The following is a 55403-nucleotide window of genomic DNA, read 5'->3' on the forward strand; positions in this document are numbered from 1 at the left end:
CAACCTGTTCATCGGCAACATCATGCTGCTGACCACCGGCGACGCAATCAAGGCGCAGGCCACCGGAAACGACGACCCCGCCACCGCGCAGGCCATTGCAGAGCAGATTGAGGCGCTGCAGAACATCGGCATGGGAATGATCGCCGCGAGCTGGTACGAGCGCGCGCTCGCGATCGCCGCACACGTGGTGTTCACCCTGATCGTGCTGCGCGCGGTGCGCGAGCGCCGCTGGCAGCTCTGGGCGCTGGCGGTAGTGTGCCACATCGGGTTCAACGCCGTTGCCGTGCTCATCGCGCCCCACAGCGCGCCGGTGATGTACGTGTTGCTCACCGCACTCACAGCCGCGGGGCTTTGGGCGACTATCGACGGCCCGCTGTCGCGCAAGACCTTCGCCCGCACCAACCCCACGACCCCTCTCGAGAACGAAACGCCCGCCAAGTGACCCACCTGCTGGAACTTCTCCCCGTCGACCCCGCCAACCCGCTGGCCATCATCCCCGCGCTGGAAGAGGCGCTGACCGGCCAGCGCACGCTCCTGCCGGTGCCCGCGAACGACCCGGCGCGCACGAACCTGCTGCGCAACACGCTGAAGCCCGGCGCGCCCATCGACGAAGACATCGCCCTGGTCGTGTCCACCTCCGGCTCCACGGGCAAGCCGAAGGGCGCGATGCTCACCCCGGCGAACCTGATCTCGAGTGCGGACGCGACCCACCAGGCGCTCGGCGGTGAGGGCCAGTGGCTGCTAGCCATGCCCGCCGCATACATCGCCGGCCTGCAAGTCCTCATCCGCAGCATGGTCGCCGGTGTGGAGCCCGCGTTCATTGACCTGACCCGCGGCTTCAACGTCGCGGAGTTTGCCGCCCGCGCCCACGAGCTCGCCCAAACCGGCGAGCGCACCTACACTGCCCTGACCCCGATGCAGCTGGCCAAGGCCACCTCCACGCTCAAGGGCATCGACGCGCTGCGAACCTTCAGCGCGGTCCTCGTCGGCGGCGCAGCCACCAACCCGCGCCTGCTCGACTCCGCTAAGAAGCTGCGCATCAACGTGGTCACCACCTACGGCTCCAGCGAAACCTCCGGCGGCTGCGTCTACGACGGCCGCCCCATCGCCGGAGCCCGCGTGAAAATCCAGGACGGGCGCATCCACCTCGGCGGTCCCATGGTCGCCCGCGGCTACCACAACTTCGACTCCCCCGATCTCGCCGGCGGCTGGTTCCGCACCTCCGACGCCGGCGAGCTCAACAGCGGCGTGCTCACCGTCCTCGGCCGCACGGACAACGTCATCTCCTCGGGCGGCCTCAAGCTTCACCCCGAAGTGTTGGAAGAGGAGCTCTTGCGTATCGACGGCGTGACCGCCGCTTGCGTCGTCGGCAAGCAAGATGCCCGCTTTGGCCAGCGCATCTGCGCCGCCTACACCGGCTCCGCGGCAGTGCCGGACATCCTGGACGCGCTGGCTGATGCGGAAGATGCCGGCCGCATCGCGCACTGGCAGATCCCGAAGGAGCTCAAGTCGGTGGCGGCGCTGCCGCAGCTCGGGCCGGGCAAAGTGAACCGCACGGCCGTGCTGGAGTTATTCGACTAATTTAGCCGCCCCTCGACGTATGAGATGCGGTCACCGCCGACTTACCGGTTGGAATGGAGGGACGGTTTTTCGGGGGCCTGCATGTAAGCGGCAACACCCCAAACAGCAACACAGAAAAGAATCACCAGCACAGTGCCTGACCACTCGATGAGTGCCATACCGAATATCGCAAGCGCCGCTATCGAGTCTCGAATAAGAAGTGATTGAGCTGATTGCTGGGTCCCGTCCGCTTTCAACGCGGCCACAGCAACGAAGCACAGTGCCGCAGCGGCCGTGACGGCGAAGAACACACCGGTAACCACAGGTGCATCTGCATAGGTGCCGTCATCGAGGTTGTGGCGTAGCGCAAGAGCAACGCCACCTACTAGCAGCGGACTCCAAAACCGCAGTCCCAGTTTCTTTTGCATAGCGCACGCCCTTCTCATTCAATCTTTGGCTTAACTGGCGGGAACCCCCAGCTAACGTACAATGCAACGCCTTTACCTTGGACCATCGCGCCCGTAATCTTGGCAGCAAAATCAATGAAGAAGCCGATTCCAAGGAGCGCTACTCCACCCGACAGCGCTGTTCCAATGGGCCCTCCCATCATTGATGAAACGGCTACAGTCGCAGCTGCCAGAGCTTCTGGACTTGTCTCTGCAGCTGTAACGAGCGCCGCGAAGGCTCCAGTCTTGAGAGCTTCGTGAGAGATGTAGAAGCGCTTGCCCTCCTCTTCCGCATAGAAGCTAATTTGTGGGGTAGAAGGCTCGTAGTCCCCTGCAAGAATTGCCCGAAAACCATCCACTTGCTTGGCGGAGAAATTGAAGTCGTTTTGAAGCTGCTCGTCCTCCTTTTCCTTACCCCGCCGCCAACTCCGACGCCCGCTGGTACGACACCCCGAGTACCTGACCCATCTCGCGGAGCGTGAACCCCTCGTCCTTCAACTTGCGCGCCAGCGCCGACCTCGCCGCCGCAGCCTCATCCGATGCGGCTTTCGCCTTCACACCGAGGTCGTCGGCACGCTTACGCAACGACTCAACCTCAGCAGGCAGGATAGGCACGACCTCGATCTCAAACTCGCCCGGCTGCATCCCAGACTGAAACGCGATCGCCTCCGCGACCTCGCCCTCCGCACGGTCGAGCCTCCGGGTCTGCGAAACCACCCCCAGTTCGTCGCATTCCAGCACCCAAGCGCCGCTCGGCCCACGCTCTGCAGTCACCGTGAACGCCTTCATCGCCACCACCCTTTTCCTAACTCGTTCTTAAATTGGTCAAAGAACTTCCGCGCCGCAAGATCATCAATCTCGTTATGTCTGCCCAGCGTCCGAGTCGTGTCTCCAACCCGGCATGCGTCATGGCGAGTTAGGCATATCTCCTCAAATTCGAGTCCGCGTCTGCGCGCTTCAGCTCGCAACTTCCTAATTACTGCATAACGCTTCATAGTTCAACCTCCCCCATCGCATATCTGTCAACCGTAGATTGACACTCCGACATTCGCCCTTCACTTCTTTAGACGAAATGAACCCGCCGCCGGTTCCATGGATCTTTTGCCTATCGACGCCCTCCGGCCTTCTCCCCCGCCGCCAACTCCGTCGCCCGCCGGTACGACACCCCGAGCGCCTTCCCCATCTCGCGGAGCGTGGAACCTCCGTCCTTCATTTTGCGAGCCAGCGCAGTAGGCCGCTTACTGCTCTAGTCTCGGGGAAGAAGATAAACCGCCGGATGGAGAAGCAATGGACCAGGAGACAACCCGCACGGGACAGCCAGGCGATCCGCAGAGCAACATATTCAGCCGTATTCCGGAACCGCTACCTCCCCACGGTGCTCAGCTGGACTTGACCACACGACCTCTCCAGCCCGCTGAGGCAACGCCCGTCGCCGAACCGCAAGCACCCTCGCCTTCCGGCCCGACCCCCGAAGAGCTCCTCACCGCCGCGCAAACTCCGCAGCACACCCCTGCGCCGGTGCCCTCATCCTGGAGCACCCCAGCTTCGACGGAACCCGCACCCCCGCCGGTCAAGCGCCCGAAGGCCGCCAAGGTGTTCAAGTGGTCCGCGGGCCTCGGTGTGCTGTGCTTCTTCCTGTTCGGTTTGTGCATCGAGACCTTCGACCCGGACGCCGAGTCCTTCATCGCGGGAGTATTCGCATTCGGCTTCTTCTTCGGAGGCCTCACCGCTGCGATTTCGGGAGTAATGGCGCTGTTTAACTTGTTCCGGAAGTGACGGAATGTCCACAAATCAACCAGACCCTTGTACATGTCGGATATGTAGTTACACTGGGACACGACATGACTGGTGATCATGTCGGCCAAACGGCTAGGCCCCCGCGCCGCTTTAATCGTCAGCGCGAGGGTTTGGCGAGACTAGCTATCTGGCCAATTGAACAGCTCGTGGACCATGTCCTCGAGCAGCCTGGCCAGTAGCCCGCCTAAGGCTCGGACCGCGATCTCGACCATCGCGTTCCGAGCCTTGCGCTTTTCCGGTTGGTTACCGGACTCGTGCGTAGGCATCCATCTCACCCCCTTCCCACGGTCGGAGTGAACCCTTCTCAAAGAGCGCACTCGTCCCGCCTAGTGACGGAGACGAACGCGCCACTAGGAAGGGGTGCCCATTTCGGACACATTTGCGAATATAACAACCATCCCCGACATGCCGGCCGGGCCGTCGACTAGCTTGGATTACTGAAAGGCGATCTTCGAACCGACCACGATGATTGCCCCTGGTACAAACCGCCTACGCAGGAAGTTGAGCCACCGATGAAGGGCACCACCAATCCAATTTTGAATGCGTTCGATGGCAACCATAAGACGCTTTTCATCCCTGTTTACCAGCGCAATTACGACTGGCAGATTAAACAGTGCGAGCGCTTGTTTCAGGATCTCGAAGACATCATCATCGAGAAGCGCCCAAAACATTTCTTCGGCGCGGTAGTGGGCAAGCCCGAATCGTGGCAGTGGGTTGTCATTGATGGGCAGCAGCGTCTCACAACGGTGAGCCTGCTTATGCTCGCACTGGCGAAGTCGCTTGATGAGGGCACCATCTCCTCAGAAGACGATGAGCTAGCCCGGAAAATCGAATACGACTACCTCCGCATCGGCGCTTACAAAGAAGAAACGAAGTTCAAACTGAAGCCGGTCAAGGACGACGACAAGGCGTATCGACGCCTTTTCGGACCGGAAAAGAACTTCATTCCCGGTTCCAACATCACGGCGAACTACAAATATTTCCGAGAGCGCCTCGCCAACACTCCATTCACTGCGGACCAAATGTGGGAAGCTATCCGCAGCCTCGAGGTCATGCACCTCGACCTCGAAGATTTCGACGACGCTCAACGAATCTTCGAGTCGTTGAACTCAACAGGACTCGAGCTCAAAGAGTCAGACAAGATCCGAAATTTCGTGCTCATGGGGCAGGACTCGGCTACCCAGACCCGCTTGTACGAAAACCGTTGGAACCCCATCGAAGAGAACAGCGGATTCGGCACGGACGCTTTCATCCGCTGGTATTTGACAACTAAGACTTCCTCTACTCCGAGGGAGCAGGACGTTTACGATGCTTTCAAAACCTACGTCTCCAAGAAAAACTTGGAGACAAGTGAGGTGCTCGACGATCTTTACGAGTACTCGACGTACTACCGCAAGCTGAAGAACGCGCAAACCGGAAACGACAAGGTCGACCGATTGCTTCAGCGCATGAATCCGATTCGTGGTGCTGTCACGTTCCCGTTCCTGCTTCCACTCCTTCGGGAAGTGGAAAATGGAGCCACGACGTACGATGACTTCTACAGCGTGCTCAAGATTATCGAGTCGTTTGTCACGCGCCGCTTTGTCGCTGGCATTGCCACTAACTCCCTGAACAAGATTTTCGCGACCGCATTCTCCGAAATTTCGAAACTGCGGACCGACAATCAGCCTTATTCCGAGATTTTTGCTTATACGCTTCTTCGGCGCTCCGGTTCCGGTCGATTCCCCAGCGACACTGAATTCAAGGAAGCGTTCGCGACCAAAAACATGTACTCGCTCCGAGCATCTTGGCGCGACTACATCTTCGATGTGCTGGAGAACGGGGAATCCAAGGACGTCCGAGACATTTCCCGCGCACTGCAGGACGGAGACATCTCCATCGAGCACATCATGCCGCAAACGCTGACTCCTGCCTGGAAGGAAGCGTTGGGTCCGGATGCGGAAGAAATCCACGAGACCTGGCTGAACCGCATTGGAAACCTCACCGTGACCGGGTACAACTCGTCCTATTCCAATGCTTCTTTCGAACGGAAGAAGTCAATGGAAGATGGCTTCGATGCCACGCCGTACCGTCTGAACGACATGGTGAAGTCGACTGAGACATGGGGCGTCGAGCAAATGCGGGACCGAACGGAGGCGTTCACAGACGCGGCTCTCCAGTACTGGAAATCCCCCACGACTGACTTCGAGCCTCCAGCCGCAGTGCTGCCAACAGAGCCCATGGGCGATGAAGCAAGCTTCACCAACCGCGATATCGCCTCGTTCCAAATCGGAGACTTCCATCAGACCGTGGAAAGCTGGGCTCACATGGTGCAGGTGCTGCTCACTCACCTCGTGCGTGAGCACAGGACTAGCATTCAAGATTTCGCAGAGGCGAACGGCCAGATCAAGGTGATCAACCCGACGGATGACACTCCTTCGGAATGGCGCCGGTTCGATGACAGCTTGATCGTGTTCACCGCCACGAGCACAAACGCGAAGATGACTCTCCTTCGTGCGCTCTTCGAGCACATTGGACTCGATTCCAACGAGCTTGTGTTTACTCTTCGCCCAACCAAGAACGGCAAAGCGGGCAACAGCCAGGCAGAAACCACTCCCGCGCCGACCCCTGAAAACAAGTTTTCACCGATGACGAAATACCTCGACGAATTCGCAGAGGCTGAGTCTCTAAGGAGTGATGCGGATTCGACAGCAGAACTCCGGGATCAGTTTGCTGCCGATTTCGAACCATTCAAGCATCCCGACGCAGCGACGGTTCTGAAGAATGCTCCCCTCCCCGAATATCTCGCTACTCACAAGCCGGAAGACGCTTCAAGCGAAGAGGTGCTTGCGGTGATAACGCAGATTCTCACCGTCTCTACCTTGATGGGGCACGACTTTCTTCACGGCCTCATCGTCGACGGAACTCTCGGACGGTGGGTGCTGCAGCTGGAGAACGCCGAGAGCTAACTGTCACCGAACCCCCGCAACAACACCGCATACTAGACACTCTGTTCGATTCTGAGATTTGCATATCGGGACGCTAAGTAACGTCTCAGCATGTACGTATTCGATACCGCCGGAAGACGGCAGAGAGGACCGCGAAATGATTGAGCGTGAGTATGTAGAAAAGGTCATGCGTACCTGGAATCCCCACATCCCGGACCACGACATTGATTCGACCTACAGGTACATGCAGTCGGACTTTCAGCGGCGCGTCGAGGGGTCGCTGAAATCCAAGATGGAAGAGTACGAGGCCGCGGGGATCCCTCCCGGACCTCTGGTTGAACAGCTCGAGGGCGCATTCATTGAGAAGGCAGTGCTCGACGAGGTCATCCAGTACCACCTCGGCGAGTACCTAGAGGAGATCGAGAAGCGCCGCCGGGGTCTGGACCGGGACTACTACGCACACCTCTGGACTATCCAGGATCCGGATGGGTGGAAGAAGACGCCGTGGGAAATCGACATCAATCCGGAGCTTTTCGCCGCCGTGCGGCAGACGTTCCCTGAGGAAGAATCCCCATTCCACGTCTTCACAGCGGCCCGCATCGAGCGAGAGATGTACGCGAGTGAAGACATGCCAGAGGTCGACGTTGCGTTCCTCAAGGAGATCCACCAAGCTGTCGCGGACTGGGAGGCAGCGGGATCGCCATTGGAGAAACTCTCGTTTTCCCATCTGACGGTGGATCCACCGAAGGCCCGTCGATAGGCAAAGGCCCCTAAGGCTTCGTCGCGGTGATAGCGAATTGGAGCGGCAGGCGCTCGGGGTTGTCGCGGAGGATGAATCCGCGGGAGTCTTCCACCATGAGCTCGGGCCAGGGGCACCACGCGGAGTAGGGGGTTTCTTCGAGGGCGGAGATGGTCAGGCCGGCGTCGATGAGCGCGGTGACAATCTCGCCGAGTGAGTGGTTCCACTGGTGGTTGCGCGGGCTAGACAGCTTCGGCGCGCCCGGGGTGGTGACGTAGCTGTCCTCGTCCTCCCAGGTCAGCGGGTCGGGCATTTCGAAATACGGCTGCTCGATGCGCAGGCCCTGAGAGACGTCCTCGCCGATGGTCATGAACATGGGGTGGTCGTCGCGGATGAAAAAGGTGCCGCCTGGGGCAAGTAGCTTTGCGACGACTTCCGCCCATCCCCGCACCTGCGGCAGCCAGCACAGCACGCCGGCGGAGGTGTAGACGAGGTCGAATTCGCCGTCGACAGCTTCGCGGGCGTCGTAGACGTTGCTCTGGATGAACTCGACATCCGCGTCGGCCTGGGCAGCGAAGCCGCGGGCGTAGTTGAGGGACTCGGCGGACAGATCCACGCCGACAACTCGGGACGCCCCGCGGCGGGCAAACCCGATGGTGTCGGTGCCCACGTGGCACTGCAGGTGGCACACGGACTTCCCAGTGAGGTCGCCGAAGCGGTCAATATCCACCGCGAGGACGCTGCTGATGGCAGTTTTGTCCGCGATCAGCTCGTCTTTGCCGCCGTAGTTGCCGAACATGTGGGCGTGGGCACGGGAATCCCAGTTAGCTTGTGTTGCGTGGTCGCATCTAGTAACACCGTGGTGAGTATCGAGTAACGCGATGGTGAGCATCCAGTAACAGTCCGGAACAGGGTACTGGTGACGCGCCCCGTCAGTGCGCCGACGTTGTCAGAGGCACTGCAACGTGCAAAATGCCCGTGAACTCTCGCAGCACAAAACATCACCCTCTGCGCATAGGGTCGTGGTGTGGTTGTTCACATGAGCCCAGCTGGGCGCGGTCAATACTCAGCCGCTACCAGGCCCCTCCTTTTGGCCCGGGCCGGCGGTTCCGCTGTACGTGCTGCTTCGCTAGCTCGTAGCTCAACACGTCGAATCGGCTGAGCGGACAGCTAGGAGAACCCATGGCATACGTTCAAGGCGCACTGGCCCGGCTGTTACTCGATACCCACCCGAGCGTTACCCGAAACCCACCACACCGTTACTAAATACGTGGTCTAAACAAGCTTGGTTGTCATCGAACCAGGACGCGGTCTCGCGCTGCGGTGCGTTGGTCTGCTCATCGCTCATGTTGGCCGAGTTTAAGTGTCACGGGCTTCGGTTTTCGGACCGGCAGGCCGCGGTTTGCAGAAGTTGACGGTCCTCGGAATTTTCGGCTCTAAAACCCCAGGTCAGATTTGGCTCGTTAACTTTTACGAACCGGTGCCGGTTTGCGGCGGGAACCGAAGGTCCGTCGACAAGCAAAAGGCCCGGTGGCAGGCGCCCGAGGTTAGGCGCCGCGGGCTTCGTCAATGAGGCGAAGGAGCTTGCTCACTGGAATTGAGGCTTCGGCCCCAGCCCGATCATCCACTCCGGCTTCGATGAACCGCCGGAGCACATCGTTGGTAGAAACTCCCTCGGCTGCGGCCATTCCCCGCGCGGTGCGGAGAACCCGATTAGGCATGGTGACAGTAAACGCAACGCTAGCTTCGGGGTCTGCGACATTGCCCAGGTCTCCTGGTTGAGCATCTTCCATGAGATCGGAGGTGTCGGTGTTGTCGTAATAGGAACGTAGTTTTTCCGACTGCTGCTCGTTCATCGTTGCTCCTTCCTCCGGAATTGCCTGATTTCTTGGACCGCGGACACTTAGTCGGCATTTTTATCACCCGCTGGCGAGACTAGCTTGCGCGAGAGTAGAAACCTACCCATTTAGCTGTCTAAAATGCGTAATTATCTTCCCCATCCTAAAAACTAAGAACGGAGGTGCCATGAGAAAGTCTCTGACCCCAGTTCGGAGAACTGTGGAGGAATTGGATGAAGAACTCGCCAGTTTGAAAGCCCAAATGGCACCTCTCACCGTCGAGCACCTTCGTCGCTTACGGGATGCTGGTGCGATTGAGTATGCGGAAGAGCGACTCTTAGAGCGGTACGAGGCCTGTATGTGGCTCCGATACGGAGTGGCGTGACTTCGGGCGGTCACCATTCTGGAAGAAAGCGGGTACAGGGTCGAAGGACCAGAATAAGGACTGCTACCGAACGTCCCCCGGATAGCCAACCGCTCGCAAAGCACAATCGTGTAATTCGTGCCACAATGCGGTGGTGTGAGGCACGAGAAGCTACGCTCCCGCAAACCGTCCACGAATCCGAAGTACGCAACCTCCCCCTCCACCACCCACTACCGCGACACCTCGCCGGCGCGCATGCAGGCGTCCAGGTTCCGCAACAAGCAGCGCATCCCAGTGACCCCCGCCTGGTAGTTACTGCTCCAACATCTCGGCGATAAGCGCCTGCACGCGCTGGTCAATGTCGTCGCGCACTAGGCGCATCCGCTCCATGCCCTCGATGCCGCGGGTCGATGGCTCATCGGTGAGCCAGCGCTCAAACGTGCGGCCCTCCGGCATGTCTAGCTGCGCGTCCGCACCCAGCACCACCACGCGGTCCGCAAGGAGCATCTGCCTATCGACGCCCTTCGGCACCCCACCCGACATATCCGCACCCACCTCAGCGATCGCCGCAACTGACTCCTGGTTCAGTGTCGTGCCGGGGTTGGTGCCGGCGGAGCGGATGTCCAACCTGTCGCCGGCGTGCTTCTCGGCGAGTGCCGCGGCCATCTGGGACTTGCCGCCGTTGCCGACGCAGATGAACACAACGCTGGGTTTCATGTCAGGCTCCTTGAGTGAGGAAGGGTGGAATCTCCCGGGAACAGTTTCGGTCCGATGGCGCGCATGAAGTACACCAGGCCGACGAGCACCGGGATCTCAATGAGCGGGCCAATCGTACCCGCCAACGCCTGCGCCGAGGTGGCGCCGAACGTGCCGATCGCCACCGCAATAGCCAGCTCGAAATTGTTGCCCGCGGCGGTAAACGCCACCGTGGCGGACTGGGCGTAGTCCATCCCCGACAGCTTGGCGGTAGCAAGCGCAATGGCGAACATGCCTACGAAGTAGCACAGCAACGGCAGCGCCACCGTGGCCACGGTCCAAGGCTGCGAGGTGATCTGCTCGCCCTGCAGCGAAAACAGCAGCACAATCGTGTACAAAAGGCCCACCAGCGCCAGCGGGGAAATCTTGGGCAGGAAGGTGTTCTCGTACCAGTCGCGGCCCTTGGTGCGCTCGCCAATGATGCGTGAGAGCAACCCGGCAAGCAGCGGGATGCCCAAAAACACCAGCACGGAGGACACGATTGCCCAGAAGGAGAACTCGACTGAGGTGGTCTCCAGGCCCAGCCAGGACGGAAGGATCTGCAGGTAGAACCACCCCAGCACGCCGAACATGAGCACCTGGAACACGGAGTTGATGGCCACCAGCACGGCGGTGGCCTCTCTGTCCGCGCACGCCAGGTCCGACCACACCAGCACCATGGCGATGCAGCGCGCCAACCCGACGATGATCAAACCGGTGCGCAGCTCCGGCTCGTTTGGTAAGAAGATCCAGGCCAGGGCGAACATGAACGCGGGCCCGACAACCCAGTTGAGCACGATGGACACGACCATCAAGCGCTTGTCGGTGGCGATCTCGCGTGTCTTGTCATAGCGCACCTTCGCCAGCGGCGGGTACATCATCACCAGCAGGCCCAACGCGATGGGCAGCGAGATCCCGCCGACCTCCATGCGCTCCAGGGCGCCCGATAGCCCCGGCACCGCTCGCCCCAGGAAAAGGCCCGTCGCCATGGCGAGCATGATCCACACCGGCAGGAACCGGTCCAAAAATGATAGGCGCTCTACTGGCTGAGAGGTTGGGTCATGCATCTGAAATCCTTACCTATTGACGACAATCAATACGAACACTAAGTGGTGTATTTATCACTGTCAATATGAGAAGGTAGGGGGCATGAAAGATTACGTTGCCACGGCAGCACACACCGGCCCCGAATGCTGCTCGCTGGGCTCCGGCTTGCTTTCCGCAAACGACGCAGCGCGTTACGCGGCCCTGTTCAAAGTGTTAGCCGACCCCGGCCGGCTGCAACTCCTCTCCAGGCTCGCCGAAGAAGGCTGCGAGCCGATGAGCGTGAGCGAGCTCACGCAACGCTCTGGGCTAAGCCAACCGACAGTCTCCCATCACCTCAAAAAGCTGACCGAGGCTGGTCTCTTAGAAAAGAGCCGCCAGGGCAGGTCGGTTATACACCGGCTGCGCCCGGAGCTATTCGCGGAGCTTCGCGCCGTGCTGCAGATGGACTGAGACTAACCAGCTGAGACAGAACTACTCCCAGCCGAACCGATCCATAACCTGCCGAACTCGCCTACTGCTGGGACAAACGCTCCAAGTCGTCCGGCGCGCCCGCCATCACAATCAAGTCCGACGGAGAAAACTCCTGGCCCGGCACAAACGGCTGCCACTCGCCGTTGCCGTTGCGCACGGAGACCACCTGCACGCGGTACTTCTCCCACAGCGGGGCGGCGTTGCACGGCCCGCTGAGCAGGACACGCGGCGGGACCGTCTTGATCACGCCGTAGTTTTCCGCCAGCTCCGCAAAGTCCTGGAAGCGCCCACCTAAAAGGTGCGCGACGCGGCGGCCGGTGTCGAACTCGGGGCGCACCACGTGGTGCACGCCGAGGCGCTGCAGGATGCGGGCGTGGGACTCGGAATCGGCCTTCGCCCAAATGTCGGGCACGCCGAGATCCACCAGGTTCGAGGCGGTCAAAATGGACGCCTCCAGCGCGGAGCCGATACCGATCACGGCGCGGCGGACGTCTTCTAGCCCGAGCTGCCGTAGTGCCTCGAGGTCGGTGGTGTCGGCGACGATGGCGTCTGTAAGCATCGGCGCATGCTCGCGCACTGACCGCTCGTCCGAGTCGATGCCCAGCACCTCCACGCCGTAGCGAGTCAGCTCGTGCGCCATGGCGCCGCCGAAACGGCCCAGGCCGATGACTATGACCGGAGGGATGTTGATGCGCTGCCGTGTGTGCGCACGGGCAGAAGGGAACTTAGCCAATGAAGGGCCTTTCTGTGGGGTAGTCGAACCTGCGGGAGACGTTGCGCAGCGCAAGCGCCGCCACGAGGGTGAACGGGCCGATGCGGCCGAGGTACATCAGCAGGCACAGCGCCAGCTGGGAGGGGGTGGACAAATCCGCGGTGATGCCGGTGGAAAGCCCGGTGGTGGCAAACGCGGAGATGACCTCAAAGTTGACCTGGTCGGCGGTGAACTGGGGGTCGCAGATGCGCAAGACGGCCACGCCCAAGGTCACCGCCCCGAGGCCGGCCGCAGCCACCGTCATAGCCTGGCGCACCACACCCTTGGGCAGGCTGCGGTGGCCGACAGTGGTGGAGGCGCGGCCGCGGAACTCTGCCGTCATCGCCGCCAGCAGCACCGTCGCGGTGGTGAGCTTGATGCCGCCGGCGGTGCCTGCGGAACCGCCGCCGATGAACATGTAGATGTCCGTGACCATCAGCGTGATCGGATGCGCATTGGCGTAATCGATGGAGTTGAACCCGGCCGTGCGCGGAGTCACCCCGGAAAAGAACGCGTTGAGCCACTTCACGCCCAGCGGCATCCCGGACAAAAAGCCGCGCCACTCCAGCATCGCCACCAGCAACGTGGCACTGACCACCAAAAACGCGGTGCCTTTCAGCGTCATGCGGGTGGTGATGGAAAGGCGCCGGGAGCTCACCGGAGTGCCCTTCAACCGCCCGCGCACCCGCTCGCGGCCGCGGCGCACCAGCTCTGCAAGCACCGGGTATCCCAACCCGCCGATCATCAACGCGCCCGCCAGCGGGATGAGGATCCAGCCGTCGTGGTTGTAGGAGATCAGGCTGTCGGGGCGCAGGCCGAAGCCGGCGTTGTTGAACCCGGAGATGGCGTGGAACACGCCCTCGTACGCGGCGCGGCCCAGCGGCATGTCGTAGGTGGTGGCAAAACGCACGCACAGGATCACTGCCACGAGCGCCTCAAAGAAGAAGGTCAGCAGCAGCGTGGCCAGAAGCGTGCGCTTTACCCCGCCCTCCAGCATGGGCCGGCCTTCCGCGGCCGTGGAGTTCCGAGCCCGCAACTTCACGCGCCCAGTGAGCAACATGCCGGTCAAGGAGGTGATGCTCATGATGCCCAGGCCGCCCATCTGGATCAACGCCAGCACGACCAGCTGCCCGAAGATGCTCCAGTGGCTGCCGGGGTCCTCTGTGACCAGGCCGGTCAGCGTGGTTGCGGAGGTCGCGGTGAACAGCGCGCTCATCGGCGCGGTTGAGGTGCCGTCAGCAGAGGCCACCGGCAGGGTCAACAGCGCCGTGCCGCTTAAAATCAGCGCCAAAAAGCCCAGCGCAGTCAGCTGCGCGGGCCCGAACCACCTCGGAGAGGTCGTGTTACTCACTGACCAAACGCTACTCCGCAGCGCGCAGCTTGGCTACGTCTTCTTCCGTATACGTCGCCGCAATCTGCGCGTCGTTGCCACCGGAAAGGTTCACGCGCGACAGGCGCACGCGCTGCGAGCCCGGCACCAGCGGAAAGTTCGCGGAGCGCTCCGCCACCAGCTGCACCGGAAACCCGGCGCGCAGGGCGCAGTGATTCAGCCACACATCGTCGGCGCGCGGGGCGAGATCCAAAAACTCCGTGCCGCGCTGCGCCACAAACTGCACCATCTCCCGCGGGTAGCGCACCCCGTCGACCCCGGTGGCAAAGTTCAGCACCGACGGCCCGGGCGTTTTGACCGGCTTCCACCGCCTGTAGGGCGCAATACCTTCCTCGTCCAAGACCACGCGGTGGGCGCGGTAGGCGGTGATGGTGGTATCCGAAGGAGCGTGGATAAGCTTCTGCGCAAACGTACGCGGGTACAGCACATCGTCGTCCACCGTGATCACGTTGCGGTCCGGGTAGCGCTGGAACGTGCCGTAATACTTCGTGTGCGGGCCTAAACCGCCGGAAGACTCGTGCACCTGCAGGCCGCGGTCCGCCAGCCCCTGCAACGCCTCCGGCCAGCGGGCGTGGAAATCCACCGGATCCAGCCACAGATGCACCGGCAAGCGCACGTTGCCCACAAGCAGCGACGCAATCGCGGCCGCCGCGGACTTCAAACGGGTGCCGTGGGTGGTCAAAGATATGACGGTGTCGCCGTCCTGCGGAAACGACGCATCCGAGTGGGACGCGGCGTTGAGCAGCAGCGGCAGACGCACAAATGCGCCGGTCGCCACAAACCCCTGGCGCACGGCGTAGTCAATCCACATGGCGCATTACCCTAGCCCACCGCGGGGCAAGGGTGCATGATGGAGACCATGAACTCTTCCGCCACCATCCGCGACTGGTGGGAGGCCGCGCGCCCCCACACTTGGCCCAACGCAATCGCCCCCGTCATCGCCGGCACCGGCTGCGCCGCACTGTACCTCCAAGCCCACCCGGGCCGCGCCGTCCTCGCCCTCTTGGTGGCGCTGGCGCTAATCGTCGGCGTGAACTACGCCAACGACTACTCCGACGGCGTGCGCGGGACCGACGACGACCGCACCGGACCGACCCGCCTGACCGGCTCCGGCCTCGCCACCCCAGAACAGGTGAAGATGGCGGCGTTCATCGCGTTCGGCGTAGCCGCCGTGTTCGGCGTGGTGCTCTCCGCCATGGCGGGTGCGCTGTGGCTCGTGCTCGTGGGCGCGCTGTGCATCGCGGCGGCGTGGTTCTACACCGGCGGCGACAGCCCCTACGGCTACTCCGGCTTCGGCGAGCTTTCCGTATTCATCTTCTTCGGCCTGGTGGCGGTGATGGGCACGGAATACACCCAGTCCGGGATAGTCACCTGGGAGGGCTTCCTGTGCGCGTTGGCCATCGGCGCGATCTCCGCGTCGGTGAACCTGGCCAACAACATCCGCGACATCCCCACCGACGCCGCGGCCGGCAAGCGGACGCTCGCGGTACGGCTTGGCAGCGAACGATCCCGCACCCTCTTTACCGTTCTCACCATCTTCCCGTTCTTCATCTCAGTGGTGCTGGCCATGACCACGGTGGCTTCCCTGGCCGCACTGGTGGCCCTGCCGCTGGCGGTGGCGTCCGTGATGAAGGTGCGCGGCGGCGCCTCCGGCACAGACCTCATCCCGGTGCTGGGCATGAACGGCAAGACAATGCTCGCATGGTCGATTGTGACCGCGGTGGCGTTTGCATGGTTCGGCTGGGACTTCTGGGTCGGCAGTGCGACCGGGGCTGTGCCCTACACCAACTAGACCAAACGGTCGTGCCCTAGGGGACCAGCACGTGCATAGAGGCCACCGCCTAGACTCCTGACTTATGCTCGACGTCCTCACCGGTTTTGCCATCATCTTCACCGTCATCGCGGCGGGGTGGTGGCTGGCCCACAAGGGCGTCATCGGGCCGGGCGAGCAGCGCCTGCAGCTCAACCGCATCGCGTTTCACGTCGCCACCCCGTCGCTGATCTTCTCCTCGGTGGCGGTGTCCGACACCGACGCCTTCTTCTCCCCCGTCATCCTCGTCATCGCCATCGCCACGGTGGCGACAATGTTGATCTACTGGGCCATAAGCGCCACCTCTTTCCGCCAAGACGCCGCGGAGACCATGGCGGGGGCGGCGTCTGCCAGCTACTACAACTCCGTCAACATCGGCCTGCCCATCGCCACCTACGTGCTTGGCGACCCGACCTATGTCGTGCCCGCCCTCGTGCTGCAGATGGCGGTGCTGTCCCCCATCGTCATCGCCGGGTTGGACCGCGGGGCCAAGGGCGTGGGCAAATCCGTCGTCGCGGGCCTGACCGCGCCGGTGGTCGTGGCGGCGTTCGCCGGCTTCGGTGTGTCCGCCGCCTCGTGGACGGTGCCGGAGCCGGTGCTCGCGCCGCTGAAAATCCTCGGCGGCGCGTCCATCCCGCTGATCCTGATGAGCTTCGGCGCGTCCCTGACCGGCGAAAAGGTGCTGCGCAGCCACCGCGCGCCCACGCTGACCGCCACGGCGCTGAAGCTGGTGGGGATGCCGGCCGTGGCGTGGGTCGTCGCAAAGCTTCTGCACTTGAGTGCGGAAGAGATGTACGCCGCGCTGATTCTGTGCGCGCTGCCCACCGCCCAGAACGTGTACAACTACGCCGCCACGTACCGCTCCGGCGAAGTGATCTGCCGCGACACCGTGTTCCTGACCACCTTCCTGGCCCTGCCGGCCATGCTGCTGATCGCCGGTGTCTTCTAACTGTACTGACCTCAAACGTTGGTCAATCGTGAAAACCCAGTGCAACCAGCCGTCGAGCTCGCCACGGTAGCAAAGCGGTGGAGAGGCGTGAGGATGATGTTGGCGTGTCTTAGGTCTCTCATGCTTCGGCCAGCGTCTTCTGTGGCATCTTGAGTTGACCCAGGGCTAGGAGCAGTGCTGCCGTGGCCAGTGGCACCAGGCCGGCGGTGATGAACAGAGTTCTGGAGTCGATGAAGCGGCTGAAGAGTCCGGTGAGGGCGATGGACAGAGGCATGAAGGCGATGGAAATGAAGAAGTCGAGGCTGGCGACCCTGCCGAGCATCTCCAAGGGGACGTGCTCTTGGAGCACTGTTCCCCAGATGACCATCCCGATCCCGATCAGCGCCCCGTAGAACGCGAGTCCTGCACCGATGGCCCACGGATTGCTGGTGAGCGCCGGGATGGACAAGGGCAGACATCCGAGCGCCCAGACGCCGACCATTGCGGGCAGGAAGCGTTCCGGTGTGCGCCACGACCCCGCCAGCAGGGAGCCCACCAACCCGCCCGCGCCGAGGGCAGCCAGGACGGCCCCGTAGAGGGCCGGTCCATTGTCATGCGAGGAGCGCATAAGAGCGGGTAGGAGGACTTCGAGTGGTCCGGTCACGACCAGTCCCATGACGGCCGCGAACAGGACACTGGAGCGGACCCAGCGTGTGCGGGAAACGTAGCGGAAGCCATCGAGCAGGTCGGTGATTGGTGAGTCGGCCGCAGCGTCGGCATCGGCCTCCGTTTCGGCGCGGGTGGGGGTGGGAAGCCGCAGGGCTGCGAGCAGACCAAGTCCGCTTGCTGCTGCGATGAGGTACCCGCCAGCGGCGGGCATGCTTGCGCCGATGACCGCTCCGACGACGGCGGGCGCAAGTGCCTGTCCGACCAAGGGACGGGTGGCGCCTTCGAGGCCGTTGACGGCCATGAGGTCGTCGCTATCCACCAGGACTGGCACCAGTGCCGTGTAGGCGGGGAAGAAGAAAGCGGTTGAAGCGCCATTGATGAACGCGGAGACCGCGAGCATCCAGAAGGTGACAAAGTCGAGGATTGCTGCTGTGGACGTCGCGGTCGCGATGGCGAGGTTCAGGGCGAGCACACCCACGATGACGGACTTGTTGGGGATCCGGTCGGCAATTACGCCAGCTGGGAGGGATCCCGCAAGCAGGCCGATGCCGCTCCAGGCCACGACACCCGACAGGGTGGCGGGCGTGGCGCCCAGGTCGAGGGTCTGCATGGTCAGGTAGAGGGCCCAGACGCCCTGGGCGAAGATGGTCAGCACCATCGCTGCGAACAACTGGCGGTACGTGGGGATGGTCAAGGGGTGAAGCGGGTTCATGGCATGTCCTTCAAGTCAAGGTTCAGGTGGGGCCAGTCGGTAAAGTCGTGGAGCATCTGCCGGTCATGGGTGGCGACGATCACCGCGCAGGAGGCCTGTTGGAGCTCGGTGGTGATGTCGTCGACGAGGCTCGATGACAGATGATTGGTGGGTTCGTCCAGGAGCAGCAGGTCTGGGTCCTGTGCCAGACATATGGCCAGGTGGAGTCGGCGTTGCTGTCCTTGCGACAGGCGCCCCACGGGCGTGTTGGTTGCAGAGGCCTCGAGCAGCCCGAGCGAGCCGAGAGTAGGCGCCTGAGATCGGCGGCCCAGCTTTGTTAGGTACGCCTCGTAGACCTCGTGTGCGGAGCTGGAGTGATCCCAGTCGGAGACCTCTTGAGACAGCAGAGCGATGCGCGCTGTAGGGTTCACTCGCACATGTCCCGTGGTGGGGGCCAGACGCTGTGCAAGAACTGCCAACAAGGTGGACTTTCCCGCGCCGTTTGGTCCGGTGACCACCAACCGGTCACCGCCGTTCACGTCAACCGACACCGGAGTGTCCAACCGGTCCTTCACAGCAACTTCGGTGGCGTTCACGATGCTCTGTCCGGCACGAGTTGTCAAGGCGGGCCACGCTAGACGCAGTGGCGGTGCCGGCACGTCGATCTCATGACGTTCCAGGTCTTCTATACGTCGGTTGAAGGCTTGAACCACTCCAGCAGCGCGTGTGGCGCGTTGGTGCTTGCCTGTGCCCTTGTCAGGTCTCCATCCCCCCTGAGACAGGCGGGAGCGTGCCTCGGCTGCAGCGCGTGTCAGTTCCTTGTGCCGGGCGACCTGGGCGGCGTGGTCCTGTTCCCACACGAGGCGTTCTCGTCGGCGACCTTCAATCCAGCCTTGGTAGCCACCCGAGTAGGTTCGCGGCACGGCATCTCGGGTCGGGTCGAGATCCAGGAAGGTGGTCGCCACATCACGCAGCAGGGCGCGGTCGTGACTGACCAGAGCCAGACCACCGGGGTGATCACGCAGTCGTTCGGTTAGGAAGGACAGTCCTGCAGCGTCGAGGTGGTTCGTGGGCTCGTCCAGCAGGAGCAGGTCAGGGGTCGATCCAAGTGCGACGGCAAGCCGGACCCGGTACCGTTGCCCGACCGACAAGGTCGACAGTTTGCGGGCGCGGTCGCTGCAAGCGTCAAGGCCTGCAAGTGCGATGTCCACGCGCCTTTCTGCATCCCAGGCATCCAATAGCGTGGCGGTCTCGAGCGCTGCGGAATAGGCATCGGCCGCGTCGTTTCCTGCGGCGAGTGCTGCGCTCGCCACGTCGAGTGCCTCAAGTGCAGCCCTGGAGGGAGCTGTCGCTTCGGCGATGAGATCGCCGACGGTGCGGTTGCCCTCAGTGGGCATGTCCTGCTTGACCAGGACGAGGGAACCCATCTGGGTCACTACTCCCAAGTCAGGGGTCAGGAGCCCCGCCAAGATATGGAGCAAGGTGGTCTTACCACGGCCGTTGTCGCCGACGATCGCCAGGCGTGAGCCGGCGGAGACGGTGACATCCAGCCCGTTCAGGAGGTGCCTGTCTCCCAAGGTGATGTGGATTGATTCGGCACGGATGTGTGCGACTGGCCCGCGGGGCGTTCCATTCCACACACATGACCGCAAGGTTGGTGTGATTGGCATTTCGTACTCTCAGCTCGTCATGGAGCCGGGCAGCACTAAATGACCGCCCGGCAGATGGCCAGGACGGCAGACGAGAGATCAGAAGGGGTCCCGCCGCCGTCAGCGGGCGGAACGCAGCTTCATGGAAGCGATGCCTGAGTACATGAGGCAGAGTTTACCCAGCGTGGCGGATCTCGGCCAATTAACGTCTCAGGTCAATACGTCTAGCCCGCTTGACGCACCGAATGCGGTGGTTCACACTTTGGCAATGAAGAAGGCACGGAAAACAGTGGCAGCCGCGCTACTGACGGTGGCGGCGGTGTTGGGCGGATGCTCGTCGACAGGCGGCGCCCCCCGCAACGAAAACGGCAGCGGCACGGCGGGCGGCGTGGACACCCCGCGGTACGTGGTGGCGATGGTCACCCACGGCGCGCCCGGCGACACCTACTGGGACCTCGTGCGCAAGGGCGCCGAGGACGCCGCGAAGAAAGACAACATCGAGCTGCGCTACTCCTCCGACCCGCAGGCGCCCAACCAGGCGAACCTCGTGCGCTCCGCGGTGGACGCGGGCGTGGACGGCATCGCTGTGACCATGCCGAATGCGGAGGCGATCGGCCCAGCGGCGCGCGACGCCGTGGACCACGGCATCCCCGTGGTCGGCCTGAACGCCGGCATGACCGCGTACCAGGACTACGGGTTGACCGGCTTCTTCGGCCAGGACGAGACCGTGGCCGGCCGCGCCGCCGGCGAGCGCCTCAAGGAGGAAGGCAAGAAGAAGGTGCTGTGCGTGATCCACGAGCAGGGCAACTCCTCGCAGGAGGCGCGCTGCGACGGTGTGCGCGACGGCCTCGGCGGCGACTCAAACGCGGTGGAGCTGCTGTACGTCAACGGCCAGGACCTCACCGCCGTGCAGTCCACCATCACCTCGAAGCTTTCCCAGGACCGCTCCTTCGACACCGTGTTCGCGCTGCAGGCGCCGGTGGCAATGCGCGCCGTGGAATCCGTGAACCAGTCGGGCGCGCAGGCGCAGGTGTCCACCTTCGACACCAACGCGGAGCTCGTTGGCGCCATCGCGGACGGGCGCGTGGCGTGGGCCGTGGACCAGCAGCCGTACCTGCAGGGCTACCTGGCGGTGGACTCGCTATGGATTGCAAAACGCAACGGCGGCACCCTCGGCGGCGGGCGCCCCGTCTACACGGGCCCGAGCTTCGTGGACGCTACCAACGTGGACAAGGTCGAAGAGGCCGCGAAAGCGGGCATGCGATGAGGGACGACCGTCTGAAAACCCGCACCGGGTTCGCGCGCCTGATCCGCCGCCCGGAGTTTGCCAGCCTCCTCGGCTTCATCGCCATCTTCGTCTTCTTCCTCTCCGTGGCGCCGGCGTTCCGCTCGTTTGAGGCGCTGGCCACCACGCTCTACGCCAGCTCCACCCTGGGCATTGTGGCGCTGGCGGTGGGCATGCTCATGATCGGCGGGGAGTTCGACCTCTCCTCAGGCGTGGCCGTGACCACAGCCGCGCTCGCCGCGACGATGCTCAACTACAACCTGCACCTAAACTCCTGGGTGGGCGCGTTCCTCGCGCTGGGGATCTCGCTGGCCATCGGCGCGCTCAACGGCTTTTTGGTCACGCGCACCGGCATCGACTCCTTCCTGATCACCCTGGCGGCCTTCCTCATGCTCCAGGGCCTGAACTTGGCGGTGACGAAGCTGGTCACCGGCCAGGTGGCCACCCCGACCATCGCAGACATGGAGGGCTTCCCGTCCGCCCACGCCGTGTTCGCCGGCAACTTCCACATCGGCAACGTGCGCGTCTCGGTCACCGTGCTGTGGTGGATCTTCTTCGTGGCCGTGGCGTCGTTCGTGTTGTTCCGCACCAAGCTCGGCGGCTGGATCACCGCGGTCGGCGGCAACGCCGAGGCCGCCCGCGCCGTGGGTGTGCCGGTGCGCCGCGTGAAGATTCTGCTGTTCATGGGCATCGGCTTCGCCGCGTGGTTTGTGGGCATGCACACCCTGTTCGCCTTCGACTCCATCCAGGCCGGCCAGGGCGTGGGCAACGAGTTCCTCTACATCATCGCCGCGGTCATCGGCGGCTGCGCCATGACGGGCGGGCGCGGCACCGCCGTGGGCACCGCCATCGGCGCGCTGATTTTCGGCATGACCAACCAGGGCATCGTCTACGCCGGTTGGAACCCGGACTGGTTCAAGTTCTTCCTCGGCGCGACACTGCTGGTGGCGGTGCTCGCGAACACCTCCTTCGCCAAATACACCAAGGGGCGCTAAGTGGCTGTCATCGAACTGGAAAACATCACCAAGTCCTACGGCAGCTTCGAGGCGCTTCGCGGCGTCAACCTCGCCGTGCGCGAGGGCGAAGTCACCTGCGTGCTCGGCGACAACGGCGCCGGCAAATCCACCCTGATCAAAATTCTGTCGGGCCTGCATCAACCCACTTCGGGCACCATGCTTATCGACGGCTCCGCCACCACCCTCACCTCCCCCCGCGACGCCATCAGCGCCGGCATCGCCACCGTCCACCAGACGCTGGCGATCGTCGACGAGCTCAGCGTATGGCGCAACTTCTTCCTCGGCCAGGAACTCACGGGCGCTTTCGGTGTGCTGCGCCAGGCGGAGATGAAACGGATCTGCTCCGAGCAGCTTCTAGAGATGGGCATCGACATCCCCGACGTGGACGTCGAAGCCGGCAACCTCTCCGGCGGCCAACGCCAGGTCATCGCCATCGCGCGTGCCGTCTACTTCGGCGCCCGCGTGCTCATCCTCGACGAGCCCACCGCGGCACTCGGCGTGAAACAGTCCGGGGCGGTGCTGCGCATGGTCGCCGCCGCCCGCGAGCGCGGCATCGCCGTCGTGCTAGTCACCCACAACCCCCACCACGCCTTCTTGGTCGGCGACCACTTCACCATTCTGAAGCTCGGCCACCAGGAGCTCGACGCGCCACGCTCCGAAGTCACCCTCGAAGAGCTGACCCACCAGATGGCCGGCGGGGGCGAGCTCGAGGCGCTGAGCCATGAGCTGCGGCGGGACTGACCTTTGGTGCGTCGATAAGCAAGCTAGCGATCGGCGAGCTCAGACTGGATCCAGTCCTTGCGCGCCCGGCGCTGGCGCTTCAGCTCCGCGACCGCCTCATTCGCCTCAATGCGGTGGCGCTTAAACAGCAGCATCGACAGCGGGAACGCCACAATCAGCGCCAACAGCGCCGACATGATCACCGGCACCGGCGCGCCGATGAGCACCGCGGCGAGCTGGATCACCACCGTCAGCGCGATGAACAAAAGCAGGCGGTCCAAGCCGTAGATGGCCACGGCCTTGTTCGCCCGGGACTTCGCCTCGGGGTCCACCTGCGGAGAACGTTGATCAGTCACGGTTGTTCACCCTATCCGGTGGCCAAGTATGTTTAAAACCATGGGAAGGTTGCTACTCCTCGCATTGGTTGTCTTGGCCGCCGTGCTGCTCTGGCGCGCGTTCGGCCCCGGCTCCGCCGAGCGCTACGGGTCGCTGCGCGGCGGTTCGCAGCCGCAGGTGGAGCAGAAACCCGTGATCAAGGGGCCTGACGACGACGAAGAGTTCCTCTGGAACATCGAAAAGAACCGGTTCAAGGAGCGCCGCGCGCGTGAAGAGGCGGAGCGCAAGCGCCGGGAGGAAGAAGAACGCCGCCAGCGCCGCGACGACAGCTAGATATTTGGGGCTAGGCGGACCCTATCCAGATTTGTTCACTAGCCCAGTGAACAAATTCGGGTTTCGGGCCCATTTCTCGGGGCGGCGGGCCACATTTCCCCAGGTCGCGACCCGGTCGCCCGAAATTTATTCACTCGCGACGAGCCTGAGAGTGAACAAATTTCGAAAAGGCGCCAGATTCCTGACAGATCACGGCAGCCGTTTGCGCCGACCTGGGGAAATAGGGCCTGCCTGACAGATTCCGCCGCGGAGTGTCAGCGGCGGGGCGGAACGCGGCCGGGAGTCCCAGGCGCGGCGGCCGGCGGCTGCCCGCGGAACCCCCTACGCCTCGGTGAACCCGACCTTCAGGCCGAGCTCGGCCGCCACGGCGATGACCTTCTCCCAGCGCACGCCGGCGCTGCCGTGCTCGATGGTGTGCAGCGTGGAGCGGGAGACCCCGGCGGCGTCGGCGACGTCCTGCTGGAGGCGGCCGGCGGCGCGGCGCCGGGAGGCGATCTGCTCCCCGAGGGCGATCAGCACCGGGTCGTCGCTTGCGGGTTTGCCCTGCTTGTTGCGGGGTTTGTGGTGGGCGTCGCTCATCGGCCGGCCTCCTTCAGGCCCTCTTCCTCGGCGAGCACTGCGGGCAGTTTCTCGGCCCAGGCGAGGGCGTCGCGGACGCCGTCGACAAGCGAGCGCTCCGCGGACCACCCCAGGACCGACCTCGCCTTGTCGGTGCGCGACGCGCTGCCGACCACGTCGCCGGGGCGGGCGGGGCCGGTGCGGACCTCGAGTGGCGTGCCGGTGGCTTCGCCGAACGCCTCGGCGAGCTCGAAGACGGTGGTGCCCTGGCCGGTGCCGAGGTTGATCACGTCGTAGCCTAAATCCCCCACCACGGAGTCGAAGCGCTGCAGCACCGCGACGTGCGCGCGGGCGAGGTCCCAGACGTGGATGTAGTCGCGCAGGCCAGAGCCGTCGCGGGTGGGCCAGTCCACGCCGGTGACGGTGAACGGCTCGCCGGCGGCGTGGGCCTCGATCATCTTGCCCATCGCGTGGGTGGGGTGCGGGTTCTGCAGGCCGGTGCGCAGCGCGGGGTCGGCGCCGATCGGGTTGAAGTAACGCAGGGCGACGACGCCTAAGTGGCCGGTGGCGGATTCGTCGCGAAGCACCCGCTCCAACAGCCACTTCGACGCCGCGTACGGGCTCTGGGGATCAACCGCGCTGGTTTCGTCTACCATGTAGTCCTCCCCCGGCTCGTACATCGATGCCGTCGACGACAGCACGAACCGGCGCACGCCGTGCCGCTCCAGCACCTGCAGCAGCGTGATGGCCTTGCCCACGTTGTTGTCGTAGTAGACCAGCGGCTGCTCCACGGACTCGGGCACGACGATCTTCGCGGCGCAGTGGATTACAGCGTCGATGTCCGGGTGGTCGCCGAACACCCGCTCCAACAACGCCTCGTCGGCGACGTCGCCCTCGTAGCAGGCGAAGCGCTGGCCGAAGACGCGCAGGCCGGTGGAGAAATCGTCCAGGATCACCGGGGTGATCCCGGCGTCCGCGCAGCACGACGCAATGGTGGACCCGATGTAGCCGGCACCGCCGGTGATCAGCACCTTCACTAGTTCAGCCCCGCGTAGGAGTGCAGGCCGGCGACGACGGTGTTGACGTAGGTCATGTTAAAGATCGTCATGGCCATGGCGAACACGTTGATCCAGGCGGCGGCGGTGGACTTCCAGCCGGCCGTCGCACGTGCGTGGAGGTAAGCGGCGTAGAGGATCCAGGTGACCATGGAGACGGTTTCCTTGGCGTCCCAGCCCCAGAAACGCCCCCAGGCCACCTCGGCCCAAATCGCGCCGAAGACGATGCCGATGCCGAACAGCGGCAGCGTCACCACCGCGGTCTTGTACGCGATCTGATCCAGCGTCTTCGCGTCCGGCAAGGGACGGGCGATCGCGCCGAGGACGCCGTGCTCCTCGCCGCGCGGCTGGCGCATGCGCAGCAGGTACAACAGCGCGAACGCGCCGGAGACCAGGCCCACGGACGCGCCGATGGACACCGTAGACACGTGCACTGGCATCCAGTAGGACTGCAGCGCGGGCACCACGGGCGCGGCCTGCATGTGGAACACCGTGGAGTTCAAGAACATCGCGATGACCATGGGGAACAGGAGCCACGGCCAGACGGTGTGCCAGTTCTTGCGCTGCACCACCACGGCGGCGACGACCATGATCACGGCGGTCATGAACAGGATGTACTCGTACAGGTTGCCCAGCGGGAACCGCCCGGCGGCGAGCCCGCGGGTGACAAACGCCACCAGGTGCAGCGCCACGCCGACCCAGACAAGCGCCTGGGTCATGCCGGCCCATTTGCGGGCGTTGGCGATCATGTCCTCGTCGGACTTTTGCTTCTCGACGACCTCCGGTCCCCCAGCGCCAACCAGCACCTTCTGCTCCGCCAGGGCCTCGCGGCGCGCCTCGATGACGCTGTTGACGCGGCCGTAGTAGATGAACGCCAGAATCAGCGCCACGATGTAGACGATGAATGCGGTGCGGAACGTCAGGTCAGACAGCTCCGCCATGGTTGTGTTGACGAGCATGCCCATAACCTACCCCACTAGCAGGCGTTATCAAAGGTCATAGGGGTTGAACTCCCCCTGCTCGCCCTCATCGTCGTCGGGGTCGAGCCCGAGGATGGCGGCGGCGATGTCGTCGAATTCACGGCCCCACCCGGCGCGGTCGGTGCGGGCGAGCCCGGCGATTTCGACGTGGGTGTGGCCCGAGGTACCCGGGCGAATTCTTACCCACACGCGGCGGCGCTTGATGGCCAACGAGCCGGCGAGCGCACCGAGCATGATCGCGGTGGAGACCAGCGCCCACACCTGCATCGGGTCGCGGGAGATCTGGTAGTTGGCGTACTCGGCGGCGCCGTCGAAACGCACGCGCACCTCGCCGTCGCCGGTGTCCACGGTGGCCTCGGAGCCGGGGGTGAGCTGGACGCGGGAGACCTTTTCCAGGCGCCCGTCGGCCACCAGGGACTGGTCCAGCACGAAGATGTTTTGCGGCCGGCCGGTGTCCAGGCCTGCGTCGCCGACGTAGACGTCCACGGACACTGCCGGGTCGTCCATGGAGGGGAACGCGGACTGCAGCTGGTCGCCGTTCGGCCCGGCCCAGCGGGCGGTGGGCGCGAAGTTGCCCTCGATGGCGATCTGGTGCTGGCGGCGCTCCGCCAGGTCCGGGTACATGCCGGCGGGCGGGTCGAAGCGCATCACGCCGGAGGACAGGAACGTGAACACGTCAGTGGGCCGAAACTGCATCATCTGCGTGCGGGTCTCCCCGTTCGGCCACGTGATGGTTACTTGCGGGGCGAAGCCGTGGCCCTGCAGGTAGACACGGTCGCCGCCCACGCGCAGCGGGTGGTTCACCGCCAGGCTCGTGGGCGTCCACTCCTCCTGCGGGACCGACAGGTCGTCGGTGTAGGTGATGTCGGAGGAGAACTCGTTGGCCTGCCCGTTATTCAGGTAGGTGGCCGAGAAGTTCTGGGATTCGAAGCAAAACGGGGTCAGGCCGGTGCCGTCGAAAAGCGGGCCTGCCCGGAAGACGTCGAAGTTGGCGGGCGAAGTGTTGCAGAACACCCGCGATTGCTCCACCGGCACCGCGGATTCGGCCTCGGAGTTGGTGACCACGATGACCTGGCCTTCGTAGAAGACCATGCGGCCGGCCACGAAGGTGAGGATCATGGCGACGATGCCGATGTGGAAAATCAGGTTCATCAGCTCGCGGGTGTAGCCGCGCTCCGCGGAAATCGAGAACGCCCCGGCGCGGTCCTCGTCCGGTTTGTAGGACGCCACGTGCCAGCGTTTCAGCTGCTTGCGCAACTGCTTCTCGACGTCCTCCGGCGCCCCCGCAACCTCCCCCTCCACGTGGTGCGGCATGCGCCCCAAGTACTTGGGCGCGCGCGTCGGCTTGGCCTTGTACGCGCGCCAGTGGTCGATGGAGCGCGGGATGATGCAGCCGACCAGGGAGATGGTCAGCAGCAGGATGATGGCGAGGAACCACGTAGACTGGAAGACGTCGAAAAGCTGCAGCTTGTCGTAGATCGGGCCGGTGGTGGGGTTGGCCTTGAGGTAGTCGTCCACCAGCGAGGACGACACGGTGCGCTGCGGCAGGAGCGCGCCCGGGATGGACGCGACCGCCAGCACGAACAGCAGCATCAGGGCGGTGCGCATGCTGGTGAGCCAGTGCCACGCCTTTTTCAGCCAAGTCAGTGCGGTGCGCATTTAGATGATCGTCCCTCCGAATCCGTCGACAAGCTGGCGGGTCCAGCCGATGAAGCCGTTCCACGCGCCGGTGACAAGCATCAGCCCGACGACGATCATGGCGACACCGCCGGCGATCTGGATGGCCCGCGAGTGCCGACGCAGCACGTCAATGCCGCGCACCGCGAACGAGGACCCCAGCGCCACCAAGAGGAACGGCAGGCCCAGGCCCAGGCAGTACGCGATAACCAGCAGCACGCCGCGCACCGCGGTGAAGCCCTGGGTGCCCACGGACACCGAGATGATCGACGCCAGGGTCGGACCCAGACACGGCGTCCAGCCGAGCGCGAACACCCCGCCGAGCAAAGGCGCACCAAGGATGGTGGTCCACTTCTTCGGCTGGAAGCGGGTGTCTTTCTGCAGGACGGGCACCGCACCCATGAACACCACGCCCATGAGGATGGTCACCACCCCGCCGATGCGCATCAGCGTGTCGGCGTTGAGCGCGATCGCGCGCACCGCGCCGAAAACGGTGACGGTGGCCAGCAGGAACACCACGGTGAAACCGGCGATGAACAATGCCGCCGCGCCCGCCACGGCCCAGTGCTTGCGGGACACGCGCGCGCCGTTTTCATCCAGCGTCATCTCCCCGCCGACCACGCCGGTCAAATACGAGATGTAGCCCGGCACCAGCGGGATCACGCACGGGGAGGCAAAGGACACCAGGCCGGCGACCGCCGCCGCAAGCAGGCCCAGCAGCAGCGGGCCGTCCGCCGCCAGTTCCGCGAACCCCACCTACGCCTCCTCGGCCAGGCGGTCGGTGAGCTCGATCAGCTCGTCCGCAGAAACGGCGCGCAAGAACACCGCCGCCGGGCGGTGCTGCTTGTCCAGCACGATGGTCGTCGGGATGACGGAGCTGGGCACGCCGCCCAACTGCGCCGCGGTCTTAAACGGCGGGTCGTAGATGGACGGGTAGGTCACGTGATTGTCCGCCAGGAAATCCCGCGCGATCTGCGGGTTCGGGTCGCGGACATTGATGCCCAGCACGGTGCCGTTTTCCTGTGCTTGGAGGTGTTCCTGCGTCTGCTGCAGGTCGTCCACCTCCGCGCGGCACGGCGCGCACCACTGGCCCCAAGCGTTGAGCACGACGATCTCGCCGTCGAAATCACTTAAGGCAATGGTCTGGTCTTCGTCGAGAAGCGACTCGCCCTCGAAGCCGGCCAGGGGCTTGCGTTCCGCCTCGTCGTAGAGGATTTCAGTCTGCCCGCCCGGCGAGTGGAACGCGAAGTTGCCGCCGTTGTCCGCGCCGGAGCAGGCAACCAGCAAAAGCGCGGCCGCGCAAAGCGGCGCGGCGAAAAGCTTGCGCATAGTACCTCTCAGATGTGCTGGGCTGGAGTGTTGTAGGCCCAGTCAACAACACTGTCGCCGTCAAACACAAGTGAAGTCACGCTGGCCAGGTCGCAGTTGCGGCTCGCGTGCGCCAGGCGCTTGCCCTGCACGTGGCGCTGCACGGTGACAATCGGCAGCTGGTGGCTGACCAGCACGGCCTCGTGGCCCTCGGCCTTGTCGCGGGCGTCCTCGACCGCGGACCACATGCGCTCGAAGATCTCCTGGTAGGGCTCGCCCCAGCTCGGCTCGAACGGATTAGTCATGTGCCGCCAGCGGATCGGGTTGATCAGCTGCGAGCGCCACCCCTTCGTGCGCAGGCCCTCAAAGGTGTTGCCCGCCTCCAGGATGTCCTCGCGCGTGTCCACCTCGCAGCCGGTGACCTCCGCGATCGGGCGGGCAGTTTCTTGCGCGCGCTCCAGCGGGCTCGCCGCAAGGTAGACCACATCGCGGCCGCGGAAAAACTTCGAGGTGGCCACGGCCATGGAGTTGCCGCGGGAAGACAGGTGGTAGCCCGGCATGCGCCCGTAGAGGATCTTCTTCGGGTTGTACACCTCGCCGTGGCGCACCAGGTGCACCGTCGTCCTGGTCATTTAGGCCTCCGCGGGTTTCGCCGCCGCGGCGGCCTTCGCGGCGGAGCGCAGCGCGTCCTCGATGCGGCCGAAGTCCTCGTCCGTCAGAGCGGTGGAGACGAACCAGGTCTCAAACGCGCTCGGCGGCGCGTACACGCCAGCGTCCAGCAGGGCGTGGAAGAACGGGGCGTAGCGGAACGTGTCGGCGGCCTGCATGTCGGCGAAGTTGTGGCCCTCGCCCTCCCCGAACCGGACGGAGAGCATGGTCGCCGCGCGTTGGATGTGGTGAGTGACGCCTTCGGCCGTGAGGGCGTCGTGAAGCAAACGCTCCAGCAGATCCGCGTTCTTGTTCAGCGTCGGGTAGATGTCCTCGGTGGCCAGCTCGAGCGAGGCCAGGCCGGACGCCATCGCCACCGGGTTACCGGACAGGGTGCCCGCCTGGTAGACGGGGCCGTTCGGCGCGAGGTGCTCCATGATGTCGCGGCGACCGCCGAATGCCGCGGCGGGCAGGCCGCCGGAGACGACCTTGCCGAAGGTGGTCAGGTCGCCCGCAACGTTGTCAACGCCGTACCAGCCGGCGTAGGAGGTGCGGAAACCGGTCATGACCTCGTCGAGGATCAGCAGCGCGCCGTTGAGATGCGCGAGCTCCTTGAGCTTGGCGTTGAAGTCGTTCTGCGGGGCGACGGTGCCCATGTTGCCCGCGGCCGCCTCGGCGATGACCGCCGCGATCTCGCCCTCGTTCTCGCGGAACGCGCGCTCCACGGCCTCAAAGTCGTTGTACGGCACCACGATGGTGTCCTGCGCCTGCGCGCCAGTCACGCCCGGGGAATCCGGCAGCGAGAACGTGGCGATGCCGGAGCCCGCGGACGCCAGCAGCGCGTCGACGTGGCCGTGGTAGCAGCCTTCGAACTTGAGGATCTTCGGCCGGCCCGTGAACCCGCGCGCCAGGCGGACGGCGGACATGGTGGCCTCCGTGCCGGAGTTGACCATGCGCACCTCCTCCACCGACGTGCGCTTCACAATGTGCTCCGCGATCTCGATCTCCGCCTCCGTGGGCGCGCCGAAGCTCAGGCCGTTGCGCAGGGCCTTCTCCACGGCCTCGACGATCTTCGGGTGGGCGTTGCCGTGCACCATCGGGCCCCAGGAGCACACCAGGTCCACGTACGAGTTGCCGTCCACGTCCACAAGCTTCGAGCCGTGCGCGCTCTGGATGAAGCGGGTTTGCCCGCCCACCGAGCCGAAGCCGCGCACCGGCGAGTTCACGCCGCCCGGGGTGGTTTTCTGCGCCCGCTCGAACAGTTCGTGCGAGCGCTGGGTGTTAGCTGAAGTCGGCTTTTCCGCAGTCATGGTTGTCTATCCTAGGCCATATGAAAATCGCGTTTTTAGGCCTCGGCCGCATGGGCACGGAGCTCGCGCTCAAGCTTGTCGACGACCACGAACTGACCGTATGGAACCGCACCGCCGAGAAGACCGAACCGTTGGTCTCGCGCGGGGCTACCGCCGCTTCGACCCCCGCGGAAGCCGTCGAGGGCGCCGAGCTGGTGATCACCTGCCTGTTCGGCCCCGACATCGTGCGCGAGGTGGTGATCGAGCCCGGACTGATCCCCGACGGCGCGACCTGGGCCGACGCCACCACCATCTCCCCCGCGGACGCCGCCGCCTTCGCCGACGCCGTGCCCGGCTACGTGCACACCCCGGTCGTCGGCTCGCTCCCGCCCGCGCGCGCCGGCAAGCTCGGTGTGTACGTAGGGGGCGCCGATGCTTATCGACGTTCTAAAGTCGCCGACGTCGTTGCCCCCTGGGCCGCCGCTAATCCTGAGCGCTTGAAGGAGGTGGACACTGCCGCCGGCGCCGCCGTGGGCAAACTGCTGGCCAACCTCGCCCTGGCCGTGACCATCGAAGGCTTCAAGGAAGCGCTGGTCCTGGGCGAATCCCAGGGGTTGACGGAAGAGCAGGTGGTGGACATGCTCGGCTCCACCGGCCTGGAGTTCATCGTGAACATGAAGTCGCCGTTCCTTTTGGGTGAGCGCTCTACTTCGCCCGGTGATTTCACCGCCGACGCCATCGCCAAGGACGCCCGCCTGATGCTCGCGTCCGCGGACAAGGACCTGCCCGCCGTCTCCGCCGCCCTGGCGTCGTTGGAGGCGCAACAGGACGCCGGCCACGGCGACGAGGACTTCTCCACCGTCGTGGTGAACCGATAGCGGGTTCCCGGGGCCGGCGGGCGGGGGCCCGACACTTCGCGGCGGAATCTGTCGGGCCCCCTAAACCCCCAGGTCGCCGCAGACGCCCGGCGGAATCTGTCAGGCCCCCTTCGGTCCAGCGACGCGAAAGTCGAGTCCGGGAGGTCGAGTCCGGGCCTAAAACAGGGCGAACTCGACCTCCGCCGCTCGACTTTCGGCGCCGCCCGGCCGCCCTACCGACCGGCCTCGATCTCGTTGCCCACGACCTCGGCGGCCGGCTTCTTCTTCCCCTGGTTGCGGAAGATGCCGTAGAACACCACCACCAGCAGCGCGATGGCGATCCAGTTGGCCACCTTGGCGTACTGTTCCAGCACCATCACGACCGGCTCACCGATCCACCAGCCCAGACCGAGGTAGAGGAAGGACCACAGCGTCTTGGAGATGAAGTCCAGGACCATGAACTTCCACAACGGCATCCCGGTCATACCCATGAGTACGAACACCACGAACGCGATTGGCAGCGGGATGGGCACGTAGGCGAGGAAGATGCCCAGCCAGCCCAGCTTGATAGCCCACTTCTCCACGCGCTCGATGTTTTTCGCGGCGCGCGGCGAGTTCGCTGCCTGCACGTCCAGGATCCCGCGGCCCCAGAGTTTGCCGGCCCACCAGTAGATCCAGTCGAACTTGATGTTCACGATCGAGCCGATGAGCAGGAACAACAGCCAGTGCGGCGCCTCCCCCACCGCGGCGAGCGCGCCGGTGGACGCGGCGCCGACGCGCGAGCCTGTCAGCGCCAGCATGATCGGCGGGTCCAGCCCCAATAGCCACGCCCGCAGCGGGATCATGGCCAGGCCGAAGATGCCGACGAAGCCGAACCAGCCCAGGCACCAATAGTCGGCTTTGGTGGGTTTGCCGTTCCATGGCAGGCCGTCTTCTTCCCACCATTCCTTCTCGGCAGGCTCAGCAGGCTCGGCAGCCCTCTCGCGTGGATGCGCGTGTTCTTCCATAGGTGATCAACCTAGTGCACATCCGCCCGCACCCCCTACCCAAGCGGAGAATGAGGTGCTAGGTTCTGCGTGCACGCGACTCAGAGAGGAGGCGCAACATGGAAACACCACAAAACGAATCCGACCGAGGCACACGCCCTGTCGATGCCGGCCGGCTCATCTACGAGCTTTCACGGGAATACGGCGGCTTCGACAACTTCGAGCTTCCAGAGCGCACTGGCAGCCGGGACCTCCCGCTGGTTTAGGGCTTTTGCTTTGCGACGGCAGCTGCCGCCACGGCCCTCGCATCGGCAATAACCGCCGGCACGCCGACCCCACCGGCCCACGCGCCGGTGAGGGAGATGTGGGAGGCCTTTGGTTCGTCGAGAAGCAGGCTGCGCACCTTGGACACGGTGGCGAGGTGGTTCTCGTCGAAGCGGGGCAGGCCGCCGAGCCAGCGTTGGACGTAGATTTCCTCGAGGCCGGCGGCGCGGCCGTCGAAGCCGGTGATGGTTTCGAGGTCGTCGAGGGCCCAGTCCACGAGGTCGTCCTCGGAGGCGGTGATGGCGACGTTGTCGCCGAAGCGGCCGAAGCTGGCGCGCACCAGTGCCCCGCCGCGCTCGGCGAGGTGCGGCCACTTGCGCGAGGAGAACGTGAACGCCTTCGCGTGGACGTCCTCGGCGCCGGTAGATACGAGGACGCCGGAGTTCTGCGGCAGGCCCTCGTCGGAGGCAAAGCGCATGCCCACCACCGCGGAGTTGGCCAGCTTCACGGTCTTCAGCGCCTCGGAGGCCTCGGGCGCGATCTCCTTGAGCAGCAGCGCCGCGGTGGGAGCGGGCACGGCGAGGATGACGTGGTCGTAGGCCTTGTCCTCGCCGCCCTTGAGGCGGTACTTCGGTTCCTCAGCCGAGCCCTCGAGGCTGATCGCCGAAATAAACGCGTCGATGTAGATGTCCGCGCCGGATTTCTCGGCGAGGGTTTCGTAGACCTCCTGGTAGCCGTCGCGGAACGTCTTGAACACCGCACCCTGGCCGGTGGGCATCTCGCGGCGGGAGCGCTCCAGGTTGGCCACGGCGGTGGACAGGTGCACTGGCCCGTCGGCGGCGAGGCGGTCGAACTCCTCCGCTAGCTGCGGGATGGTCGCGCGCACGCCGAGGTCGTCGGCGATGCAGGAGTACACACCGCCGAGCAGGGAGGAGACGATGTTGTCCACCACTTCGTCGCCGTAACGCTCGCGCACAAGCTTGCCGACGTTGACGTCGCCGCCGACTTCCCAGTCGAAGCCTTCGCGGTCGGCCTCGGTGTCGATGCGCTGCGCGGTGTCCTCGCTGACCAGGTGCTTGACAGTCTCGGAGGTGGACGGGATGCCCATCACCCCACCGGTGGGCAGCGCGCGCGCCTCGCCGTCGACCCACACCAATGAGCGCAGGCCAGACGGCTCCACCAGGGAGTCGGTGAGGCCGAGCTCGGTGAAGAATTCCACGGCGTCCTGGCGGCGCGCCATGAACGCCTCGGCGCCCATGTCGGTGGGGCCGGCCTCGAAGGCGACGGTGTGGAGCTTGCCGCCGAGGCGGTCGGTGGCCTCGTAGACGTCGACCTTCAAGTTGTCTACTGCCCCGGCTTCTGCACTGAGCGCGCGAAGTTCGTACGCGGCGGTCAGGCCCGCCAGTCCGGCGCCGATGATGGCGATGTTCATTAGCTCTCCTCGTGGATGATGCGCACGGCCTCGGTGATCGCGTCTGCGTCGGTGGTGGGCAGCACGCCGTGGCCGAGGTTGAAGATGTGTCCGGTGGCGTCGCCCGCTGCAATTGCGCGGGCGGCTTCCGCCTTGATGCGCGCGACCTCGCTGCGCACCACGTCAGTGCCAGCGAACAGCATGGCCGGGTCCAGGTTGCCCTGCAACACGCGCGGGGAGGCAAACCGGGTCGCGGCCGTATCCAGCGGCACGCGCCAGTCCACGCCCATGACTTCGCTGCCAGCCTCGGACATCGCGCCGAGCAGCTCGCCGGTGCTCACCCCGAAGTGGATGCGCGGGATCTCGCCTGCGACGGATTCGAGGATCTCCTCCGAGTACGGCAGGACGAATTCGCGGTAGTCGGCTTCGGTGAGGAAGCCCGCCCAGGAGTCGAACAGCTGCATCGCGTCGATGCCGGCCTCGACCTGCGTGCGCAGAAACGCGATGATCGTGGGCACCAGGCGGCGCATCAGCGCGTGCCAGGTTTCCGGCTCGGCGTGCATCATCGCCTTGGTCTTCTCGTGGTTTTTGCTCGGCCCGCCCTCGATGAGGTAGCTGGCCAGGGTAAACGGCGCGCCGACGAACCCGATCAGGGCTTGGGTGTCGTTCAGTTCGTCGAGGATGATGCTGATGCCATCGGACACGGCGGCGACTTCGTCGTCAAGCAAAGGCAGCTTCTCGACGTCACTCCGCGACCTCACCGCCTCCGCCATCACCGGGCCGCGGCCGGGCACGATCTCCACGTCCACACCCGCTGCCTTGAGCGGGACCACGATGTCGGAGAACAGGATCGCGGCGTCGACGTCGTGGCGGCGCACCGGCTGCAGCGTGATCTCCGCGAGAAGTTCCGGCATGAAGCACGAGTCCAGCATGGGGATGCCTTCGCGCACTTCGCGGTATTCGGGCAAGGAGCGGCCGGCCTGGCGCATGAACCACACCGGGGTGCGCGAGGGGGTGCGGCCACAGGCCGCCTCGAGCAGGGGTGCGTTGGCGAGATCGCGTCTGGTCATGGCACCCAAGCCTACCGGCGCAGACCCTGAACCCGGAACCGGCTGGCGCGGCGCGAGCTGTACTCCACGAGCAGGGAACTTCCCAGCATGAGCAGGGTTGCGCCCACCGGGGGCAGCACGCCTGCGGCGGCGAGGACGATGGCGGCCGCGTTGTAGATGCCGGCGAACCACAGGTTCCTGTCGGCGATGCGGTTGACGCGGCGGGCGTGCTCGATGGCTTGGGGCACGGCCATGACGTCGTTGCGCACGAGCACCACGTCGCTGACGTTGTTCCAACTCGGCGCCTTGGTGCTGTAGAGGTCCTCGCCGGCGTACAGGATGCCGGAGTCCGCCACGCGCAGCACCGGCAGCACGCTGGAATCGCCCACCATGGCCACAATGCCGCCCTGGGTGTGCAGTGCACGCACCGAGGCGGGTTTCTGGTCGGAGCGGATGCCCGCGAGCACCTGGGAGATGCCCAAAAAGTCGGCGAAGCGGCGCGCGACCGGATAGGTGTCGCGCGAGAGCATCACCGTTTCCACGCCCATGGATTCCAGGGTGTCCACCGCCTGGATAGCGTCTTCCTTGGCGGGATCGAAAAGTGTGATCACGCCGCGGTCCTTGCCGTCCCAGCGCACCACCACCGGGGTGCCGCCAGTGGTGGCGGCCACCAACAGCTTGCCATTGAGCTGGGACAGGTTGGTGGGCCTCCACAGGGAGGCGTCGAAAGTATGGGTGCGGGCGTTCTCCCCGGAGCCCCAGGTGGCGGTGAGGCGGCCGCCGAACTCGCCGTCGGGGGTGACTGTGTCGTCGCCGACCTCGATCCAATCCGGCAGGCGCGGGTCTCCGGAGCGGGCGTCGCGCACCTCGCGGGCCGCCTTCACAATGGCGCGCGAGGCCGGGTGGTCCGAATCCGCAGAAAGCACGCCGGCGATGCGCACCACCAGTTCGCTGCTTTCCCCGTCTGCGGCGGTGACCGTTTCCACGTGCATCTGCGGCAGCACCAGGGTGCCCACGCGGTTGAACACGGCGGTGTCCACCTTGGACAGGACTCTCAGAGCATTGCCGTCTCTCATCAGCACGCCGTTGCGAACGGCGGCCTCGATGCCCTGGCGGATCGCCAGCGCCGGCGAGATGGCAAGGCTAAACGGGGCAACCACCACCAGGATCGCCAAGGCTGTCGACGCCGCAGTGTTGACGTTTCCGGTAAACAGCAGCCACAGGCCGAAGTCCAGCACCGCAATCGCGTACGCGGCCGGGATGAGCATGCTGGCGGAGCGGGTGGAGACCATCGTGGCGGCGTTCTGGTGGCGCGAGGCCTCCTCCAGCCATCGCTGCACTGCGGTCAGAAACGTGGTGTGGCCGACGCGGATCGTGCGAACCTTGATGTCGCCTTCGCGCAGCACGGATCCCGCCACGACGCGCTTGCCCACCTTCAACTGTGGGCTGTCGTGGGTGTCCACCAGCTCCCAACCGATCGCGCCGGATCCGCCGACCACTTCCCCGTCGACGGGGATGACCTGGCCTGCGCGGACGCGGACGTCGTCGCCACGCATGATCTCCGTCGCTGGGAGCTGCTCGCAGCCGCCGCCCTTCTTGCGGTGAGTGACCTCGTAGGTCGACTCTGCGCCGGGGCGGCGCGCCTCCAACTCGTCCAACAGGTTGGTGCGCACCCGCATGGAAAAGAAGCGGCCGAGCAGCAGCAACGTCGTCACCGTGCAGGAGACTTCCAGGTAGAGCTCCGGGCCGCGGCCGATCTCCAACGGCACCCAGGTGCCGCTGGATTGGTAACCGATGCGCCCGGCCTGGGTAAACAACAGCATGGCGAAGGACCACAGGTAGGACGCCAAAATGGCGATGGAACTCGCACCGTCCAGCGCGGAGAGCCCGCGGCGCACACCCCCGGCCATCGCGCGGTGGAACGGGGAGGCGCACCACAACGCCACCGGGGTGGTCAGCGCGAACGCCACCCACTGCCAGCCCGGGAACCCGAGGGCAGGCACGTAGGTCAGCAGCAGCACCGGAATGGTCAGCACCACCGCCAGCCACAGCCTGCCCGGGGTGACCAGGTCGCGGGCGGTAAACAGCACGTCGCCGCTGCGGCGCTCCGCGCGGGTTTTGTTCTGCACGAACCCCTGGGCGCGGGCCAAAAGGTGCGCCGCTTCTTCTTTCCGGTGGTGTTTGGCGCGCCGCGGCATGGGGTGTTCCGTCCAGTAGCGGCCGTGGGCGCGGCGCTGCAGGGTGGAGTCTGTGACCACGGCGGTCACGCCGAACTCTTCGATGGTCTTGATCAGCTGCGGCAACGGCATGGTCGCCGGTGCGGTCACCCACGCCATGCGGGTGGGGTACACCAGGCGGGCGGAAACCCCTTCCAGGGATTCGAGGGCGTCTTCGATTTCCGTCAGCTGCGGGCCGTCTTCCACCCCGTGCAGTTCGAAGGCGTAGGAGGCGTTGGGGCGCACGAGCTCGCCGTCCAGGTCGCGCCTGGCGGTGGCCGGGTCGACGCCGGCTTCGCGGGCCGCGTCGCGGGCGGCCTCGATGTATTCGTCGAGCTCTTCGCCGCTCAGCTGATCCAGCTTGGCGCCTTCGCGCCCGGTGGTGCTGAGTTTTTCCAGGTCCTCGCCTTCGTACTTGCTCATTCCACCCCTTCCCAGACGTCGCCGCTGCGCTTATCCATAAACGCGTTGGCGGCCGGGCGGAACACGAAAAACAGGGCGAAGACGAGAACGACAACCACGACGACGGACGCCAGCCCCGCCACGCCGACGACGAAGCTGGCCAGCTGCAAAAACACCGCCAGGCCGATGAACCCGGCCAGCCAGCGCCGCGCAACTTTCGAACCTTTTGGCAAGTAGGCGCAGCACGACGTAATGAGGGAGCCGAGAATGATGCTGCCCCAGGTGAAAACCCGCTGGTTCCGTGCGAAAGTGTCGTAGAGCTCCTCGTCGGCCCCCTCAATCATCCACGTATCCGGCAGCCGGTCCGGCACCCCGTTGGCCATGGTCAAAAACGCGATGACGAACATCAGCACCGCCGCGATCAGGCACAGGTAGTAGCCGATTTTCAGCGGCTTCGGCCAATCCGGGCCGACCTCGCCGGTAAAGCGCCGGTTCCTGTCATTCGGGTCCGACACCATGGTCGGGAACATCCCTGCCACCGCTTAGCTCTCCTTCTTCTCCGGCGCTCCCGCCGCATCAGCACTACCACCGGACTTGTCCTTGGGCGGCTTGGTCCACGCCACGGAATCCTTGTCAACTGAATAGATGATGCCCAGGATGCCCGCAACACCAAGAATGATCTGGATGACGCCGTCTATGCCGAACATGGCCGTCGGCACCGCGGTGGAGGCCGGCACCATCATGAACAGCGTGACCATGCGCAGGGCGAAGAAGACGGAGAAGATCTGCAGCAGCCTGCGGGCGTTTTCCGCCCATTTCGCCTGTTTTTGTACCGCGCGCAGCGCGAAGACGAACAGCAGGATCACGCCGAGCTGCAGCAGCGCCATGATGAAGATCGAGCCATACACGCTGGCGTTCATCAGCGCCTCGGAGACCTCGCCGTCGCCGTTGGTGGCGCGCTCCTTGGCCACCTCGCGCAGCGCGGACGGGTCGATCACGCTCGCCGCCACGGCGAAGATCTGGTGCAGTAGTTCCCCGCCGATCATCACGGTCCAGGCCGCGAGCATGTAGCGCACAGCTTCGGGCATGGAGCCCTTGTGCTTCTCGACGGCCTCCGGTCCCACCCGGCTCGGTGATCCCGGATTCATTGGGGGCAAGCTAACCATTGAGCCTCTTTGCTGCCTCGATGGCGTAGTAGGTGAAAATTTGGTCTGCCCCGGCGCGCTTGATGGACATCAGTGCTTCCATCATCGTCTCCTCGTAGTCGATCCAGCCGTTCTGACCGGCCGCGTTGAGCATGGCGTACTCGCCGGAGACTTGGTAGGCGGCCACCGGCACCGGGGACATCTCCGCGATCTTGGCCAGCACGTCCAGGTACGGCAGCGCGGGCTTGACCATGACAAAGTCCGCGCCTTCGGCGATGTCCAGCTCCGTTTCCAAAAGCGACTCGCGCACGTTCGCCGGGTCTTGCTGGTAGGTGCGGCGGTCGCCCTTCAGCGAGGAGCCGACCGCGTCGCGGAACGGCCCGAAGAACTTGGAGGCGTACTTCGCGGAGTAGGCCATGATGGCGACGTCGGCGAAACCCGCGCGATCAAGCGCCCTGCGAATTTGCTCGATCTGGCCGTCCATCATGCCGGACGGGCTGACAATGTGCGCGCCCGCGCGCGCCTGAGCCACCGCCATGTCGCAGTAGATCTCCACGGTGGGGTCGTTGTCCACCACTTCCCTGCCGTGCGCGTCGGTGGTGAGCACGCCGCAGTGGCCGTGGTCCGTGAACTCGTCCAGGCAGGTGTCCGCCATGATGATCAGCTCGTCGCCGAACTCCTTGCGCAGCAGCGCAATCGCGCGGTTAAGCACGCCGTCTTCGGCAACGGCGACGGAGCCGGTGGCGTCCTTGTCCTCCTCGCGCGGCACGCCGAACAGGTCCACACACTTCACTCCGGCGTCGAGCGCCTCGCGGCAGATCTCTACCAGCGATTCCGGGGTGTGCTGGTACACGCCCGGCATCGACGGGATCTCGCGCGGAGCGTCGATGCCGTCGGCGATGAACAGCGGGAGGATGAAGTCGGCCGGGTGCAGGCGCGTCTCCGTGACAAACTCACGGAGAGCGGGGGTTTGTCGCAAGCGGCGGGGGCGTCGAATCAAGTCGTAATCAGCCATGCGCCACATCTTAGAACGCGCACCCGACACGACCCAGCCGGCGCGTTTCTAGCCGGCTGCGGCCGCGGTGTCCCCGCCGGCGCTCTTCTCAGCCTTCGCTGCCTTCCGACGCTTCTTGCGCGGCGGCGGCAACTGCCCCGACGCGCGCAGCCCTGCCACGTGGTCGGCCAGGGCGTCGACGAGGTTGGGGATGTCGGCGACCTCCGGGACGACGTCGACACGCAAGCCTTGCTCCCGCGCCTCCGCCTCGGTGACCGGGCCGATGCAGGCGATGATCGTGCGCGAGTGCGGCTTGCCCGCAATACCCACGAGGTTCTTCACCGTCGACGGGGACGTGAAGCACACGGCGTCGAAGCCGCCGGTCTTGATCATGTCGCGCGTCTCCGGCGGCGGCGGGGCGGCGCGCACGGTGCGGTAGGCGACCACGTCGTCGACCTCCCAGCCCTTCTCCTGCAGGCCGTCCACCAGCACGTCGGAGCCGAGGTCCGCGCGCGGCAGCAGCACGCGCGAAACCGGGTCGATGTCCTCAACGTACTCCGGGAACGCCTCCGCCAGACCGGCCGCGTTCTGCTTCGTGCGGTGCGGCACAAGCTCCGGCTGCATGCCGCGGGCGATCAGCGCGTCGGCGGTCTTCTGCCCCACCGCGCCCAGGTGCACGCCGGCGAACGAGCGGGCGTCCAGGCCCAGCTCCTCAAACTTCGACCACACGGCATCGACGGCATTGACCGAGGTGAACAGGATCCACTGGTAGCGGCCCTCCACGATGCCCTTGATCGCGCGGTCCATCTGCGCCGGGTTGCGCGGCGGTTCCAGCGAAATCGTGGGCACGGACTGCGGGATCGCGCCGTGCTGCGACAGGCGGGCATTCATCACTCCTGCCTGCGACTTCGCGCGCGGCACGAGTACACGCCAGCCGTAGAGCGGGCGGTTTTCCCACCACGAGTACTTCGAGCGGTCGTCCGCCGCGGTGCCGAGGGTGACCACCAGCGGGCCCTCCAGATCGGCGTCGAGCTTGCCCACGGTGCCCAGCGTCGCGTCGAACGTGCGCTGCAGGCGGGTGGTGCCGCGCGTGGTCACCGTCACCGGGGTGGACGCCTGGAAGCCTCGCTGCGTGAGCTGCTCCACCATCTCCGCCAGGTGCTCCTGGTTCGCCTGGAACACCAGCGGCTGCGGAGCGGATGCGAGCTGGTCCCAGTCCACGCCGCCGTTGTTGAGGTCGGCCTCCGTGTACGTCGAGCCCAGCGCGATTCCGGCGAACGACGGCACAGTCGACGGCAGCGACATCCCCGGCACCACCTGGAACTCCATGCCCTCGGCGGCCACCGCGGAGATCTCCTCCATCACTGAGTCGCGCGTCAGCGGGTTGCCGCATACCAGGCGGATGACGTCGCCGTCGCCGGCTTCGCCGCGCTCCACCGCTTCCGCGGCGTCGTTAAGCGCGAGCTTCAGCTTCTCGACGATCACTCCGCCGTCCAGCCCAACCTCCTGCAACTCCGCAGCAGTCGGGTCCTCTGGGCGGGGCGGCTTGCGCCGCGCGCCAGCCTCTTTCGCCTCCGCGCACATTTTCTCGTAGCGCTCGTTGGCCGCGTCCATCTTGGCTTTCGGCACTGGCAGCGCCGCCGCGACGACACTTCGGACCCCCGCTGACACCTCAGGGTCCACGAGGGCGATAGAATTGGATTCCATTACTTCGCGAGCGCGAACCGTGAGCAATTCAGGGTTACCCGGTCCAGCACCAACGAAGATCACCTTCCCCGGCTGGGGGGTGTGAGTGGGCTCTGTCATGGAGAAATCTCTTCTAGGCACAAATAAACCGCCCCCGCGCGGCTGGGTTCGCGGTGTTGATCGGCCTCACAACGGCCCACCGACCCGATTGCGCGGAGGGTATTGAACGTATGGTATCTCCACCATAAAATGCTTCAGCCCGAGAACAAAACCAGCGCTGTATTCCGCTCCGTCCGCACCGCCCGGAGCCTCAACCCCCGGATCGTCTAGCAGCGCAGTAACTCTGCTAGACGATCTCGCCGCTGCCGAGAAGCATTTCCAATATCACCTGGGGAAATGCCTCGCGCGCAGGCGGATCGTCTAGCAGCACGAGCGAGACTGCTAGACGATCCGCAAAGCTGCCGCTCCAGCGCTACTCCATCAGGTCGGCGGCGCCGCGCTCCAGCAGCACCTCGGCGACCTTGCGGCCCAGCTCGGCCGGGTCTGCCCCCTGGGCTTCCTCCACCAGCTGGCGGGAGCCGTCCAGGGCGAACACGCCGGCACGCAGGGTCACGCCCGAGCCGTCGAACACCGCCGAGGCGGCGACCGGCGCGGTGCAACCCGCCTCCAAACGGGCCAGCACGGCGCGCTCGGCGGTGGATTCGGCGGTGGCGGAGGCGTCGATAAGTGTGTCAATCGCCTCGCGCGCCACGGCGTCGTCGAAGCGGCACTCCACGGCCAGCGCGCCCTGGGCGGGAGCCGGCATGAACACCTCGGGCGAGAAGACTTCGGTGGCGCGGTCGCCGTATCCGCCGCGCACGAGGCCTGCGTAGGCCAGGATGATCGCGTCCAGCTCGCCGTCTTCCACATACGACATGCGGCGCTCAATGTTGCCGCGTAGCGGGCGGATGTCCAGGTCGGGGCGCACGGCCTTGAGCTGGGAGACGCGGCGTGGCGCGGAGGTGCCCACGCGCGCGCCTTCGGGCAGCTCGGCCAGGGTCAGGCCGTCGCGGGCGATGAGTGCTTCGCGGCTGTCCTCGCGCACGGGGATGATCATGTGGGCGCGCGGCTCGTCGGCAGTGGGCAGGTCCTTGAACGAGTGGACGGCGATGTCGACCTCGCCGTTAAACAGTGCGTCGCGCAGCGCGGAGGTGAACACGCCGACGCCGATGCGCTCCACGGGCGCTTGGGACAAGTCGCCCGGGGTGGTCACGATCTGCAGTTCGGCCGCGTGACCGTGCTCGCCCAGCGCGTCGCGGACGTGCCCGGTCTGGGTGGTGGCCAGGTGGGATCCGCGTGTGCCAATTTTGAACATCTACTTCTCCTTGCCGTGCAGTTCCTCGGGCAGCGGCAGCTTCTGCGCGTCCACCGCCACGGAGGGGCTTTCCAGCCCGAACAATTCAGTGACCGCCTCTTCCACGCTCACCGTCTCCGCCGTCGCCGCCAGCTCTTTGATCTTCACTGTCGGCGCGTGCAAAAGCTTATCGACGACACGCTTGACCATGCGGCTGACCTGATCAAAGTCGTCCTCGGACATCTTCGGCAGACGGGTGCGCAGGCGCTGCAGCTCCTGGCCGGAAATCTCCGCGGCGTTGCGGCGCAACCGCGTCACCGCCGGGGCGACCTCGCGCACGCGCTGCTCCGAGCCGAACGTGTCCACCTCTTCGGCCACGATCTCCTCGGCGCGGCGCAGCGCCCGGGAGTCCTCGTTGTCGCTGCCGCGCATCTTCTCGTGCAGGGACTCGATGTTGACCAGGTGCACGCCGTCGATGTCCGCCACAGCGTCGTCGATGTCGCGCGGCAGCGACAAATCCGCCAGCACCAGCGGGCCGGGGACGTCGGCCGGGGTGATGGTGAACTCGTCGGAGGCGGTGGCGGAGACCACCAGGTCCACGCGGTCCAGCACCGAGGCGCGGTCGGCGAAGTCCACCACCTCGGCGGGCACGCCGGCCTCGCGGGAGTGCTCGGCGAGGCGCTCCGCGCGGTCGCGGGTGCGGTTGGCCAGCACCAGCTTGTCAATGCCCTTCTTGCCCAGATGCGTTGCGGCCAGCGAGCTCATCGCGCCGGCGCCTAGGACGAGTGCGGTTTTGCCCCGGAGGTCGTCGACAAGCATTCGCTCCATCGCCTCCTCGAGCGCGACGGTGACCATGGACGCGCCCGAATCGTCGATGCCCGTCTCGGAGTGGACGCGCTTGCCGGTGTGCAGCGCCGCCTGGGCCAGCGAGTGCAGGCTCGGGCCCACGGTGCCGCGCTCCACGGCGTCGACGTAGGCGGAACGCACCTGGCCGATGATCTGCTGCTCGCCCACCACCATCGAGTCCAGGCCGGACGCCACCGTGAAAATGTGCTCCGCGGCCGCGTCCGAGTAGCGCACGTAGAGATAACGGCGCAGTTCAGCCGCGTCGACCCCGGAGACGTCCGCAAGCACCCGCAGCACATCCTCCACCCCGGCGTGGAACGCGTTGGTGACGGTGTAGACCTCCAGGCGGTTGCACGTGGAGATAATCATCGCCTCAGACAGCGACGGCTGCTTCACCAGCGCGCCCGTCGCCCCGTTCTGGACCTCCGCGTCCATGCTGAGCCGCTCCAGCAGGGCCACAGGCGCCGACCTGTGCGACATCCCCACAAGCAGAACACTCACGCAAAACCCTCCAGTCAGTTGAAAATCACACTAGAGAATAGTCCTTTAGTTGGACAGCTCCGCGTCGAGGTCGTCGTTGTCCACTTCCCAGCAGGCGAACTCCTCGCCGTCGATGACCACAACGGGCACGCGATCGCCGTACTCAGCAGCAAGCTCCGGGTCCTCGTCGACGTCCACAAGCGCGAGCTGAACGCCGTGCTTCGCCACCACAGGGGCGATCTGGCCCGCCACCCGCTCGCACGAACCGCACGTGGACCGGACCATCAGCTCCACCTTTTTCATCGCCGCTCCTCCTGTGAGTGCATATGCCGGGGCGTTGTACGATTGCACACGCTAACACCCCCACCCGAAAGGGCCCGTAGTTCCATGTCTGATCAGCGCGAAATCCTCGCGCAGTGGTCCCAATCCCAGGGCAACCTGCGCCGCTTCTTAGAGGAGCGCGTGATGCCCCCGCTCGACGACGACGCGCAGCGCACCGCCGGCCGCGCCGCCGCAGCCGCCGCGGTGGAAGAGACCTTCGGCATCAACATCGACGACTTCGCGCTCGGTGTGGACTCCGTCGGCGGCGCCTTCGAAACCGCCGGCCGCCAGAAGATCACCCCGCCCGACCCGGAGATCCCCCAGGACACCGAAGCCGCCGCGTTTTTCGACGTGGACAACACGCTGATCCAGGGCTCCTCGCTGATCCTTTTGGCCCAGGGGCTGTTTAAGAAGCGCTTCATTACCCTGTCCGAGCTGGCGCCCGCCCTGCGCAAGCAGATCCGCTACCGCGTCTCCGGCTCCGAAAACGCCGACGACATCGCCGAGGGCCGCGAGCAGGCCCTGGCCGTTGTGAAGGGCAAGAGCGTGGCGGAGCTCAAGCAGGCGTGCCGGGAGATCGTGGACAACCGGATGCTGGAGAAGTCCTACGCCGACACCATCGAGCTGGCCGCCATGCACCTCGCCGCCGGGCAGCAGGTGTGGCTGGTCTCCGCCACCCCGGTGCAGATCGGCCAAGCACTCGCCGAAACGCTAGGCTTCACGGGCGCGCTGGGCACCGTGGCGGAAGAAAAAGACGGCAAGTTCACCGGGCGCCTCGTCGGCGACATCCTCCACGGCCCCGGCAAGAAGCACGCCGTGGCGGCGCTGGCGGCGCTGCAGCAGCTGGACCTGTCCAAGTGCACCGCCTACTCCGACAGCATCAACGACCTGCCCATGCTGGAAATGGTCGGCTCGCCGGTGGCGATCAACCCGGACCGGGCGCTGCGCAAGCACGCCAAGGCCCAGGGCTGGGCGGTGCGGGACTACCGCTCCGTGCGCCGGGTGGTGCGCGCCGGCGTGGTCCCGGCCGTGTTGGCGGGCGCGGGCCTGTGGTGGTGGCGCCGGCGGCGGTAGGCGCGGCCGTGGCGCCGGGCCAGGGCGCTGGGTGCTAGATGCTTACCCGAGGATGCTTACCGGCGCTAGATGCTTACCCGAGGATGCTTACTTCTCGAGTGACGCGGCGGTCGCGGCCGGAGGTTCGTCGAGAAGTAAGCGTTTAGAAGTAAGCATCCTCGGACGGTAAGCATCTAGGAGTAAGCATCCTGCCGCGGACACGAAAAACCCGCCTCCCTCAACGGGGGCGGGTGAACGCTCGCGGCTTACTTGCCGAGCTTACGACGCTGCACGCGGGTGCGGCGGAGCATCTTGCGGTGCTTCTTCTTGGACATGCGCTTGCGGCGCTTCTTAATCACTGAACCCATTGGGCTACCTCTTTCCTGTTCAAAGTGCGTACGTACGCGGCCGGCGCAACCGCTTCCGCGGTTCGTGGGAGGTGCACACTCCCACAGGGGGTGGCCGACCTGATCGTTCAAAGCATACCGGCAGGGCTTTTCAGGGCCAAAAACACCCGCCGCACCGGAAAACCGGTGCGGCGGGTGTGTTCTCGAGGTCCTGTAAACGAGACCTTCGGACTATCCCACGTCGTAGACGGAGGACTCCAGGTACTCGCTCACTGCCGTCTCGTTCACGCGGAAGGAGCGGCCCACGCGGACGGCGGGCAGCTCGCCGGAGTGGACGAGGCGGTAGACGGTCATCTTGGATACGCGCATGATCTCCGCGACCTCGGCGACCGTCAGGAACTTTCCTTTATCTTCGTTAACCACTAATTCATACCTCTCGGCACGCAAACGCGCTGCAGGCTTCCCCTCCCGCAGGACGAACACGCACGTGCTTGAACCACCCTAACGTGAAACCAGCGTCGAGTGCGACTTAAGTGGAAGAAAATCTTCAAAGTGCAGGCAGTGAACCCACAGAAACGGTTGTGAAAGTTGGGATTTGGGCTACTTGCCCAGCTCGTCCGAGCGCTCCGCGCAGATCTCGGTGGCGCGGTAGAACGCACCGCGCAGGCCCGACTCCTCCAGCTCGCGGATCGCGCGGACCGTGGTGCCGGCCGGCGAGGAGACCTTCGCCCGCAGCTGCACGGGGCTGTCTTCGCCCTCGAGCATCGCGCCGGCGCCCGCGGCGGTCGCGCACGCCAGCTGCTCCGCCAGGTCGCGCGGCAGGCCGAGCGACACGCCCGCGTCCACGAGCGCCTCGGCCACCAGGAAGAAGTACGCCGGCCCGGACCCGGAGATCGCGGTCACGGCGTCCATCTGAGATTCGGCGACCTGAACCACCTGGCCTGCGGCGGAGAGCAGCTCCACCACGGCGTCGCGCTGCTCGTCGGTGACAAACCGTCCGCACGCAGTGGCGAGCACGCCCTTGCCCACCAGCATCGGCGTATTCGGCATGACACGCACGATCGGGGTACCGGCGGCGGAGACGGCGTCTTCCATCGCGGCGAGGGTCACGCCCGCGGCCATGGAGACCAGCACGGTGGCGGAGCCGGAGTCGGTCAGCTCCTCGCCGACCTCCGCGATGACGTCCAGGATCTGCGCGGGTTTGATGCACAGCAGCGCCACGTCCGCGTCGCGGACGGCCTCGCGGTTGTCGGAGGTGGTGCGCACGCCATAGCGCTCCGCAAGCTCCGCGCCGCGGGACTCGGACCGGTTCGTCGCCGTAATAGACCCCGGCGCCACCCCATTGGCAACGAGGCCCGAGATGAAAGCCTCGCCGATATTGCCTGCACCAATGACGGCGATGCGTTCCATGTCGCTCCTTTGAAAAGTCGTTGCGCGTTTTACAGCAGTGCCGGGCCGAAGGCCACCACGGCGGCGGCCAGGCCAGCGATGATCATGGTGACCTTGTCGCGGCCGCCCGCCATCGCGCCGACGGCGGCGACCACCGCGGCCACCGCGGCGACGCCGACCAGCCCCGCCACAATCGCCATCGTGTTGGCCCACAGCCACTTGAACGCCAAAAAGCCCAGCACACCCAGCAGCACGCCGAAGAACACCAGCAGGACCAGCAGGATCGGGTTGACCGACGCCTCCTCGACCTCGTAGTCGGTGTCGTATTCGGCCTCAGGGGCGTCGAGGGAGTCCTCGCGCGCCTGCGGCTCCGGCGCGTCGACGGTGCGGATCTCGCCCGTGTCGTCCGACTGCGCGAGCTCTTGCTTTACGACGGGCTCCGCCTTGCCCTCGGGCTTAGCTTCGTCCTCGGGCTCAGCTTCGACCTTGCGCAGCACCGTCGTGTCGTCGCTGGCCGGCTGAACCTTCGTGGTGGTGGAAGCCGCGGGCGCCGGGGCGGGCTTCTCTACAGGCTTGGATACCGGCTTCGACACAGGTGCAGTGGCCGGCTTTTCCACCGGCTTGGGAGCCTGCTCAGCCGGCTTGGCTGCCGGACGCAGTTTCACGGACTCCGCCTGCGCGGGCTTGTCAGCCAGCTTCGGCGCCACCTTCGTCTCGGCCTCTGGCACCGGCTTCGGAGCCACCTTCGACACCGGCTTCGGCTCGGTCTTCGACGCCGGCTTCTGCGCGGCCGGCGTCGGCTCAGGTTTCGGCGCCTGGGTGGGGGTCTTTTTGGGGGTATCCGAAGGTGCGTCGATAGGCACGCTGGAGTGCTTCACCTCAGCCGGCTTGGCCTCGACCTTCTTAAACGAGTCGGTCAGCTCGGCGACGGAAACGCCGCCGTCCTCGAGGCTGCGGCGGCGACGCGGGCGGCGCGCGCCGGACGGGTTTTCCTTTTCGGCGCGCGCGAGGAGCTCGGCAACTGTGAGCTGTTTGTCGGCCATTAGTTGTCGTCTCCTTTTTTGGCTTGAATCTCAGCGTCCAAAGACCCCTTGTCGATGCGCTTGAGAATCACACCCTCACGCAAGGCCCACGGGCAGATCTCTAACTTATCAACATTCAACGCACGCATCGCAGCTTCCGCCACCAGCGCACCTGCGACGATCTGGTGGGAGCGGTCCGAGTTGATGCCCTCGAGCTCCGCGCGGTCCGCCGCCGTCATGCGGGAAATGAACGCGATGAGCTGGCGCAGACCCGGCGCGGTGAGGGTGCGCTGCACGAACGGGCCAGCAGACGACGGCGCGGCGCCGGTGAGGCGCGCCAGCGAGCGGAACGTCTTGGACGTGCCCACGGCCAGACCGGTCTCCCCCATCGCCTTGAACTGCTCGGCAGGACCGGCGAGTTCCGCGTCGATGTAGTCGCGCAGCATGTTGATCTTCTTGCGCTCCGGCGGGTCGGTGTCGAACCACTCGTGGGTCAAGCGCCCCGCGCCCAGGTCCAGGGACACCGCCAGGTCCGGCATCTCCTCGGTGCCCGTGGAGATCTCCAGGGAGCCGCCGCCGATGTCGAAGTTGGTGATGCGGCCCGCGGACCAGCCGTGCCAGCGGCGCGCCGCCAAAAACGTCAGCCGCGCTTCCTCCTCGCCGGAGAGGATGTTCAGCTTCACGCCGGTCTTCTTCTCCACGCGCTTGAGCACGTCCGCGGAGTTGGTGGCCGAGCGCACCGCGGAGGTGGCGAACGCCACGAGCTCCTCGCACTTGAGGTTGTCCGCGAGGTCGGAGGCCTCCTGGACAGCGTCGACGAGCTTGTCCACGCCCTTGTCCTCGATATTGCCCTTTTTGTCCAGCAGCTCAACGAGACGCAGCGGCTGCTTCCAATCGCTCATCGGCGTCGGCCGGCTACCGCTGTACGCGTCGACCGCCACGAGATGGATCGTGTTGCTGCCGACATCTAATACACCTAATCGCACCACCCCAGGGTAACGGGTCTACCGTGTCCAGGTGTGAATCAACCAGCCCCGAAACCCGTTTTTCTCGGCTTCCCGGCGGACTCGCCAGCCGGCCGCTCCATCCTGGCGGGCCGCGAAACCCGCCCCGATTTCCCGCGCGAATGGTTCGAGTTCGTCCACCCGGACGACCCGAACCACATCTTCTCCATCGACCTGACCTGGGCGGAGGCCACCTGGTCCTGCCGCTTCGGCACCCCTGAGTGCCACGGCATCGACGAATCCAACCCGGCCGTGGGCTGCTGCATCCACGGCGCCTACATCGCGGACGAGGAAGACCGCGACACCGTCTACAACGCGGTGAAGGACATGCCGGCGAAGTACTGGCAGCTGCGGCCCGCAGAGACGGACGCCTACTTCGCGGCCAACGACCCGACGTGGCTCGAGCCGTGGCTGGAGTGGGACGAGGAAGAGGACGACAACGCGCTCGAGCCCGACCCCGACGACGAGGAGGCCGGCCCCCACATCAAAACCAAGGTCGTCGACGGCGCCTGCATCTTCGCCAACCGCCCCGGCCACCCCACCGGCGCGGGCTGCGCGTTCCACCAGTTCGCCATGGCGGAAGGGCGCAACATCGTGGGCACCAAACCGGAGGTGTGCTGGCAGGTGCCGTTTTCCCGCGAGGACGCCTGGGAGGAGCGCTCAGACGGCCAGGAGATTCTGCGCACCACCATCGGCGAGTACCACCGCCGTCAGTGGGGCGGCGGCGGAGAGGACTTCGACTGGTGGTGCACCTCCGCCCCCGCGTGCCACACCGGTGGCACGCCGATTTGGCAGTCGATGAAAGACGAGCTTGTCGCGCTGATCGGCGAAAAGCCGTACCGTGTCGTCGCCAAGCATTGCGAAAAGCGCGCCCAGCTTAGCGACGACCTCCGGGCCACCCACCCAGCAACCCAAGCCGCGCGCGAGTAGCCGCGCTTACGCTTCGAATTTGTAGCCCAGGCCGCGCACAGTGACGAGCTGGGTGGGTCGCGACGGCTGGGCCTCGATCTTCGTGCGCAGGCGCTTGACGTGCACGTCCAGGGTCTTGGTGTCGCCGACGTAATCGGCGCCCCAGATGCGGTCGATCAGCTGGCCGCGCGTGAGCACCCGGCCGGCGTTGCGCAGCAGGTACTCCAGCAGGTCGAACTCTTTGAGCGGCATGGGCACCGGCTGGCCGTCCACAAGCACCGTGTGGCGCTCCACGTCCATGGTCACGCGGCCGCCCTGCAGCAGCTGCTCGTCGTCCTCCTCGACTACCTCGGTCTCCGGGCCGCGGCGCAGCACCGCGCGGATGCGGGCGACCAGCTCGCGGGTGGAGTACGGCTTAGTCACGTAATCGTCCGCGCCCAGCTCCAGGCCCACAACCTTGTCGATCTCGCTGTCGCGGGCGGTGACCATGATGATCGGCACCGAAGACTCGGCGCGCAGCTTCTTGCACACCTCCGTGCCGCTCATCCCCGGCAGCATCAGGTCCAGCAGCACCAGGTCGATGTCCTGGGAGGCGAACAGGTCCAGCCCCGCCTGCCCGTCTGCGGCCACAACCGCCTCGAAGCCTTCCTTGCGCAACAGGTAGGCCAAAGGGTCGGACAGCGATTCCTCGTCTTCAACGATGAGAATGGTCGTCACTTCACTCTTCCTTTTCTGCTCTGCCGGCGGCCTCGGGGTCATACAGGGGCAGCTCAATGGTGAACGTGGAGCCCGTCCCAGGCCTCGACCACAACGTAATGCTACCGCCATGGTTCGCCACCACATGCTTCACGATGGCCAAACCCAGCCCCGTGCCGCCCGTGGAACGCGAGCGCGCCTTATCCACCCTGTAGAACCGCTCGAACACGCGCTTCTGGTCCTCCGGCGCGATGCCGATGCCGCGGTCCGTGACCCGGATCAGCACCACATTGTCGCGCACCAGCTTCTGTGTCACGCTCACCGGCTGCCCGCTCGGCGAATAGTTGATCGCGTTGGTGATCAGGTTGGACACCGCCACGGTGAGCATCGCCCGGTCCCCCATCACCCGCAGCCCCAAACGCTGGCCGCGGGTGAGTTCAATGCCGTGGTTTTCAGCGGCGACCAGGTTGCGGGCAACCGCGTCGTCCACGATGTCGTCCACACGCACCGGCGCCATGTCCGGCAGCGCCTCCGCGCCCTGAAGCTTGGACAGGGAGATCAGATCCGTGATCATCTCCCCCATGCGGTGGGCCTCCTTGTGCAGCTTGGTGCCGAAGTAGTCCACCATCTCCGGGTCCGTCGGGTCCTGCAGCAGTGCCTCGGCAAGAAGCGCTATGCCTCCGACCGGGGTTTTCAGTTCGTGGGAGACGTTTGCCACGAAGTCGCGGCGCGCGTTTTCCATGCGCACGTTTTCAGACTCGTCAGAGCCGTACACGATGGCGTAGGAGTTGTCCGTCAGCATCAGCGGCGCAATCAGCGCGCGCACGTTGCGGATACGGCTGCCCGTGGTGCGCTGCGGCAAATCCAGGTCCAGCACCTGCTCTTCCTGCTGCTCAAGCACCTCTTCGACCACCTCGAGCACACGCGGGTTGACGCTACCGTCGTGCACGATGGACATGTCGTGGGCGCGCGCGTTGGACAGCATCACGTTGCCGGCGCGGTTGATGACAGCGATTCCGGTCGGCGAGCCCTGCGTGACCAGGTGAAGGACCTGGCTCACTGCGGCTGCGGTGTCGTCCTGCCCGCCGTCATCCGCCCGGTTGCGGGCGCGCCAACGAAGCGCCCGCTGGCCGAGCAGCACAGCGGGCACGGTCAGCGCGGCGCCGATGAAAAAAGCGAGAATCGGCGTCACGGTGTGATTCGAGGCTTACTTCTGCCCCTGGTTCGCCACAGCAGCGGCGCCAGCCTCAGCGGCCTCCGGGTCCAGGTAGGTGCCGCCCGGGTTGAGCACCTTGCCGGTCTCGTCGATCTCGTACACCAGCGGCATGCCAGTGGGGATGTTCAGCCCGGCGATCTCCTCGTCGGAGATGTTGTCCAGGTACTTCACCAGCGCGCGCAGCGAGTTGCCGTGCGCTGCGATCATGACGTTCTTACCTGCCATGGCGTGCGGCGCGATGACGTCGATGTAGTACGGCAGGAAGCGCTCCACCACGTCCTTGAGGCACTCGGTGCGCGGCGCCTCAGGCAGGAAGGCGTAGCGCGGGTCGTTGGTCTGCGCGTACTCGTTCTCCGTGTCAATCTCCGGCGGCGGGGTGTCGTAGGAGCGGCGCCACTGCATGAACTGCTCCTCGCCAAACTCCTCGCGGATCTCCGCCTTGTTCAGGCCCTGGAGCTTGCCGTAGTGGCGCTCGTTGAGGCGCCAGCTGCGCTCCACCGGGATCCAGTGGCGGTCAGCCGCGTTCAGCGAGATGTTCGCAGTGCGGATCGCGCGGCGCAGCAGCGAAGTGAACAGGATGTCCGGCAGGAGACCCTTTTCTTCCATGAGCTTGCCGGCGTTGACGGCTTCGGCCTCGCCCTGTTCGGTCAGGTCCACATCGACCCAGCCGGTGAACTGGTTCGACTTGTTCCACTCGCTCTGCCCGTGGCGAACGAGAATCAGCTTTCCGTTACCCATGCCTTCAAGCATGCCACGGATGGGCGAAACTGTCGGGGGTTTGTCGGGGGTTTAGAGTCTGAAGGCATGTTTTCACCCCGCTCCGCTTCCGCCCTCGCCGCCAGCCTCGCCGCCGCCTGCGTCGCCCTCGCCTCCCCCGCCGCGCCCACCGCCGCCGCGGCAGCCCCCGCGCTCGCCGCTCCCGGCGCGCCGATCGCCATGCTCGACGAAGGCTCCGATTCCTTCGTCCACACCGCGCGGTGCAGCCAGGGCCCGGTTGGTACCGTGCGCACCCCGGACGGTGAGACGAAGCAGGTGATGGTCACTGCGGCGCACTGCATGGAGTCCAAGAGCAAGACTGTCCGCCCGGTCGTGTTCGCGCCGCTGCGCGAAGGCGGGAAGGTGGCCTACCCGCGGGTGGGGGACGTCGATAGGCAACGCACCCCGTTTGAGCTGGGCAACGGCGAGTTGATGGACTTCTACCGCATCATCGACGAGCCCGATTGGGTCACGGTGCGTCTCGCTCCCGGCGTGGAGGCGTCAGGCGCGTCGTCGTCGGTGGATCAGAAGGGCCGCGGCCCGTCCGCGCCGGCGGCGATCACGGGGGTGAAGGACTACCGCAACCTGCGCGGCGACGAGCTGATCAGCTTCGACAACGCCGGCCAACCCATCTGCAAGGACGGGATGCGCACCGGCCGCTCGTGCGGCGTGCAGATGTTCCGCACCCAGAACTTCGTGTGGCACTTCGGCGTGGGTTACGAGTCGGGCGATTCCGGCGGCATCAACTACGACCCGCGCACCGGCGAGGCTGTGGGGCTGAGCATCATCGGCTTCGGCCCGTTCGGCAACTCGCAGCAGGTGGATCGCGCACTTGAGGACGCCTACGGCATCCCCGACGGCCATGTCAACGAAGCGTTCACCCCGGCAGCGCCCGCGCCGCGCGCCGATTTCGCGCCGCTGTACGAGGAGGTCGCGAATTTCTCGCCCAACAATGCACCGCAGCTTGTCGACGGCCCCCAGCCACGCGAGCTGCTCGACCGCGCCGTCATGGGCGCGCAGGCGGACGCGGCGCGGTTCAGCGCGGAAGCCGCGCAGCTGCCGCAGGCTGAGGATCCAGTCGCGGCGGCGCAAGACCTCGCCGGCCGCGCGAACGCGGCGGCGCAGCAGCACGCGGGCGATGTGCGCGGCGCCGTCGACGCGTTCCTGCGCTAGATCACACCGCTGACCACATGAAACACCGGGTCCGCGGACTTACACTGGAGGTATGAAAACCCCTGCGTCTCTCGCCGCCGCAGCGCTGTTGTTGTCCCTGGCGGCGCCGCTAACCACATTCACGGCACAGGCCGCGGAGCCTGCGCTCGCCGCCCCTGGCGCCCCCTTCCGCGTCCCCGCCGTCAACCCGCCCGCGCAGGCGGCCACGCCGTGGGGTGAGCGGCTCAACGCGCCCCCGGAGCTCTACACCGTCACCTGCTCGCAGGGCCCGACCGGCACCGTCGCCACCCCGACGGGCCCGCAACGCGTGATGCTCACCGCCTCGCATTGCGTGAACCGGATCCCCGGCATGCCGGAGCCGTCCACCGAGGTCACCGTGCCAGTCGGCGACAGCTACACCCGCATCGGCACCCGCGGCCCGAATAGCGGGCCCACCACCGAGACCCACTCGCTCGCCGATCTGCCCGCAGCGCTCACGGAACCCGACTGGGCGTTCGTGCGTATCGACGACTCCGCCACCGCCACGAACCTCTCCCACTCCCGCGACGCAGCCGGCGGTTCTGCGGGTGCCCCTGTGCAGCTCACCGGCATCCGCGACCACCGCACGCTTCGCCCCGGCGAGTTCTCCGTGGACAACTTCAGCCAGCCGATCTGCAAAGACGGCGCCACCACCGGGCGGTCCTGCGGAAGGCAGATCGCCCGCGGCCGCGACACCGTCTACAGCGTCGGCGTCGCGGCGGAAATGGGCGACTCGGGCGGGGTGAACATCGACCCGCGCGACGGCGCCGTCATCGGCACCTCCAACGGCGTGATCGGGCCGCTGTTCGTCTC

Annotated in this window: 59 protein-coding genes and 1 pseudogene (2 of these 60 running past the window's edge); 19 read left to right on the top strand and 41 right to left on the bottom strand. The window is 65.5% G+C overall.

Going from position 1 to position 55403, the window contains the following annotated elements:
- Positions 1-442: the 3' portion of a YhfC family glutamic-type intramembrane protease gene (locus tag O5O53_RS01740; RefSeq protein WP_239307140.1), read on the top strand. 368 nt of this gene lie to the left of the window's left edge; the window shows 442 of its 810 coding nt (coding positions 369-810); its start codon lies off the left edge, out of view; the stop codon is at positions 440-442.
- Positions 439-1581, top strand: a complete 1143-nt coding sequence (gene menE / locus O5O53_RS01745) for an o-succinylbenzoate--CoA ligase (RefSeq protein ID WP_269508453.1) — start codon at positions 439-441, stop codon at positions 1579-1581. Before O5O53_RS01740 ends, menE begins: the two co-directional genes overlap by 4 nt.
- A 41-nt stretch (positions 1582-1622) precedes the next feature.
- On the opposite strand, the gene O5O53_RS01750 is transcribed toward menE, so the two are convergent.
- From O5O53_RS01750 to O5O53_RS01760, 3 genes are read right to left on the bottom strand one after another with little or no spacing between them, the layout of a single operon-like run.
- Positions 1623-1988 (bottom strand): hypothetical protein, encoded by a 366-nt coding sequence (locus O5O53_RS01750; protein ID WP_269508455.1) that lies wholly within the window; start codon positions 1986-1988, stop codon positions 1623-1625.
- 14 nt (positions 1989-2002) lie between these two features.
- Positions 2003-2365 (bottom strand): hypothetical protein, encoded by a 363-nt coding sequence (locus tag O5O53_RS01755; RefSeq protein WP_269508458.1) that lies wholly within the window; start codon positions 2363-2365, stop codon positions 2003-2005.
- Between the two features lie 52 nt (positions 2366-2417).
- Positions 2418-2795, bottom strand: coding sequence for a hypothetical protein (locus tag O5O53_RS01760; RefSeq protein ID WP_269508460.1), 378 nt, complete (start codon positions 2793-2795; stop codon positions 2418-2420).
- A gap of 600 nt (positions 2796-3395) precedes the next feature.
- Between O5O53_RS01760 and O5O53_RS01765 the strand changes: the two genes are divergently transcribed.
- Complete coding sequence (locus O5O53_RS01765) at positions 3396-3782, top strand: hypothetical protein (RefSeq protein ID WP_269508462.1); 387 nt, start codon at positions 3396-3398, stop codon at positions 3780-3782.
- Between the two features lie 140 nt (positions 3783-3922).
- On the opposite strand, the gene O5O53_RS01770 is transcribed toward O5O53_RS01765, so the two are convergent.
- A complete protein-coding gene (locus O5O53_RS01770) occupies positions 3923-4069 on the bottom strand; it encodes a hypothetical protein (RefSeq protein WP_269508464.1) in 147 nt (48 codons plus the stop codon).
- Between the two features lie 246 nt (positions 4070-4315).
- On the opposite strand from O5O53_RS01770, the gene O5O53_RS01775 reads away from it, so the two are divergent.
- Both O5O53_RS01775 and O5O53_RS01780 read left to right on the top strand, forming a co-directional pair.
- Positions 4316-6751: a DUF262 domain-containing protein gene (locus O5O53_RS01775; protein WP_269508466.1), complete on the top strand. Its 2436-nt coding sequence runs from the start codon at positions 4316-4318 to the stop codon at positions 6749-6751.
- 136 nt (positions 6752-6887) lie between these two features.
- The gene (locus tag O5O53_RS01780; RefSeq protein ID WP_269508468.1) at positions 6888-7490 is read left to right on the top strand and encodes a hypothetical protein; all 603 of its coding nucleotides are present in this window, start codon (positions 6888-6890) and stop codon (positions 7488-7490) included.
- A gap of 10 nt (positions 7491-7500) precedes the next feature.
- Here O5O53_RS01780 and O5O53_RS01785 read toward each other — a convergent pair whose 3' ends face one another.
- Positions 7501-8268, bottom strand: a complete 768-nt coding sequence (locus O5O53_RS01785) for a class I SAM-dependent methyltransferase (RefSeq protein WP_269508470.1) — start codon at positions 8266-8268, stop codon at positions 7501-7503.
- 748 nt (positions 8269-9016) lie between these two features.
- Complete coding sequence (locus O5O53_RS01790) at positions 9017-9325, bottom strand: hypothetical protein (RefSeq protein WP_038609488.1); 309 nt, start codon at positions 9323-9325, stop codon at positions 9017-9019.
- A 502-nt stretch (positions 9326-9827) separates the two neighbouring features.
- On the opposite strand from O5O53_RS01790, the gene O5O53_RS01795 reads away from it, so the two are divergent.
- A complete protein-coding gene (locus O5O53_RS01795) occupies positions 9828-9983 on the top strand; it encodes a hypothetical protein (RefSeq protein ID WP_269508472.1) in 156 nt (51 codons plus the stop codon).
- On the opposite strand, the gene O5O53_RS01800 is transcribed toward O5O53_RS01795, so the two are convergent.
- Both O5O53_RS01800 and arsB read right to left on the bottom strand, forming a co-directional pair.
- Positions 9984-10388, bottom strand: a complete 405-nt coding sequence (locus O5O53_RS01800) for an arsenate-mycothiol transferase ArsC (protein WP_269508474.1) — start codon at positions 10386-10388, stop codon at positions 9984-9986.
- Positions 10385-11473 carry an ACR3 family arsenite efflux transporter gene (gene arsB / locus O5O53_RS01805; RefSeq protein ID WP_269508476.1) on the bottom strand — a complete coding sequence of 363 codons (1089 nt, stop codon included), beginning with the start codon at positions 11471-11473 and terminating at the stop codon, positions 10385-10387. The genes O5O53_RS01800 and arsB overlap by 4 nt, the downstream gene beginning before the upstream one ends.
- 82 nt (positions 11474-11555) lie before the next feature.
- Here arsB and O5O53_RS01810 point away from each other — a divergent pair, with 82 nt between their 5' ends.
- Positions 11556-11903, top strand: a complete 348-nt coding sequence (locus O5O53_RS01810) for an ArsR/SmtB family transcription factor (protein WP_269508478.1) — start codon at positions 11556-11558, stop codon at positions 11901-11903.
- 61 nt (positions 11904-11964) lie between these two features.
- Here the strand turns inward: O5O53_RS01810 and O5O53_RS01815 are convergent, their stop codons facing one another.
- From O5O53_RS01815 to O5O53_RS01825, 3 genes are read right to left on the bottom strand one after another with little or no spacing between them, the layout of a single operon-like run.
- Positions 11965-12657 (bottom strand): potassium channel family protein, encoded by a 693-nt coding sequence (locus O5O53_RS01815; protein ID WP_269508480.1) that lies wholly within the window; start codon positions 12655-12657, stop codon positions 11965-11967.
- Positions 12650-14026 carry a TrkH family potassium uptake protein gene (locus O5O53_RS01820; protein WP_269508482.1) on the bottom strand — a complete coding sequence of 459 codons (1377 nt, stop codon included), beginning with the start codon at positions 14024-14026 and terminating at the stop codon, positions 12650-12652. The genes O5O53_RS01815 and O5O53_RS01820 overlap by 8 nt, the downstream gene beginning before the upstream one ends.
- A gap of 10 nt (positions 14027-14036) precedes the next feature.
- Positions 14037-14876 carry a glycosyltransferase gene (locus O5O53_RS01825; protein WP_269508484.1) on the bottom strand — a complete coding sequence of 280 codons (840 nt, stop codon included), beginning with the start codon at positions 14874-14876 and terminating at the stop codon, positions 14037-14039.
- A gap of 36 nt (positions 14877-14912) precedes the next feature.
- Here O5O53_RS01825 and O5O53_RS01830 point away from each other — a divergent pair, with 36 nt between their 5' ends.
- The gene (locus O5O53_RS01830; protein ID WP_269508486.1) at positions 14913-15857 is read left to right on the top strand and encodes a 1,4-dihydroxy-2-naphthoate polyprenyltransferase; all 945 of its coding nucleotides are present in this window, start codon (positions 14913-14915) and stop codon (positions 15855-15857) included.
- Positions 15858-15921: 64 nt separating this feature from the next.
- The gene (locus O5O53_RS01835; protein WP_269508488.1) at positions 15922-16824 is read left to right on the top strand and encodes an AEC family transporter; all 903 of its coding nucleotides are present in this window, start codon (positions 15922-15924) and stop codon (positions 16822-16824) included.
- Positions 16825-16942: 118 nt separating this feature from the next.
- On the opposite strand, the gene O5O53_RS01840 is transcribed toward O5O53_RS01835, so the two are convergent.
- The gene (locus O5O53_RS01840) at positions 16943-18184 is read right to left on the bottom strand and encodes an MFS transporter (RefSeq protein WP_269508490.1); all 1242 of its coding nucleotides are present in this window, start codon (positions 18182-18184) and stop codon (positions 16943-16945) included.
- Positions 18181-19833, bottom strand: a complete 1653-nt coding sequence (locus O5O53_RS01845) for an ABC-F family ATP-binding cassette domain-containing protein (RefSeq protein ID WP_269508492.1) — start codon at positions 19831-19833, stop codon at positions 18181-18183. The genes O5O53_RS01840 and O5O53_RS01845 overlap by 4 nt, the downstream gene beginning before the upstream one ends.
- A 247-nt stretch (positions 19834-20080) precedes the next feature.
- Between O5O53_RS01845 and O5O53_RS01850 the strand changes: the two genes are divergently transcribed.
- The 3 genes from O5O53_RS01850 to O5O53_RS01860 are packed head-to-tail and all read left to right on the top strand — an operon-like array spanning position 20081 to position 22854.
- Complete coding sequence (locus O5O53_RS01850) at positions 20081-21079, top strand: substrate-binding domain-containing protein (protein ID WP_269508494.1); 999 nt, start codon at positions 20081-20083, stop codon at positions 21077-21079.
- Positions 21076-22092, top strand: a complete 1017-nt coding sequence (locus tag O5O53_RS01855) for an ABC transporter permease (protein ID WP_269508496.1) — start codon at positions 21076-21078, stop codon at positions 22090-22092. Before O5O53_RS01850 ends, O5O53_RS01855 begins: the two co-directional genes overlap by 4 nt.
- Positions 22093-22854 carry an ATP-binding cassette domain-containing protein gene (locus O5O53_RS01860; protein WP_070475269.1) on the top strand — a complete coding sequence of 254 codons (762 nt, stop codon included), beginning with the start codon at positions 22093-22095 and terminating at the stop codon, positions 22852-22854.
- A 23-nt stretch (positions 22855-22877) separates the two neighbouring features.
- Here O5O53_RS01860 and O5O53_RS01865 read toward each other — a convergent pair whose 3' ends face one another.
- Positions 22878-23189: a DUF4229 domain-containing protein gene (locus tag O5O53_RS01865; RefSeq protein WP_269508498.1), complete on the bottom strand. Its 312-nt coding sequence runs from the start codon at positions 23187-23189 to the stop codon at positions 22878-22880.
- Between the two features lie 40 nt (positions 23190-23229).
- Between O5O53_RS01865 and O5O53_RS01870 the strand changes: the two genes are divergently transcribed.
- Complete coding sequence (locus tag O5O53_RS01870; protein WP_269508500.1) at positions 23230-23502, top strand: hypothetical protein; 273 nt, start codon at positions 23230-23232, stop codon at positions 23500-23502.
- Positions 23503-23823: 321 nt separating this feature from the next.
- Here O5O53_RS01870 and O5O53_RS01875 read toward each other — a convergent pair whose 3' ends face one another.
- Genes O5O53_RS01875 through hemL form a run of 8 tightly spaced genes read right to left on the bottom strand, consistent with a single transcriptional unit; the run spans position 23824 to position 31038 of the window.
- The gene (locus O5O53_RS01875) at positions 23824-24081 is read right to left on the bottom strand and encodes a helix-turn-helix domain-containing protein (RefSeq protein WP_269508502.1); all 258 of its coding nucleotides are present in this window, start codon (positions 24079-24081) and stop codon (positions 23824-23826) included.
- Positions 24078-25097 carry a UDP-glucose 4-epimerase GalE gene (galE, locus tag O5O53_RS01880; RefSeq protein ID WP_269508504.1) on the bottom strand — a complete coding sequence of 340 codons (1020 nt, stop codon included), beginning with the start codon at positions 25095-25097 and terminating at the stop codon, positions 24078-24080. The genes O5O53_RS01875 and galE overlap by 4 nt, the downstream gene beginning before the upstream one ends.
- Positions 25097-26074, bottom strand: coding sequence for a c-type cytochrome biogenesis protein CcsB (gene ccsB / locus O5O53_RS01885; RefSeq protein ID WP_269508505.1), 978 nt, complete (start codon positions 26072-26074; stop codon positions 25097-25099). Before ccsB ends, galE begins: the two co-directional genes overlap by 1 nt.
- A 30-nt stretch (positions 26075-26104) precedes the next feature.
- The gene (gene resB, locus O5O53_RS01890; RefSeq protein ID WP_269508507.1) at positions 26105-27754 is read right to left on the bottom strand and encodes a cytochrome c biogenesis protein ResB; all 1650 of its coding nucleotides are present in this window, start codon (positions 27752-27754) and stop codon (positions 26105-26107) included.
- Complete coding sequence (locus tag O5O53_RS01895) at positions 27755-28528, bottom strand: cytochrome c biogenesis CcdA family protein (protein WP_269508509.1); 774 nt, start codon at positions 28526-28528, stop codon at positions 27755-27757.
- Entirely contained in the window at positions 28529-29101 is a 573-nt protein-coding gene (locus O5O53_RS01900; protein ID WP_269508510.1) for a TlpA family protein disulfide reductase, read from the bottom strand. It lies immediately after the preceding gene.
- A gap of 8 nt (positions 29102-29109) precedes the next feature.
- The gene (locus tag O5O53_RS01905) at positions 29110-29712 is read right to left on the bottom strand and encodes a histidine phosphatase family protein (RefSeq protein ID WP_269508512.1); all 603 of its coding nucleotides are present in this window, start codon (positions 29710-29712) and stop codon (positions 29110-29112) included.
- Positions 29713-31038: a glutamate-1-semialdehyde 2,1-aminomutase gene (gene hemL, locus O5O53_RS01910; RefSeq protein ID WP_269508513.1), complete on the bottom strand. Its 1326-nt coding sequence runs from the start codon at positions 31036-31038 to the stop codon at positions 29713-29715.
- 20 nt (positions 31039-31058) lie between these two features.
- On the opposite strand from hemL, the gene O5O53_RS01915 reads away from it, so the two are divergent.
- Positions 31059-31895 carry an NAD(P)-dependent oxidoreductase gene (locus tag O5O53_RS01915; protein ID WP_269508515.1) on the top strand — a complete coding sequence of 279 codons (837 nt, stop codon included), beginning with the start codon at positions 31059-31061 and terminating at the stop codon, positions 31893-31895.
- A gap of 212 nt (positions 31896-32107) precedes the next feature.
- Here O5O53_RS01915 and O5O53_RS01920 read toward each other — a convergent pair whose 3' ends face one another.
- Positions 32108-32881, bottom strand: a complete 774-nt coding sequence (locus tag O5O53_RS01920; protein ID WP_239307398.1) for a DedA family protein — start codon at positions 32879-32881, stop codon at positions 32108-32110.
- A gap of 98 nt (positions 32882-32979) precedes the next feature.
- Here O5O53_RS01920 and O5O53_RS01925 point away from each other — a divergent pair, with 98 nt between their 5' ends.
- Positions 32980-33126: a hypothetical protein gene (locus tag O5O53_RS01925; protein WP_181889714.1), complete on the top strand. Its 147-nt coding sequence runs from the start codon at positions 32980-32982 to the stop codon at positions 33124-33126.
- Here O5O53_RS01925 and O5O53_RS01930 read toward each other — a convergent pair.
- The 10 genes from O5O53_RS01930 to O5O53_RS01975 form a co-directional block, all read right to left on the bottom strand.
- Positions 33123-34556 carry a protoporphyrinogen oxidase gene (locus O5O53_RS01930; RefSeq protein WP_269508517.1) on the bottom strand — a complete coding sequence of 478 codons (1434 nt, stop codon included), beginning with the start codon at positions 34554-34556 and terminating at the stop codon, positions 33123-33125. The genes O5O53_RS01925 and O5O53_RS01930 overlap by 4 nt on opposite strands.
- On the bottom strand, positions 34556-35605 hold the full coding sequence (hemE, locus tag O5O53_RS01935; RefSeq protein WP_269508519.1) for a uroporphyrinogen decarboxylase: 1050 nt from the start codon (positions 35603-35605) through the stop codon (positions 34556-34558). The genes O5O53_RS01930 and hemE overlap by 1 nt, the downstream gene beginning before the upstream one ends.
- 11 nt (positions 35606-35616) lie before the next feature.
- Positions 35617-38223, bottom strand: coding sequence for a heavy metal translocating P-type ATPase (locus O5O53_RS01940; protein ID WP_269508521.1), 2607 nt, complete (start codon positions 38221-38223; stop codon positions 35617-35619).
- The gene (locus O5O53_RS01945) at positions 38220-38741 is read right to left on the bottom strand and encodes a hypothetical protein (RefSeq protein ID WP_269508523.1); all 522 of its coding nucleotides are present in this window, start codon (positions 38739-38741) and stop codon (positions 38220-38222) included. Before O5O53_RS01945 ends, O5O53_RS01940 begins: the two co-directional genes overlap by 4 nt.
- Before the next feature lie 3 nt (positions 38742-38744).
- Positions 38745-39350, bottom strand: coding sequence for a hypothetical protein (locus O5O53_RS01950; protein WP_269508524.1), 606 nt, complete (start codon positions 39348-39350; stop codon positions 38745-38747).
- Positions 39351-39360: 10 nt separating this feature from the next.
- On the bottom strand, positions 39361-40362 hold the full coding sequence (hemB, locus tag O5O53_RS01955; RefSeq protein WP_370642067.1) for a porphobilinogen synthase: 1002 nt from the start codon (positions 40360-40362) through the stop codon (positions 39361-39363).
- A gap of 48 nt (positions 40363-40410) precedes the next feature.
- Positions 40411-42147: a uroporphyrinogen-III synthase gene (locus O5O53_RS01960; protein WP_269508527.1), complete on the bottom strand. Its 1737-nt coding sequence runs from the start codon at positions 42145-42147 to the stop codon at positions 40411-40413.
- Positions 42148-42499: 352 nt separating this feature from the next.
- A complete protein-coding gene (hemC, locus tag O5O53_RS01965; protein ID WP_269508530.1) occupies positions 42500-43381 on the bottom strand; it encodes a hydroxymethylbilane synthase in 882 nt (293 codons plus the stop codon).
- Positions 43382-44707, bottom strand: a complete 1326-nt coding sequence (locus tag O5O53_RS01970; RefSeq protein WP_269508532.1) for a glutamyl-tRNA reductase — start codon at positions 44705-44707, stop codon at positions 43382-43384.
- Positions 44708-44752: 45 nt separating this feature from the next.
- A complete protein-coding gene (locus O5O53_RS01975) occupies positions 44753-44989 on the bottom strand; it encodes a glutaredoxin family protein (protein WP_239355945.1) in 237 nt (78 codons plus the stop codon).
- Positions 44990-45073: 84 nt separating this feature from the next.
- Between O5O53_RS01975 and O5O53_RS01980 the strand changes: the two genes are divergently transcribed.
- Complete coding sequence (locus tag O5O53_RS01980; RefSeq protein ID WP_239355946.1) at positions 45074-46081, top strand: HAD family hydrolase; 1008 nt, start codon at positions 45074-45076, stop codon at positions 46079-46081.
- 245 nt (positions 46082-46326) lie between these two features.
- Here O5O53_RS01980 and O5O53_RS01985 read toward each other — a convergent pair whose 3' ends face one another.
- The 5 genes and pseudogenes from O5O53_RS01985 to O5O53_RS02005 form a co-directional block, all read right to left on the bottom strand.
- A complete protein-coding gene (locus tag O5O53_RS01985; protein ID WP_003855542.1) occupies positions 46327-46428 on the bottom strand; it encodes a 30S ribosomal protein bS22 in 102 nt (33 codons plus the stop codon).
- 210 nt (positions 46429-46638) lie between these two features.
- Positions 46639-46830 (bottom strand): helix-turn-helix domain-containing protein, encoded by a 192-nt coding sequence (locus O5O53_RS01990; protein WP_034997092.1) that lies wholly within the window; start codon positions 46828-46830, stop codon positions 46639-46641.
- A 177-nt stretch (positions 46831-47007) separates the two neighbouring features.
- A pseudogene (gene proC, locus O5O53_RS01995) lies at positions 47008-47829 on the bottom strand (pyrroline-5-carboxylate reductase); the annotation flags it as partial.
- Positions 47830-47846: 17 nt separating this feature from the next.
- The gene (locus tag O5O53_RS02000) at positions 47847-48839 is read right to left on the bottom strand and encodes a hypothetical protein (RefSeq protein ID WP_269508534.1); all 993 of its coding nucleotides are present in this window, start codon (positions 48837-48839) and stop codon (positions 47847-47849) included.
- Positions 48839-49804 carry a Ppx/GppA family phosphatase gene (locus tag O5O53_RS02005; RefSeq protein WP_239307410.1) on the bottom strand — a complete coding sequence of 322 codons (966 nt, stop codon included), beginning with the start codon at positions 49802-49804 and terminating at the stop codon, positions 48839-48841. The genes O5O53_RS02000 and O5O53_RS02005 overlap by 1 nt, the downstream gene beginning before the upstream one ends.
- Before the next feature lie 33 nt (positions 49805-49837).
- Between O5O53_RS02005 and O5O53_RS02010 the strand changes: the two genes are divergently transcribed.
- Positions 49838-50752 (top strand): DUF3109 family protein, encoded by a 915-nt coding sequence (locus O5O53_RS02010; protein WP_181889700.1) that lies wholly within the window; start codon positions 49838-49840, stop codon positions 50750-50752.
- A gap of 6 nt (positions 50753-50758) precedes the next feature.
- Here O5O53_RS02010 and O5O53_RS02015 read toward each other — a convergent pair whose 3' ends face one another.
- From O5O53_RS02015 to O5O53_RS02025, 3 genes are read right to left on the bottom strand one after another with little or no spacing between them, the layout of a single operon-like run.
- The gene (locus tag O5O53_RS02015) at positions 50759-51448 is read right to left on the bottom strand and encodes a response regulator (RefSeq protein WP_181889699.1); all 690 of its coding nucleotides are present in this window, start codon (positions 51446-51448) and stop codon (positions 50759-50761) included.
- Between the two features lies 1 nt (position 51449).
- On the bottom strand, positions 51450-52619 hold the full coding sequence (locus tag O5O53_RS02020; RefSeq protein ID WP_269508536.1) for a sensor histidine kinase: 1170 nt from the start codon (positions 52617-52619) through the stop codon (positions 51450-51452).
- Between the two features lie 15 nt (positions 52620-52634).
- Entirely contained in the window at positions 52635-53381 is a 747-nt protein-coding gene (locus O5O53_RS02025) for a phosphoglyceromutase (RefSeq protein WP_269508538.1), read from the bottom strand.
- 66 nt (positions 53382-53447) lie between these two features.
- Between O5O53_RS02025 and O5O53_RS02030 the strand changes: the two genes are divergently transcribed.
- Both O5O53_RS02030 and O5O53_RS02035 read left to right on the top strand, forming a co-directional pair.
- Complete coding sequence (locus O5O53_RS02030) at positions 53448-54572, top strand: chymotrypsin family serine protease (RefSeq protein ID WP_269508541.1); 1125 nt, start codon at positions 53448-53450, stop codon at positions 54570-54572.
- Between the two features lie 52 nt (positions 54573-54624).
- Positions 54625-55403, top strand: the 5' portion of a protein-coding gene (locus O5O53_RS02035; protein WP_269508545.1) for a chymotrypsin family serine protease. 334 nt of this gene lie beyond the right edge of the window; 779 of the gene's 1113 nt are visible here — the first part of the coding sequence; its start codon is at positions 54625-54627; its stop codon lies off the right edge, out of view.

Source organism: Corynebacterium faecium, from assembly GCF_027257105.1.
Taxonomy (GTDB): domain Bacteria; phylum Actinomycetota; class Actinomycetes; order Mycobacteriales; family Mycobacteriaceae; genus Corynebacterium; species Corynebacterium lehmanniae.

What these genes read in the sequence shown, in the direction of transcription:
- O5O53_RS01750 (WP_269508455.1), bottom strand. Translation starts at nt 1,988, where the DNA reads ATGCAAAAGAAACTGGGACTGCGGTTTTGGAGTCCGCTGCTAGTAGGT.
- O5O53_RS01760 (WP_269508460.1), bottom strand. Translation starts at nt 2,795, where the DNA reads ATGAAGGCGTTCACGGTGACTGCAGAGCGTGGGCCGAGCGGCGCTTGG.
- O5O53_RS01770 (WP_269508464.1), bottom strand. Translation starts at nt 4,069, where the DNA reads ATGCCTACGCACGAGTCCGGTAACCAACCGGAAAAGCGCAAGGCTCGG.
- O5O53_RS01775 (WP_269508466.1), top strand. Translation starts at nt 4,316, where the DNA reads ATGAAGGGCACCACCAATCCAATTTTGAATGCGTTCGATGGCAACCAT.
- O5O53_RS01780 (WP_269508468.1), top strand. Translation starts at nt 6,888, where the DNA reads ATGATTGAGCGTGAGTATGTAGAAAAGGTCATGCGTACCTGGAATCCC.
- O5O53_RS01785 (WP_269508470.1), bottom strand. Translation starts at nt 8,268, where the DNA reads ATGTTCGGCAACTACGGCGGCAAAGACGAGCTGATCGCGGACAAAACT.
- O5O53_RS01790 (WP_038609488.1), bottom strand. Translation starts at nt 9,325, where the DNA reads ATGAACGAGCAGCAGTCGGAAAAACTACGTTCCTATTACGACAACACC.
- O5O53_RS01800 (WP_269508474.1), bottom strand. Translation starts at nt 10,388, where the DNA reads ATGAAACCCAGCGTTGTGTTCATCTGCGTCGGCAACGGCGGCAAGTCC.
- arsB (WP_269508476.1), bottom strand. Translation starts at nt 11,473, where the DNA reads ATGCATGACCCAACCTCTCAGCCAGTAGAGCGCCTATCATTTTTGGAC.
- O5O53_RS01810 (WP_269508478.1), top strand. Translation starts at nt 11,556, where the DNA reads ATGAAAGATTACGTTGCCACGGCAGCACACACCGGCCCCGAATGCTGC.
- O5O53_RS01825 (WP_269508484.1), bottom strand. Translation starts at nt 14,876, where the DNA reads ATGTGGATTGACTACGCCGTGCGCCAGGGGTTTGTGGCGACCGGCGCA.
- O5O53_RS01830 (WP_269508486.1), top strand. Translation starts at nt 14,913, where the DNA reads ATGATGGAGACCATGAACTCTTCCGCCACCATCCGCGACTGGTGGGAG.
- O5O53_RS01835 (WP_269508488.1), top strand. Translation starts at nt 15,922, where the DNA reads ATGCTCGACGTCCTCACCGGTTTTGCCATCATCTTCACCGTCATCGCG.
- O5O53_RS01840 (WP_269508490.1), bottom strand. Translation starts at nt 18,184, where the DNA reads ATGAACCCGCTTCACCCCTTGACCATCCCCACGTACCGCCAGTTGTTC.
- O5O53_RS01845 (WP_269508492.1), bottom strand. Translation starts at nt 19,833, where the DNA reads ATGCCAATCACACCAACCTTGCGGTCATGTGTGTGGAATGGAACGCCC.
- O5O53_RS01850 (WP_269508494.1), top strand. Translation starts at nt 20,081, where the DNA reads ATGAAGAAGGCACGGAAAACAGTGGCAGCCGCGCTACTGACGGTGGCG.
- O5O53_RS01855 (WP_269508496.1), top strand. Translation starts at nt 21,076, where the DNA reads ATGAGGGACGACCGTCTGAAAACCCGCACCGGGTTCGCGCGCCTGATC.
- O5O53_RS01870 (WP_269508500.1), top strand. Translation starts at nt 23,230, where the DNA reads ATGGGAAGGTTGCTACTCCTCGCATTGGTTGTCTTGGCCGCCGTGCTG.
- O5O53_RS01875 (WP_269508502.1), bottom strand. Translation starts at nt 24,081, where the DNA reads ATGAGCGACGCCCACCACAAACCCCGCAACAAGCAGGGCAAACCCGCA.
- ccsB (WP_269508505.1), bottom strand. Translation starts at nt 26,074, where the DNA reads ATGCTCGTCAACACAACCATGGCGGAGCTGTCTGACCTGACGTTCCGC.
- resB (WP_269508507.1), bottom strand. Translation starts at nt 27,754, where the DNA reads ATGCGCACCGCACTGACTTGGCTGAAAAAGGCGTGGCACTGGCTCACC.
- O5O53_RS01900 (WP_269508510.1), bottom strand. Translation starts at nt 29,101, where the DNA reads ATGCGCAAGCTTTTCGCCGCGCCGCTTTGCGCGGCCGCGCTTTTGCTG.
- O5O53_RS01905 (WP_269508512.1), bottom strand. Translation starts at nt 29,712, where the DNA reads ATGACCAGGACGACGGTGCACCTGGTGCGCCACGGCGAGGTGTACAAC.
- hemL (WP_269508513.1), bottom strand. Translation starts at nt 31,038, where the DNA reads ATGACTGCGGAAAAGCCGACTTCAGCTAACACCCAGCGCTCGCACGAA.
- O5O53_RS01915 (WP_269508515.1), top strand. Translation starts at nt 31,059, where the DNA reads ATGAAAATCGCGTTTTTAGGCCTCGGCCGCATGGGCACGGAGCTCGCG.
- O5O53_RS01920 (WP_239307398.1), bottom strand. Translation starts at nt 32,881, where the DNA reads ATGGAAGAACACGCGCATCCACGCGAGAGGGCTGCCGAGCCTGCTGAG.
- O5O53_RS01925 (WP_181889714.1), top strand. Translation starts at nt 32,980, where the DNA reads ATGGAAACACCACAAAACGAATCCGACCGAGGCACACGCCCTGTCGAT.
- O5O53_RS01930 (WP_269508517.1), bottom strand. Translation starts at nt 34,556, where the DNA reads ATGAACATCGCCATCATCGGCGCCGGACTGGCGGGCCTGACCGCCGCG.
- hemE (WP_269508519.1), bottom strand. Translation starts at nt 35,605, where the DNA reads ATGACCAGACGCGATCTCGCCAACGCACCCCTGCTCGAGGCGGCCTGT.
- O5O53_RS01940 (WP_269508521.1), bottom strand. Translation starts at nt 38,223, where the DNA reads ATGAGCAAGTACGAAGGCGAGGACCTGGAAAAACTCAGCACCACCGGG.
- O5O53_RS01950 (WP_269508524.1), bottom strand. Translation starts at nt 39,350, where the DNA reads ATGAATCCGGGATCACCGAGCCGGGTGGGACCGGAGGCCGTCGAGAAG.
- hemB (WP_370642067.1), bottom strand. Translation starts at nt 40,362, where the DNA reads ATGGCTGATTACGACTTGATTCGACGCCCCCGCCGCTTGCGACAAACC.
- O5O53_RS01960 (WP_269508527.1), bottom strand. Translation starts at nt 42,147, where the DNA reads ATGACAGAGCCCACTCACACCCCCCAGCCGGGGAAGGTGATCTTCGTT.
- hemC (WP_269508530.1), bottom strand. Translation starts at nt 43,381, where the DNA reads ATGTTCAAAATTGGCACACGCGGATCCCACCTGGCCACCACCCAGACC.
- O5O53_RS01975 (WP_239355945.1), bottom strand. Translation starts at nt 44,989, where the DNA reads ATGAAAAAGGTGGAGCTGATGGTCCGGTCCACGTGCGGTTCGTGCGAG.
- O5O53_RS01980 (WP_239355946.1), top strand. Translation starts at nt 45,074, where the DNA reads ATGTCTGATCAGCGCGAAATCCTCGCGCAGTGGTCCCAATCCCAGGGC.
- O5O53_RS01985 (WP_003855542.1), bottom strand. Translation starts at nt 46,428, where the DNA reads ATGGGTTCAGTGATTAAGAAGCGCCGCAAGCGCATGTCCAAGAAGAAG.
- O5O53_RS02000 (WP_269508534.1), bottom strand. Translation starts at nt 48,839, where the DNA reads ATGGCCGACAAACAGCTCACAGTTGCCGAGCTCCTCGCGCGCGCCGAA.
- O5O53_RS02025 (WP_269508538.1), bottom strand. Translation starts at nt 53,381, where the DNA reads ATGGGTAACGGAAAGCTGATTCTCGTTCGCCACGGGCAGAGCGAGTGG.
- O5O53_RS02030 (WP_269508541.1), top strand. Translation starts at nt 53,448, where the DNA reads ATGTTTTCACCCCGCTCCGCTTCCGCCCTCGCCGCCAGCCTCGCCGCC.